Origin of the sequence: Pseudonocardia yunnanensis, assembly GCF_039534065.1 — a bacterium.
Lineage (GTDB): Bacteria > Actinomycetota > Actinomycetes > Mycobacteriales > Pseudonocardiaceae > Pseudonocardia > Pseudonocardia yunnanensis.
In genome coordinates this window covers 1-57671 of record NZ_BAAAUS010000063.1, presented here as the reverse complement: position 1 = coordinate 57671, position 57671 = coordinate 1, and the positions used below count along the sequence as shown (strand labels likewise).

Here is a 57671-nt window from a genome sequence, read left to right as displayed (position 1 = left end):
GAAGCTCGGCCCGGACCTGCACCGCCACGGCCTCGCCTACGCCAACACCGACGACGCGCTCACCGCCTCGGTCGCCGACGACGGCTCGGTCACCATGGCCTGGCGCGACGCCGCCGCCACTGCCGCCCAGTTCGCCGATCAGGCCGACGGCGCTGCGTACCTCGCCGCGCTGAACCGCTTCGGTGCCCACGTCGGGGCGATCGGCGGTTTGCTGGGCAGTGAGCTGCGCGGCTCGGCGCTGGTGCGCCACACCCTGGGTCTCGCCCGTCCCGGCGGCACCACGGAACTCGAGGCCTACGCCCGGGACGTCGCCACCAGCGGGCGAGCCTGGTGCCGGCGCGAGTTCCGCGGCCACGAGGTCGACCACCTGTGGGCGCCCTGGCTGCTGCACGCCGGCCTCGCGCCCGACAACGCCAGCGGCGGGCTGATGATCCCGGTGTTCGCGGCCAGCATGCACGCAGCGGGAACGCCGGTGGTCGTCGGCGGTGCCGCACGGTTCGTCGCCGCCTTCCGTGCGCTGCTCGACGAGCTCGGCGTCATCGTGCGGACCGGCACCCGCGTCCACGCGATCGACGTCACCGGCGGGCGCGCCACGGGGGTGCGCGCCGGCACCGCCGATGGCGAGGTGCGCCTGCGCGCCACCCGCGCGGTGCTGGCCTCCGTCACCCCGTCCGCGCTCTACCTCGACCTGTTGCCTGCCGGCACCGTGCCGGCCGCGGCCCGCCGCGACGCCGTCGGCTACCGCGCCGGGCGTGCCGCGGCGCAGCTTCACCTGGCGCTGGCGGGCCCTGTGCCCTGGAACGACGAGCGTCTCGCCACGGTCCCGCTGCTCCACCTGTCCGACGGGTCGGCCAGCACCGCGATCTCCTGCGCCGAGGCCGAGGCGGGCCTGCTGCCACGCCGCCCCACCGTGGTCGTCGGCCAGCAGCACGTGCTGGACCCGAGCCGGGCCCCGGAGGGCGCAGCGACGCTGTGGATTCAGCTGCAGGAGCTGCCACGCCGGCTGGCCGGCGACGCCGCCGGCGAGATCGACACCAGCGATGGCTGGAGTCCTGCCGTCGTCGAGGCCTTCGCGGACCGCGTCATCGCCCGTATCGAGCGTCATGCTCCCGGATTCGGGTCACGCATCCTCGGCCGTCATCTCATCGGCCCGGCGGACCTGGAGGCCCGCAATGCCAACGCGATCGACGGCGACCCGTACGGCGGTGCCAACGAGCTGGACCAGAACCTGATGTGGCGACCAGGCCCCGCCACCGCCCGCCACCGCACTGCCGTGCCGGGCCTCTGGCACATCGGGGCCTCGACCCACCCCGGCCCCGGGCTCGGCGGCGGCTCCGGTCACCTCGTCGCCGAGCAGCTCACCCGCCCCAGCCGCAGCGCGACGGTGGTCGACGGCGCGCGCCGGGCCCTGAGGATGAACCGCTGACGTCGCTCCCCGGACCGATCCGGACAAGCACGATGCAGGATGCATTTCTCACCCGTTCGGCGCTCCCTGCTACCAGACCTCCTGCCTAGTCTGTGACGCAGATCATCTTCCCCGACTCAACGACGAGGCGGCCATGGCTCTCGACGAAGCGACCGCGGCGTTCCTGTCCCAGATGGCTGAGAGCGGGATGAAACCGCTCCACGAGATGACACCCATGGAGGCCCGCGGGCTCGGCGCCGCGCTCCTCGAGATGTACGGACCGGGCCCGGAGGTCGCCCGCGTCGTCGACCACACGGTGCCCGTCGCGGGTGGGCAGATCGGGGTGCGGATCCTCGCCCCGGACAACCCGCGAGCGACGATCGTCTACTACCACGGCGGCGGCTGGGTGATCGGCGCCCTCGACGAGTTCGACACTCTCGCCCGGCGGATGGTGCAGCGCACGGGCGCCGCCGTGGTGCTCGTCGACTACCGGCTCGCTCCCGAGCACCGCTACCCCGTTGCCGCCGAGGACGCCTGGGCGGCCCTTCAGTGGACCAGCGCCCATCTCGACGAACACGGCATGACGCTCCCTCTGATCGTCGCCGGCGACAGCGCGGGCGGAAATCTCGCGACGATCGTCGCCCGGCGCGCGGCCGAGGAGGGCGGCCCGGAGATCTCGCTCCAGGTCCTCGTCTACCCGGTCACCGATGCCGACCTCGACAACGCCAGCTACGCCGACCCCGAGAACCAGCTCATGCTCAGCCGGGACTCGATGATCTGGTTCTGGGACCACTACGCCCCGGACCCCGACTCCCGGAAGAACCCGGACGCCTCCCCGCTGCAGGCCGCCGACCTCTCCGGCCTCCCACCTGCCGTCGTGCTCACCGCGGAGCACGACGTGCTCCGCGACGAGGGCGAGGCGTACGCGGAGAGGTTGCGCGCGGCCGGGGTTCCCGTCGTGCACCGCCGCTTCCCCGGTCAGATGCACGGCTTCTTCACCCTGCTCGTCCTGCCGGGGGCCGCCGCAGCGCTGGAGTACGTCGGCGAGCAGGTCGACCGCCACCTCGCCGACGGCCAGGTTCGCTAGCGGCCGGCTTCTCGACGCTGTACGCGGCCCGGGCGCAAAAGCCGTCCCGGCGTGATAACCCGCGTCCCCGAACATGTCGACCGCTCCCCGGAGACCTCGCAACGGCGCAACGAACTGCGGCCAACGGAGGCCGCGATCGGGAGGAAGTAGATGACCGAGTCTCGGAAGGTCGACGCCGTGGTCGTCGGCGCGGGCATTGCCGGGCTCTACCAGCTCTACAAGCTGCGAGAGCGTGGCATGACCACCCGCGTGTTCGAAACCGGCGACGGCGTCGGCGGCACCTGGTACTGGAACCGCTACCCCGGCGCCCGGTGCGACGTGGAGAGCCTGTCCTACTCCTACTCGTTCTCCCCGGAGCTGGAGCAGGAGTGGAACTGGACCGAGCGCTACCCGACGCAGCCGGAGATCCTTCGCTACGTCAACCACGTCGCCGACCGCTTCGACCTGCGCAAGGACATCACCTTCAGCACGCGCGTGGTGTCGGCGGTCTACGACGACTCGACGCAGCGGTGGCGGGTGGACACCGACACGGGTGAGATCGTCGACGCCCAGTTCCTGATCATGGCGACCGGGTGCCTGTCGCGCTCGAAGCTGCCCGAGGTGCCCGGGCTCGACAGGTTCCAGGGCCCGACCTACCACACCGGGCACTGGCCGCACGAGGGCGTCGACTTCACCGGCATGCGCGTCGGGATCATCGGCACCGGCTCGTCCGCCGTCCAGTCCATCCCGGTCATCGCGGAGCAGACTGCCGACCTCACCGTGTTCCAGCGCACCCCCGCCTACTCCATCGCCGCCCTCAACCGGCCGCTCGAACAGTCCGAGATCGACTCGATGAAGACGGACTACCGGGCATGGCGCGAGGCCCAGCGCACATCCGGGTTCGGCGTGCCGGTCGAGTTGCCCACCCAGTCGGCGCTGGAGGTGTCGGAGGAGGAGCGCTTCGCCAAGTACGAGTCCGGCTGGCAGAAGGGCACCCTCGTGTCGATCCTCGCCGGTTACACCGACACCCTGACCAACCGGGAGGCGAACGACACCGCGGCCGAGTTCATCCGCCGGAAGATCCGGGAGCGGGTGAACGACCCTGAGGTCGCCGAGACGCTGTCGCCGCGCAGCTACCCGTTCGGCACCAAGCGTCCGTGCCTCGACACGAACTACTACGAGACGTTCAACAAGCCCAACGTCCATCTGGTCGACCTACGCAAGACACCGCTCGTCGAGCTCACCGAGAACGGTCTGCGCACCTCCGAGCAGGAGTACGAGTTCGACGCGATCGTCTTCGCCACCGGGTTCGACGCGATGACCGGCGCCCTCACCGCGATCGACATCCGCGGCAAGGACGGAATCGCCCTCCGGGAGAAGTGGGCCGAGGGCCCCCGGTCCTACCTCGGGGTCGCCGTCGCGGGATTCCCGAACCTGTTCACGATCACCGGACCGTCGAGCCCGTCGGTGCTGTCCAACATGATCGTGTCGATCGAGCAGCACGTCGACTGGATCACCGACTGCGCCGCCTACATGCGCGAGCGGGGCATCGGAGCGATCGAGGCCACCTCGGAAGCCGAGGACGGCTGGGTGGCGCACGTCGAGGAGGCGGGCAACGCCACCCTCTACCCCACCGCCGACTCCTGGTACATGGGCTCGAACGTGCCCGGCAAGCCACGGGTCTTCATGGCCTACATCGGCGGTGTGGGCGTCTACCGGCAGCTGTGCGACGAGGTCGCGGCGAAGGGATACGAGGGCTTCGCGCTCGAGGGGGCGATGACCCGGGCCTGATCCACTCCCCCACGTTCATCCCAGCGACCGGCGTGTGGCCCGACGACGTGCCGCGCGTCGGTCGCTGCGGACCCCTAGCATCGTGACCTCGGCCGTTGGGAGGACCGCGCGATGTCGTTCGCCGTCCCGTTGACCCGCCGCGAGGCGATCGTCCACCAACTGCGGCACGAGATCGTCACCGGCGCCCTCCCGCCCGGCACGGTGATCAAGGACGCCGAGGTCGCCGCACGGCTCGGGGTGAGCATCACCCCCGTCCGCGAGGCCATCGCCCAGCTCGCGGCCGAGGGACTCATCGACATCGCGCCCAACCGCACCCGGCGCGTCACCCACGTCACGCAGAAGAACGCGCTCGAGCTCATCGACGTCATGGGCGTACTCGCCTCAGCCGGCGTCGAGTGGGGAGTGGACAACCTCACCGAGAGCCATCTGACGCGGATGCGGGAGCGGCTCGACGAGTTCGTGGCCGGTCTGGAACGGGGCGACGTGACGGCTGCCGCCGCCGCGGGAGCGGACTTCAGCACCATCATGATCATGGCGGCGGGAAACCGAGAGTTGCAGACGCACGTCGACCTGGTGGTCGCCCGCACGCGCCGTCTGCTGGCGCTCAACGCCGACAGCGATCTGTGGCAGGTCTGGATCAACGGGTATCGCGACATCCTCGATCTGCTCGCGCGCGGCGAACGGCCCGCGGCCGTCGAGCGGTACCGCGCGATCTACCAGGAGTACCGCGTGCGCGTGCAGGCCCTGTTGGCCGACCCACCCGCCGACCCGGTCGTCGGCCGCTGAGCGAGGCGACAAGGTCCGCGACATGGTCACGTCTCGCTGTTTTGAGCGCGTTCGAACAGCGTCATGTGTCCATGTCGCGACGGGGCCACGTTGCTCGCTCACACGGCCGGTCGGTTGCGGTGGGCCAGCGCCGGCCATGCGATGGCGACGATCACGAGCCACGCAACCGAAAGGCCTGTGTTCCCCGACGCGAGCAGGCCGCTCACGATCACTATCAGGTAAAACGGGTCCAACGGGTCAGCTCCTCAGGTCTCCTCCCCCGCGATTGTGCGCGACTTTCGCGAGACGCGCGGGCCGGCGCTGCGCCGATCGGGGCGCCTTTCCCGGAGGCGATCTATCGGTTCCGGAATCAGTGGCGGCACGGCATCGTGGCCGCCCAGATCACTCCCCGCGGGACGGTTCCAACCCGTGGCGATCTACGCAAGGACCACGAATACCTGCTCCACCTCGGTGTCCCGCCCCGTTCCCACGATGGCCTCGACGACCTGCTCGATCGTCGCCTCCTTCGCGGAAAGGCGCCTCACGCGCCGTACCCGACCATCGGCTCCACAAGGTCTCGACCGGCGTCGAACGAGCCCGAACGTCGTAGATCAGCCTAGGATCGGTGCGCTGGCGGCTTAGGGGACGAGCGTTGCGGGTGGTGGTGTGGGCACATCCGACGTCGAGCCCGAACGCACCCCGGTGGCAGAGGGACCACGGCGCAGCGGGCTCGGCCCGGCGCCGTTCGCCGGTCTGATCGAATCCGGCCTGCGCTACTTCCTCGCGGTGGCCCAGGCGGGCTCGATCACCGAGGCGTCCGAGCAGCTCCACGTGGCAGGCTCGGCCATCAGCCGGCAGACCGCTCGGCTCGAGCACGAGATCGGGGCACCTGGTGCAGCGCGTACAGGCCCCGTGACCCGTCATCTGGCGGTTTGCCGTGCAGGCAACGGCGCCTTGCCCAGACGGAGATGGTCATCGGGCCACCCGCTGCCTATTCTTCTCCGAAACGCACTATTCGTTCACGTATACGGCCTTATTGTCGGGGGAACCAGCGAATGAACCGTGGCGACGTTGTCGAAAACTCGGCTACCTATGTGGATTCGGGCGCTTTCCTCGCGGATCTGAGAAGACGGGTCGCGTTACCCACCGAAAGCCAGGACCACAACTCCCTTCCGGTACTGCAGAGCTATCTCTCGGGCGAGATGTCATCCGCTCTCGAACGGCTCGGAGCCGTCTGCTCGATCCTCGAGAACCCGGTGCCCGGTGGTGGTCCGTTCCTGATCGCTCACCGGCACGAGGACGACTCGCTGCCGACCGTGCTGGTCTACGGCCACGGTGACGTCGTGCTCGGCCAGCCGGAGCGGTGGCGCTGCGGGCTCTCGCCGTGGGAGATCGTCGTCGAGGGCGACCGCTGGTACGGACGGGGAACGGCGGACAACAAGGGTCAGCACACCATCAACATCGCGGCGCTCGACCACGTCATGGCGGCCAGGGGCGGCCGGCTGGGGTTCAACCTCAAGGTGCTGATCGAGACGGGCGAGGAGTCGGGGTCGCCCGGCCTTCGTGAGATGTGCGAGCAACGGGCCGACGACCTCGCCGCCGATCTGCTGCTGGCCTCCGACGGTCCTCGGCTGGCGGCCGAGCGGCCCACGGTGTTCCTCGGTTCCCGGGGCCAGGTCGCGTTCACGCTCAGCCTGGACCTGCGCGAGGACACCTACCACTCCGGCAACTGGGGCGGCCTGCTGCGCAACCCCGCCACGGTGCTGGCCAACGCACTGGCGAGCATGGTCGACGGCCGTGGCGTCATCACCGTCCCCGAACTGCGCGCACCGGAGATCCCCGATGCCGTGCGTGCGGCGCTGGCGGACGTGTCCCCCGGGGGCGGCCCGACCGATCCGGACATCGACGACGGCTGGGGCGAGCCGGGGCTGACGCCGGCCGAACGCGTGATGGCCGCCAACTCCCTCGAGGTGCTGGCGTTCGTCTCCGGAACGCCGGACGCGCCCGTCAACGCGATCCCGGCGACGGCACGGGCCCACTGCCAGCTGCGGTTCGTGGTGGGCACCCCGTGGCAGGAGCTCGAGCGGATCGTTCGCGAGCACCTCGACACGCAGGGCTACCCGATGGTCCAGGTCCGGGTCGACAGCACCATGGCGGCCACCCGCTTGAGCCCCGACGACCCGTGGGTGCGGTGGGCCGTCGCCTCGATCGAGCAGAGCACGCAGAAGGTGCCCGTCATCCTGCCCAACCTGGGCGGGTCGCTGCCCAACGACGTCTTCGCCGACGTCATCGGCATGCCCACGGTCTGGGTGCCCCACTCCTACCCCGCGTGCGCCCAGCACGGGCCCGACGAGCACCTGCTCGCATCCGTGGCCCGCGAGGGCATGCAGATGATGTGCGGACTCTTCTGGGATCTGGGCGAGCTGGGCAGCACCCGGCCCGGCGCACCCGTGGAGATCGGGCTGAGGTGAGGGGCGGTGATCAGAGCAGCGGCACGATGATCAGGCCTGCCCCGATCATCACGTCCAACGCGCCGCACCACTCCGCGAAGGACCGGGAGACGACCCGGTCCTTCGCCAGGTGCACCCAGTCCCACACGCCGTGGGCGAGCCATCCCGCGGCCACCACGTACCGCGCGAGGTCGGGATCGACCGCCAGCCCGGCGAGGGCGAGTGCTCCGAACACGGCCATCCCGGCGAGCTGCAGCCGGAAGTCCCGCTCGCGGTGGCGCCCGTGGCCGCTGCCCCAGATCACCACGGCAAGAGCGACGGCGACGAGGACGACGAACGGCTCCACCCAGTTCTGCAGGCGCAGCGCAACCACCAACGCGGTGAGCACCGCGAGCACCGGCCAGGTGGCGCGGCGACGGCCCAGGGCCGCCACGATCACGTAGCCCAGCGGCAGGATCAGCAACGTCTCGGCGTAGGACTGCGCCGTGTCCTGCGTGAACGCGCTGATGAAGATGTCGACGCCGAGGGCGACTCCGAGGATCGTGGGCCAGCGCTTCGCGACTGCCGCCAGGGCACCACGGCCAGTCGTCCAGGTCCGGGCGGGGCGGGGAGTAGTGGTCATGAACTCAGGTTCTCGGCGACACTGCGCACGCCACAGATGCGCGGTGTCATCGTTCGTCCATGCGCTTCGCATGGTCGGGGCATGCACGCGGCGCGTCAGAGCCAGCCGTGCTCGCGCGCCCTCGCGATCGCCTCGGCGCGGCTGCCGGCGCCGAGCTTCGCGACGGCCGCCGCCAGGTAGTTGCGGGCCGTCCCGGGCGACAGGTGTGCCTGCCGGGCGATGGTGGCGACCGGGACGTCCCCGGCAGCCAGGCGCAGCACGTCGAGCTCGCGGGGGGTGAGCGGACACTCCGGCGCCATCAACGCCTCGGCCGCCAGGGCGGGATCGACGTACCGCCCGCCGTCGTGGACGCGGCGGATCACCTCCGCCAGGATCGCGGCGGGCGACCCCTTCGGCACGAACCCGCGCGCCCCGCTCAGCAGAGCCCGCCGCAGCAGGGGTGGGCGGCCGTGGCCGGTCAGGATCACCACGGCGCACGAGTCGAGCGCCGCGGCCACCTCGGCGGCGACCTCCAGGCCCGACAGCCCAGGCATCTGGAGGTCGACGACAGCGACGTCGGGCCGGTGGGCCAGCACCTTCTCGACGGCATCCCGCCCGTCGCCCGCCTGGGCCACCACCTCGATGTCGGGCTCGAGCTCCAGCAGCGCCGCCACCGCACCCCGGATGAGGTCCTCGTCGTCGGCGAGGAGGACCCGGATCATGCCGGCACCGGAACGGTCGCGGTGAGCGTGAACGTGCCGGGCCGGGCTTCCGTGCTCACCGTGCCGCCGACCTCGGCCAATCGGTCGGAGAGCCCGCGCAGGCCGTGGCTGTAGCGGTCGGGCGCGCGCTCGCCGACCCCGTCGTTGGTCACGACCATCCGGACCTCTCCGGGCGTCGCATCCACATCGATCGTGCAGTGCTGGGCGCGGCTGTGCCGCAGCATGTTCGTGGTCGCCTCGCGGAGGACCGGCACGAGGTGCGACGCCTCGCCGGGCAGATCGGAGCCGGGAAGGCGCACCACGCAGCGGACGCCTGCGGAGCGGAGCACGTGCTCGACCGCCGAGAGCTGGTCACGCAGATCGACCGCCCGGTACCCGTGCACCGCCTGCCTGACCTGCACCAGAGCCGAGGCGGCCAGCCGTTGGATCTCCGCAGCCTGCTCGCCGGTCCGTTCCGGGTCGACCGGCGCCAGCCGCTTGGCCAGCTCGGCCTTGAGCGCGATCACCGACAGGTCGTGGCCGAGCAGGTCGTGCACATCGCGAGCGAACCGTAGCCGTTCCTCGGCGGCCGCCAGCCGCGCCAGGGCGTCCCGGCCGTCGCGGGCCTGGACGACCAGCCGCCACAGCCCGATCTGCAGACCGTTGATCACCGCGAGACTCGTGCCGACGCCTGCCGTGATCACGACGTACTCGACCACGCCGCCGCCGTTGGCCCAGGCGACGCCCGCCGACACCGCGACGGACAGCACGACCGCGACGACCGCCGCCGGCATCCTGTGCGCCAGGAGGGGAACCGCGCCGACGACGGCGGCACCCAGCCAGGCCCAGCTCGCCCACGCACCCGACTCCGCTCCCAGCGGTCCGACCAGCGGAACGGACGCCACGGACGCGGTGACGAACGCGATGGACGCCCGGCGACGGGTGCGGTGCGAGCGTCCTGGCTGGAACTCGCTCCAGAGAGCCCACCCCAGGCCTGCGGTGAACACGGCGATTCCGGCCGCACCGAGGATCCGCCAGGCGAGCCGCTCTTCGATCCCGAGCCCGATCGCCGGCATCGCGGCGCTCGACACGAACATGATGCCCAGGGCCGTGAGCGTCACGAGCCGGGCACGTCGGTATCCGGCGTCGGCCCCGGCCTCCGACCACGCGACCGGCGGAACACGACGGCGGATGTCCGGACGGGTGGCCTCGCCTGCAGCGGACCGCACCCGACCACCTCCCGCCGGCATCGTCGTCGCCCGAATCGTTGCATACCGGGGCAGGGTATGAACAGCGACCCCGCGCCGGGGCGCCCGGGTCAGCGCACCTGGGTGAGCCGGAAACCGTCGTAGCCCGCCGCGGCCACCTCCTCACAGTGGCGGGCGTAGGCGGCGAGCCCACCGGCGTAGGGCATGAACACCCGCGGCTTCCCGGGAACGTTGGCGCCTAGGTACCAGGAGCTCTCCGCCATCGGCAGGAGCGTGCGGTGTGCGGCCGCGTTGACCTGCGCGCCCCAGGCGTCCGCCGCGTCGTCGGTGGTCTCGATCCGCTCCGATCCGGTGGAGCGCAGGTGGCGCAGGCACGCGGCGATCCAGTCGACGTGCTGCTCGATGGCGGTGGGCATGTTCGTGAGCACCGAGGGGCTGCCGGGGCCGGTGATCGTGAACAGGTTCGGGAAGCCGGGGACCTGCAACCCGAGGTAGGTGCGTGGCCCTTCCGCCCAGACGTCCCGGAGCGCCCGTCCGCCGTCACCGCGGATGTCGATGTTCAGCAGAGGACCGGTGAGCGCGTCGAAGCCGGTGGCGAACACGAGACAGTCGAGCGGGTACTCCCCCGACGTCGTACGCAGGCCGGTCGGCGTGGCCTCGACGATCGGCGACTCCCGGACGTCGACGAGCGTGACGTTGTCGCGGTTGTAGGTCTCGAAGTAGCGGGTGTCGATCGGCGGGCGCTTGGTGGCGAAGGGATGGTCCCGAGGCGTCAGCTTCTCGGCGACGGCCGGGTCGTGCACCGTCTCCCGGATCTTGGTACGGATGAACTCCGCCGCCGTGTCGTTGGCGTCCTTGTCGGTGAGCAGGTCGGCGAACGCGGCCCGGAACCGCAGCCCACCCCGGCCCCACAACTCTTCGTAGATCGCGGTCCGCTCCTGCTCCGACACCGAGAACGCGGGCCGGTCGCTCACGTGGAACGGGTGCCCGTTGATCGTCGCGCGCTGGGTGTTGCGGATCTCGGCGTAGTTCTCCTTGACCTCCCGCTGGAACGCCGCCTCCATCGGCCCGTTGCGCGCCGGGATGCTGTAGTTGGCGGTGCGCTGGAAGACCGTGAGGTGCGCCGCCTGCTCCGCGATCACGGGGATGGCCTGGATGCCCGTCGAGCCCGTGCCGACGACCCCGACGCGCAGGCCCGTGAAGTCGACACCCTCGTGCGGCCACCGGCCGGTGTGGAACCACCGGCCCCCGAACGTCTCCAGTGCCGGTATCCGGGGGATGTTCGCCGAGGACAGGCAGCCCACCGCTGTGACGAGGAACCGCGCGGCGTAACGCTCGCCGGCGTCGGTGCGCAGCACCCAGCCGCCGGTGCCGTCGTCTAACACCGCCTCCGCGACGCGCCGGCCGAACCTGATCGAACGCCGCAGGTCGAGCCGATCGGCGACGTGGTCCAGGTATCTCAGGATCTCCGACTGCTCGGCGTACCGCTCGGTCCACTCCCACTCCTGCTGGAGCGCCTCGTCGAACGAATAGGAGTAGTAGTAGCTCTCCGAGTCGCAACGTGCGCCCGGGTAGCGATTCCAGTACCAGGTGCCGCCGACCCCGTCGCCCGCCTCCAGGACGGTCGCCGAGAATCCGAGGTCACGCAGGCGGTGGAGCATGTAGAGGCCGGCGAAGCCTGCCCCGACCACGAGCACGTCGGTCGTCTCCGTGCTCTCCTGAGCAATAGTCATGATCCCTCCTCCTGCCTACTCTGATCGTCGAAGCCCGGTAACGCACGCGATGGGGGACGTCTTGGCGCTCGATCCACAGTTCCGCGACGTGATCGACCGTCTGACCAGCGCCCGGGCGTTGCCGCTGGTCCGCAGGACAGCCGAGGAGACCCGGGACCACTACCGCTCACTCGCGATGGCCCGCCGGGGCGAGGGCTACGCACCGGAGCCGGTGGCCGACGTCACGGACCGCACCGTCGACGGCCCGGCCGGCCTCGTTCCGGTGCGGATCTACACCCCGCTCGACGATCGCGGGCGAGTCGTCACCTACCTGCACGGCGGGGGGTGGGTGATGGGCGACCTCGACACGCACGACCCGGTCTGCCGGCGGGTGGCCAACGCACTCGGGGCCGTCGTCGTCTCGGTCGACTACCGGTTGGCGCCGGAGCACCCGCATCCGGCCCCGCTCGACGACACGATGGCAGCGCTGGAGTGGGCGGCGGGCACCTTTCCCGGCCGCCCGCACGTCGTCGCAGGCGACAGTGCGGGGGCCGGCATCGCCGCCGGCGCCGCGCTGCGGGCACGCGACGGGGCCGGCCCGTCGCTGGCGGCGCAGTTGCTCGTCTACCCCGCCACCGACCCGGCCATGGACCTGCCCTCCACCCACGACAACGGCGACGGGTACTTCCTCACCCGCGCCGACATGGAGTGGTTCTACGACCAGTACGTCCCCGAGCCCGGCACGCGCGCGGCGCCCGAGATCGACCTCGCGCACGCCGACCTGACCGGCCTCCCGCCTGCCGTCGTCGCCACGGCCGAGTTCGACCCGCTGCGCGACGAGGGCGATGCTTACGCCGAGCGCCTGCGCGCCGCGGGCGTCGCCGTGCGGCACCTGCCCGGTCCGGGGCTGATCCACGGCTACTTCGCCTTCCTCGGTGTGGTGGACGCCGCGGATGCGCGCAGCCGCGAGGTGCTCGGCGCGCTCGACGACCTGCTGCCCTGACGGCGCGCCGCCAGAATGAGCAGGTGACGACGACGGCGGGCAGGGCTGGTGGGGTCGCGGCACGCTCGCGCGCGGAGCATGCCCGCCGTGTCGCCGACGTGCTGCGCCAGCAGATCACCGGCGGACGGTTCGGCCACGGCCTCCTCCCCGACGAACGCGCACTGGGCACGGAGCTCGCGGCGTCCCGCAACGTCATCCGCGAGGCGCTGGGGCTGCTGCGATCCGAGGGGCTGATCACGCGTCGCCAGGGCGTCGGAACGATCGTGGTGATGCCGAAGTACGGGCACGGCCTCGACCGTCTCGCCGGTCTCGCGGAGGCGCTCACCGGCTACGGACCGGTGACCAACGAGGTGCGCGCCGCCCGCACCATCGCGAACCCGCCCGCTGCCGTGGCCGAACGGCTCGAGCTGGAGCCCGGCACCGACGTGGTCTACATCGAACGGCTGCGCAGGCTCGGCGGGCTCCCGCTCTCGCTCGACACCACCTATCTGGCGCCCGACATCGGCGCGGACCTGCTCGGTCACGACCTCGCAGGCCGTGACCTGTTCGCGCTGATCGAGGAGACCACCGGACGTCGGCTCGGGCAGGCCGAGGTGTCGGTGCACGCGGTGAATGCCGGCCCCGACACGGCGGCGCTCCTGGAGATCGAACCCGGTGCCGCGGTGTTCGCGATCGAGCGGCTCACCCGCCTCGCCGACGGCAGGCCCGTCGATGCCGAGTCCGTGCACATCCGCGCCGACCGGCTCATGCTCCAGGCAACGCTGCACCGCCCGGCCCCGGACTGAAGCCGGGGGTGGCGGATCTCCCGCTAGGCGGGCGATCGCCGCAGCTCACGGGTTTCCGCAGGTAGAACGGATGGCGTAACTTCGCCGAAACATTCGAGCGCATAGAGTCGGCACTCAGAGTCGGCGAATCGACACTAGGCCCCCGGGCCATCCGAACCGGCCGGTCGGCCGGGCCCGCCCCGGCACGGGCGCGGGCACACCGAGGAGGTTCATCCGTGGGTATCGCCATGCCCGATACCGGCCTCGCCACTCGTCGGACCTGGCCCCTCAGCGCGGCGATGTGCATGTGCGTGGCATTGGTGGTCGGCATGGTGTCGGCGATCAACCTCGCCATCCCGTCGCTGGCCGCGAGCGAGCTGCGCCCGGGCGCCACCGAACTGCTGTGGGTCGTCGACGGCTATGTCGTCGTCTTCGCCTGTCTCCTCGTCCCGGCCGGTGCCGTCGCCGACCGCTTCGGACGGAAGGGCACCCTGCTGTGCGGGATGGCGATCTTCGCGGGAGGCACCGCCGTCTGCGCGGTCGCTCCCACCGTCGCCGTGCTCATCTGCGGCCGCGTGATCGCCGGGGTCGGCGCGGCGGCCACCCTTCCGACCACGCTGGCGCTGCTGGTCGGGTCCGTGGACGCCGGGCAGCGGCCCCGGCAGATCGCCGTCTGGGCCTCGATGACCGGGGTCGCCGCCGTGCTGGGCAACGTGGGCGGCGGCGCGGCCGTGCAGTTCGGGTCCTGGCGCGCGCTGTTCGCCGCCGTCGTCCCGCTCGCCCTCGTCGCGCTCGCCACGGCCGCCCGTGTCGCCCCACGGCAGCCGCATCATCGCCGGAGGATCTCCGTCCGCAGCAGCCTGCTGTTCACGGGCGGCTGCGTCGCGCTGCTGTACGGGCTCGCATCCGTGGCGGCCTCCGGTGTGGCCTCCGCGGAGGTGCTCGCCGGGCTCGGCGCCGCCGTGCTGCTGCTCGGCATCTGGACCGTTCGCGAACGACGCGCCGAGCACCCTCTCCTGGACCCCCGCCTGTTCGCGATCCCCGCCGTGCGTGCCGGCACGCTCGGGATGGCGGTCGTGTTCGTCGGCATGTTCGGGCTGATGTACGTCAACGGCCAGTACCTGCAGTACGCCAAGGGCTACTCGGTGCTCGACGCCGGGATTCGCCTGCTGCCCATGGCCGCCGCGCTCTGGATCGCCCCGCGCGCCACCCTGCCCGTGTTCCATCGGCTCGGATCCCCGGCAACGGTGGGCCTCGGATTGGCCACGCTCGCCTGCGGCCTCATCGGCGCGTCGTTCGTCGGCCCGGCCACGCCCTACCCGTGGTACGCCCTGTGCATCGTGCTGATCGCTGCCGGCTGCGGCACCGCGACCCCACCGCTGTCGGGCGGGATCATGGCCGCGCTCCCGTCGGATCGCGCCGGCACCGGATCGGGCCTGCAGAGCGTGGCCCGCGAGCTCGGAAGTGCCCTCGGCGTCGCCGTCGTCGGTAGCGTGCTCAACGCCCGCTTCACCGCGCTGCTGCCGCCCGCACTCCGCACACCGGACGCCCCGTCGACTGTCGCCGCGGCCCATCAGCGCACCGCCGACGCCGCCGTGCTGCACGACGTCGCCGCCGCGTTCACCACGGCCATGAGCACGGGGCTGCGCACCGCCGCCGCCATCGTCGTGGTTCTCGGGATCGCCGTGGTCGTCTGGCTCCCGCGGACCACGCCCGGGCCGGGCTGACCCCGGTCAGGGGCGCGGGATGGAGCGCAGGTTGCTGCGGGCGAGCTCGACCATCTTGCCGACACCGCCGTCGAGGACGGTGCGGGTGGCGGCCAGCGCGAACCCACGGACCTGACCTGCGGTGATGTGAGGCGGGATGGAGAGGGCGTTGGGGTCGGTACGCACGTCGAGCAGGTACGGCCCGGGCGTGTGCAGAGCGTTCCGCAATGCCTTGGGCAGCTCGGCCGGATCGTCGACGGTGCTGGCCGGCACACCACAGGCGCGTGCCACCCCTGCCAGGTCGGCGACCCCGTGATCGGTCTCGAAGAACGGATAGCCGGCCACCATCATCTCCAGGCGGATCATGCCCAGCGATCCGTTGTTGAAGGCCACGATCGTGATCGGGAGGTCGTGCTCGGCCACGGTGAGCAGCTCGCCCAGCAGCATGGTCAGCCCGCCGTCGCCCGACATCGACACCACCTGGCGCCCGGGCTCGGCGTACGCGGCGCCGATGGCGTGCGGGAGCGCGTTGGCCATCGTGCCGTGGCGGAACGAACCGATGATCCGGCGCCGCCCCGTCGGGGTGATGTAGCGGGCGGCCCAGACGTTGCACATGCCGGTGTCGACGGTGACGATCGCGTCGTCGTCCATCGCCTCGTCCAGCAGGGCCGCGACGTACTCCGGATGGATCGGGCGCATCCGCTCGACCTTGGTGGTGTAGGCCGCGACGACCTTCTCCAGCTGCTCGGCGTGCCGGCGGAGCATCCGGTCCAGGAACCGCCGGTCGGTCTTCTGCGCGACCAACGGCAGCACCGCGCGCAGCGTGGCGCCCACGTCGCCGTGCACTCCGAGATCGAGGCGCGTGCGGCGGCCCAGGTGGGCGGCCTCCCGATCGACCTGCACGGTGTGTGCCTGGGGCAGGAAGGTGTCGTAGGGGAAGTCCGTGCCGAGCAGGATCAGCAGGTCGGACTCCTGGGTGGCCTCGTAGCAGGCGCCGTAGCCGAGCAGCCCGCTCATCCCCACGTCGTAGGGGTTGTCGTACTGGATCCACTCCTTGCCGCCCAGCGAGTGCCCGATCGGCGAGTGCACCCGCGCGGCCAGCTCGAGCACCTCCGCACGGGCGTCCCGGACCCCGGCGCCGACGAAGAGCGTGACGGCGTCGGCGGCGTTGATCTTCTCGGCCAACGCCCGCACCTGCTCCGGATCCGGCTGTGCCACGGCCAGCGGTGTGACGAGGTCGCTGTGCCCGGTCGGGTACGGCGCCTGCATGCCGCCGAGGTCACCGGGCAGCACCAGGACACCGACGCCCCGGCGGGCCAGCGCCGTCTGCATCGCGATGCGTTGCAGGCGCGGGAGCTGCTCGGGGCGCGAGATCAGCTCGCAGTACACGCTGCACTCGACGAACAACTGTTGTGGATGGGTCTCCTGGAAGTAGTTCGTGCCGATCTCCGTGGACGGGATGTGCGAGGCGATCGCCAGCACCGGGGCGCCGCTGCGGGACGCGTCGTACAAGCCCTGCACCAGGTGGGTGTTGCCCGGACCGCAGCTGCCCGCGCAGACCGCCAGCTTCCCCGTGAGTTGGGCCTCGGAGGCTGCGGCGAGCGCCGCGGCCTCCTCGTTGTGCACATGCACCCACTCCATGTCCGGATGTCGCCTGACCGCGTCCGCCACCGGGTTCAGGCTGTCCCCCACCAGCCCGTAGATGCGGTGTACTCCCGCCTGGACGAGGACCTCGATCATCTGATCGGCAACCGTGGCAGCCATGGCTTCTCCTTGTGACAGTGGCTCTGCAGCTACTCATCCGAGCCAGGGCCGGTCGCTCGCCATTCCCGTGACGATGTTCCTCACGCGGTGTCGCGCACCCGAAGCCGGTGCGGGAGCACCTCCTCGACCGGCGGCCCGGAGTTGCCATCGATCCGCCGGAGCAGCAGCTGCACGCCACGTCGCCCGATCTGCTCCCGCGGCACGGTCACCGTGGTCAGCTGCAGTGGCCCCACGCTGGCGAAGCTCATGTCGTCGATCCCGGTGACGGCGACGTCGTCGGGGACCGCGCGACCGGCGTCGCGGCAGGCGTCGAGCACGCCGAGCGCGATCAGATCGTTGCCGCACGCCACGGCGTCGATCCGGGTGTCGCCTGCGAACAGCTCGTGCGCCCGCTCGTAGCCCGAGCGACGGCTGATGCCGGCCCAGAGTCCCTGATCGGGGTTGGCGGGTTGCAGGCCTGCGGCGCGCAGGGTGTCGACGAAGCCGGTGGCGCGAGCCGTCGACGCATAGGACGAGCGCTGCCCACCGAGTACCACGATGTGGCGGCGCCCGGTGGCGATCAGGTGGTTCATGACGTCCGCGGCAGCGGCGTGGTCGTCGATGCCCACCCAGTCCGACGGCTCACCGGGCACCCTGCGGTAGAGCTGCACCACCGGAACGTGCGTGCGGCGCAGCTCCTCCAGCAGCGGCCGGTCGCTCGCCAGCAGCGAGGTGAGCATCAAGCCGCTGGTGTACCGGTCGATGTGCGCACGCGCCACCGCGGCCAGCCGTGCAGCTTCGCGCTCGCCGTCATCGTCCCCGTCGGTGTCCTGCCCGAGCCCGACGTGCGAGATCAGCACCTCGTAGCCCTCATCGCCCGCCGCGGCCACCGCGCTGGCCGCGATCTCCGTGTAGAAGGGATTGCTGATGTCCGCGAGCAGCAGGCCGATACTGCGGGCTCGGCCTGTCTTCAGACCCTGGGCCACCAGGCTCGGCCGGTAACCCAGCTCGTTCGCGATCGCCCGGATCCGCTCGCGCAGCTCGTCGCTCACCCCTGGCGCCCCGGTCAGGGCGTAGGACACCGAGGCGGACGACACGCCGGCGACGCGCGCGACGTCGTTCATCGTGGTGCGGCGAGCCCGCTCCCGGCGTTCGACCATGTCACAAGCCTAGAAGACCCCGATCCCCCCGGTTCGGACCCGACGCGTACTCCTGCCCTGCGGCCGCGTCGGGACCCCTATGACCCGCTGCACACGTCCTTGCCCACTGCAGTCCCGAGTGCAATCCTGGATTCACTTACACGTATAAGAGCCTTCGAGCGAGATGCGGAGGGCCCGACGATCCGAGGAGTGGAGATGTCAGGGAAACCGCAGGACGCAGACGTGATCGGATACCTCCAGACGCTGTCGAACTGGGGCAGGTGGGGCGACGACGACCGCCTCGGGACACTGAACCTGATCACCGACGACGTTCGGCGTGCCGCCGCAGGCACGGTGCGCGACGGCACAGCCGTGTCACTGTCGTTCGACATGGATCCACAGAACCCGGACCCACTCGGACACGGCACGCAGATCCAGCGCTACATGGAACTGAACGAGGTCGAAGCACTGTTCGGCCAGGCAGGGCGGTTCGACGCGGTGCGCGAGTACGTGGGCCTGATCGCCCACGGTTCACCCACTCACCTCGACGGCCTCGCCCACTTCTCGTGGGACGGAAAGAACTACAACGGCTTCGACGCGTCGGACGTGCGTACCGTCGGCGGCGCCACCAAGCTGTCGGTCCACCACGCGGCCCAGGGCATCATCACCCGGGGCGTCCTGCTCGACATCCCCGCCGTCCACGGCACGCCGTGGCTCCAGCCCGGGCACGCCATCACGCCGGACGAGCTCACCGCCGCCGAGAAGCGCCAGGGCGTCACGGTCCGCGCAGGAGATGCCTTGTTCGTACGCACGGGCAACTTCGCACGGACCGCAGCCGAGGGGCAACACCCCGACGACCACGCGGCCGGGCTGAGCGCCGCCACCCTGCCCTTCCTGCGGGAACGAGACGTAGCACTGCTCAGCACCGACGGCCAGCAGGAGGTCGCGCCGGCCGAGTCGGCCGACTTCGACCTCCGGATGCCCATTCACGTCGTGGGGCTGGTGGCGTTGGGACTCTGGCTCGTCGACAACGCGGCGCTCGACGAACTCGCCCGGACGTGCCAGGAGAAGAACCGCTGGGAGTTCCTGCTGTCGCTGGTGCCGTGGCGAATGATCGGCGTGACGTCGAGCGCCGTCAATCCCGTCGCCGTCTTCTGACCCGCACCGGTCGTTTCACGCGGGACCTGGGGTGCCGCCTCGAATTCATTGCCCGGAAACGTTACTGCGATCGCACACAGCGCACGGGCAGAACTCGATGTCCACGGTGGAGCGCGAGATCACAGTATTGGAGATCACAATATTGGCCGGCGCGGCCCTGATCAGGCACCTCCTGTTCACCAGGGTTGAATCTCGTACCACCGCGTGGTGTGCTGGAGAACGGTTGCACTGGCGCACCGTGATCGCCTCTTGATTCATCTCCACCGGATGGAGAAGCACATGAACGTGCGTCGTCTGCTCGAATCCTGGCCGGTATACCGGCAGCTCTCAGGGGCCGACCCGCTGGGTCGGGGCGCAGCTGCCGAGTCGGCGAGATCAGAGGCGATGCAACCGCGCACCGCAACCGCAGATCGCGTCGCCAAGTCCGTTTGCCCGTATTGTGCCGTTGGTTGCGCCCAAGATGTTTTCGTCGCCGACGAGAAAGTGATCCAGATCGAGGGCAACCCCGACAGCCCGATCTCGCGCGGCCGGTTGTGCCCCAAGGGATCGGCGAGCAAGCAACTCGTCACCGGCCCGCAGCGGGAGCAGAAGGTGCTCTACCGGGCCCCCTACTCCACCGAATGGACCGAGCTCGAGCTGAATACGGCCATGGACATGGTCGTGGACCGGGTGCTGGACGCCCGGGCCAAGGGCTGGGAGGAGCACGACGAGCACGGCAACCGGCTTCGTCGCACGATGGGCATCGCCCACCTGGGCGGAGCAACGCTGGACAACGAAGAGAACTACATCATCAAGAAGCTCTACACGGCCCTGGGCGCGATCCAGATCGAGAACCAGGCCCGTATTTGACACTCCGCCACGGTTCCCGGTCTGGGAGCCTCGCTCGGCCGCGGTGGCGCCACCAGCTACCCGCAAGATCTCATCAACTCCGACTGCGTCGTCATCATGGGCTCGAACATGGCCGAAGCACACCCGGTGGGGTTCCAGTGGGTGATGGAGGCCAAGGAGCGCGGGGCGCGGGTCTTCCACATCGATCCCCGGTTCACCCGCACCAGCGCCGTGGCCGACACACACGTGCCGCTGCGCGCCGGGAGTGACAACGCCTTCCTCGGCGGGGTGATCAACTACATCCTGAGCAACGAGCTGGACTTCCGCGAGTACGTGGCCGCGTACACCAACGCCCCCCACCTGATCCGCGAGGACTTCCGGGACACGGAGGACCTCGACGGGCTGTTCAGCGGGTACGACCCGAACACGGGCACCTATGACCCCTCCACGTGGCACTACGAAGGCGTGGAGGACGATCCGGCCGGCACCGAGCGCCATCACGCACGCGGCGACACGCACGGGGCGGGTGGGCCGAAGCTGCACGGCATGGCGGGCGATGTCGCATCCGACCCGACGCTGCAGCACCCGCGGTGCGTGTACCAGGTGCTCAAGCGCCACTACTCCCGCTACACACCCGAGCTGGTCGAGGAGCTCTGCGGCACTCCGAAGGACCAGTTCCTCGAGGTGTGCAAGGCCTGGACGGCCAACTCCGGGCGGGATCGCACGACGGCGCTGATCTACAGCCTCGGGTGGACCCAGCACACCGTGGGGGCGCAGTTCATCCGGGCCGGTTCGATCATCCAGCTGCTGCTGGGCAACATCGGCCGTCCGGGCGGCGGCATCCTGGCGCTGCGCGGGCACGCGAGCATCCAGGGCTCCACCGACATCCCCACCCTCTTCAACCTGCTGCCCGGCTATCTGGCGATGCCGTCGGCCGGCGTTCACCACGATCTGACGAGCTATCTGGAGAGCATCTGCGGCGGGGAGAACCAGAAGGGCTTCTGGTGCAACGCCAACGCCTACATGGTGTCGCTGCTCAAGGAGTACTGGGGCGAGAAGGCCACGCCCGAGAACGACTTCTGCTACGACTACCTGCCACGGATCAGCGGCGACCACGGCACGTACCGCACGGTCCTCGACATGATCGACGGCACGGTGTACGGCTACTTCCTGATCGGCCAGAATCCGGCCGTCGGGTCGGCGCACGGCCGGCTGCAGCGCCTCGGGATGGCCAATCTGGACTGGGTGGTGGTCCGCGACCTCGCCATGATCGAGAGCGCCACGTTCTGGAAGGACTCTCCCGAGATCGAGACCGGCGAGATCGTCCCGGAGAAGTGTCGCACCGAGGTGTTCTTCTTCCCCGCCGCGTCCCACGTGGAGAAGCCGGGCTCGTTCACCCAGACCCAGCGGATGCTGCAGTGGCGGGACAAGGCGTTGGAGCCCACCGGCGACCAACGCTCTGACCTGTGGTTCTTCTACCACCTGGGCCGCCTGCTGCGAGAGCGGCTGGCCGGGTCGACCGACGATCGCGATCGGCCCCTGCTGGACCTCCACTGGGACTACGAGATGGAGGGTGGCGACGAGCCGTCCGCGTCGGACGTCCTGAAGCACATCAACGGCTACGACCTCACCACCGGACAACTGGTGGACGGCTATCTCGACCTCAAGGCGGACGGCACCACGTCGAGCGGCTGCTGGATCTACAGCGGCGTCTACGCCGGCGGGGTCAACCACGCGGCCGACCGCAAACCTCGGTTCGAGCAGGACCACACCGCCCTGGAGTGGGGGTGGGCGTGGCCCTACAACCGGCGGATCCTCTACAACCGCGCCTCTGCCGATCCACAGGGCCGTCCGTGGAGCGACCGCAAGGCGCTCGTCTGGTGGGACGAGGAGCGCGGCGAATGGACCGGCCATGACGTGCCGGACTTCGAGCGGAAGAAGCCGCCGAGCTATCGGCCTCCGGCCGGTGCCTACGGAGTGGAGGCACTGCGCGGCGACGACCCGTTCATCATGCAGGCCGACGGGAAGGGCTGGCTGTTCGCACCCCGAGGGATGGTCGACGGCCCCTTCCCCACGCATTACGAGCCGGACGAGTCGCCGGTGCGCAACCCGCTCTACACCCAGCAGGCCAACCCGGCACGTGTGGTCTACGCACGCAAGGACAATCCGTCCAACCCGTCGCCGCCGGAAGCGCACTCCGACGTCTTCCCCTACGTGCTCACCGCGTCCCGGCTCACCGAGCACCACACCGCGGGCGGAATGAGCCGGACGCTGCCCTACCTCGCGGAGCTGCAGCCCGCGTTGACCGTCGAGGTCTCGCCCGAGCTCGCCGCCGAACGCGGGCTCACCCACCTCGGCTGGGCGCATGTGATCACCAGCCGCACCGCGGTGGAGGCCAGGGTGATGGTGACCGACCGGCTGGCGCCGCTGCGCGTCCAGGGCCGGACGCTGCACCAGATCTGGCTGCCGTTCCACTGGGGCGCGAGCGGGCTCGTCACCGGGGACGGCTTCAACGACCTGCTCGGGGTGGTCCTCGACCCGAACGTCTTCATCCAGGAGAGCAAGGTCGCCACCTGCGACATCCAGCCCGGTCGCCGACCCCGCGGGCCCGATCTGCTCGGCTACGTCGCCGCCTATCGCGACCGCGCAGGCATCACGGCCGACACCGGCGCACAACTCGTCACGGCGCGGGCCGAGGAGGAGCCATCGTGAAGCGCGAGAACAGCCTCCGCGGCCCCCTGCACGACGTCGCAGGCGACGCGGGTCATGTCGACCATCCGCCGCGGGTCGGTTTCTTCACCGACACGTCGGTCTGCATCGGCTGCAAGGCCTGCGAGGTGGCCTGCAAGGAATGGAACGACGTCCCCGACGACGGGTTCGACCTGCTCGGCATGTCGATGGACAACACCGGCTCTCTCGGCGCCAGCACTTGGCGGCACGTGTCCTTCGTCGAGCAGCCGGTACAGCTGGGCACCCAGAGCGCCGGGCTGGCCGGGCTGCCGACCGGGAGATCCGCAGGCGACGGGCCGGCCGAGATCGTCGCGAGCAGACTGCGCGCGGCCGAGCGGGGTGGCGCCGAGCTCGGCACGTCACCGCTGGACGTCGCCACCGCGCCCGCGGACCTCGGCATGCCGACGTTCCAGCGCCCGGGCGACGGCACGGGCGAGGAGAGCCGCACCGACTTCCGCTGGCTGATGTCGTCGGACGTGTGCAAGCACTGCACGCACGCCGGCTGCCTCGACGTCTGCCCCACCGGCGCCCTCTTCCGCACCGAGTTCGGCACCGTCGTCGTCCAGCAGGACATCTGCAACGGCTGCGGCTACTGCGTCTCCGGCTGTCCCTACGGCGTGATCGACCGGAGCATCACCCTCGGCACCGCCAACAAGTGCACGCTCTGCTACGACCGTCTCCACGACGGCCTCGAGCCGGCCTGCGCCAAGGCCTGCCCGACCGACTCGATCCAGTTCGGCGAGCTCGACGAGCTGCGCGAGCGTGCGGCCCGCCGGGTCGAGCAGCTGCACGAGCGCGGCGTGCCCGAGGCCCACCTCTACGGCGCCGATCCGGAGGACGGTGTCGGCGGCACGGGCGCGATCTTCCTGCTGCTCGACGAGGCCGAGGTCTACGGGCTTCCCCCGGACCCGCATGTGCCCACACGCGATGCCGTCGCGATGTGGCGAAGCGCCGGCGCCGCCGCTGCCGCCTTCCTCGCCGCCGGCATCGCGGCGTTCGTCAGGAGCCGTCGATGACCGAGCACAGCTCCGCCCAGCGCGCGGCGACCACACGCGGCCCAGGTCACGGCGGCACGCGTGAGCAGCCGATGGTCCCGAGGGCGGAGTTCCGCTCCTACTACGGCCGCCCGGTGCTCAAGGCACCGGTGTGGGAGTGGAAGGTTCCCGCTTACCTCTTCACCGGCGGGCTCGCGGCGGGGTCCGCGGTGCTCGCGGCAGGTGCGGACGTGACGGGCAGGCCCGGCCTCCGGCGTGCGGGACGGCTCGGCTCCACCGCCGCCCTGGCCGCGAGCGCCGTCTTCCTCGTCGGCGACCTCGGCCGTCCCGAACGCTTCCACCACATGCTCCGCGTAGCGAAGCCCACCTCCCCGATGAGCATCGGCACGTGGATCATCACCGCCTTCAGCCCCGGCTCGGGTCTGGCCGCGATCGACGAACTGATGCCGGGTCGCCTGCGCCGGAGCCTGCTCGGGCGGCTGGTGCACCGCCTCGCCCGCCCGGCCGGCATGTCCGCGGCGCTCGTCGCGCCCGGACTCGCGTCCTACACCGCGGTGCTGCTCTCGCACACGGCCGTGCCGGCGTGGAACGAGGCGCGCCTGATCCTCCCGTTCGTGTTCACCGGATCCGCGGCGGCCAGCTCCGGCGGCCTCGCCATGGTGTTGACCCCGGTGGACGAGGCAGAGCCCGCTCGCTGGTTCGCGGTCTGCGGAGCGGCAGCGGAGCTCGCGACGTCACGGCTGGTGGACACCCGGCTCGGCATGGTCAGCGAGGCCTACACCACGGGCCGGGCCCACCAGTGGCGCCGTCGCTCCGAACTGTTCACCGCAGCGGGCCTCATCGGCACCCTCCTCGGCGGACGCCGCAGCCGGACGGTGGCCATGGCCTCCGGGCTCGCCCTGGCCGCGGGCAGCGTGTGCCAACGCTTCGGGGTGTTCGAGGCGGGCGTCGAGTCGGCCAAGGACCCGAAGTACACGGTCGTGCCCCAGCGGGAGCGCCTGAACCGCGGCTGACCAGCCGATACGTCCGCTGCCATCGATCATCTGGAGGTGGCTGACGCCTTGAGCACATCCGTCCGTGCGTCACCCGTGTTGCCGAGGCTGGGTATGAGGAGTTGCTGCTGGTACTCGGCTTCGTACGTCTGGATAATCGATTCGACAGAGTTGACGAACAACTGGTACGCCGAATCGTGGTGATCGAACTCCCCGTACCGTCCGGACAGGGTCGCGAACTGCAGGCCCTCGCGATACAGGGCCGGAAAGAATGTGCGGTTGATGCGCCATCGCTCACCCGTCCGGAGCAACTCGGAGGCGGCTACCGAAAGGGCCGACAGAATACTGAGGCCGAGTGTGCTCCACTGGACGATCTCGCTGCCGACTCCCGACAGGTTCAGACCGACGAGGGCGGGGATGAAGATACCGATCGAGATAGTGGTCGCCCGGAGAAGGTGGTGCCACTCCTTGCTCTCCTCCAGCCTTCTCCGCATGTCCACGACCTCGACGAACCATCGGGTCTCCCAGTAGAGGTCAGCCGGGGGTGCGAGGCTCACCGCCCCGCCGATCTCCCTGCAGACTTCCTCGAACCGACGCTGCTCGGCCCGAAGACGCCTGAACCGTCGGACTCTCGCCATTGGGCACCCGCGCTCCTCGAAGCACAGCTTCTACCAGCTGTTCGACGTCGTTCGACGGACGGCATGTGATGCAGCAGAGCCAGGCCGGAGTGCGGCCATCCGCGCGATCTTAGCCGAGGGAAGCGATACATGATCCTTCGGAGGTTCGCGGACTCTCCTGCCGACGCCAGTTGCTCCGACGGATCGACCATCGCAGCGTGGGTGCGTTCAGCGGAACGGACGGTTGACCGGCCCGATTAACGGGCATTCGGCGGAAACGGCGGGACTCACGAGCGGAGTTGGCGATGAGGCTGCTGGACCGATTGCTCAAGCCGACCGTTGATCGACTGCTGGACGAACGCATCGAGGCAGAGGGGCTCGAGGCCCTCTACCGTTATCGCGTCCACAGCGATCCGGCCCGGCTGCACCTCGACCCCACCGCGGTCGTCAACAACGCGATCTTCAACACCGGCGGCGGCCACATCACCGTCGGCCGGTACGTGTTCTTCGGTCACAACGTGTGCGTGCTCGCCGGTGTGCACGACATCGACAAGTTCGGCCTCGAGAGGCAACAGGCCATTCCCCGCAGCGGCTACGACATCAACATCTGCGAGGGCGTGTGGCTCGCGACCAACGTGCTCGTCGCCGGACCGGTGACGATCGGCGCGCACGCCGTCGTCGGCGGAGGGTCGATCGTGCGCAAGGACGTCGAGCCCTACACGGTGGTGGCGGGCAACCCGGCGAAGTTCATCAAGTACGTGAGCCGCCCCGATGGCCAAGACCAGCAGGGCGGCTGACGCAGCTCAGTCGACCAGCGCGACCGCCCGGGTCGGGCCGCCGTGGGCACCCTGGAGCTTGAGCGGGAACCCGACGAACGTGAACCGTGTGTTCACCACCCGGTCCAGGTTCGCCAGGTTCTCGTAGTGGGTGATGTGCTCCCGGCGGCACATCATGTGGCACGGATAGCTCGTGCTCACCGGGTTGTCCGGGGTGGGGCTGTCCACTCCGAACGTCTTCACCCCGCGCCGCACGATCCACTCACTGGCTGACTCGCCGAGCCCGGCGAACTCGGTGAGGTAGCGCTTGTCGCCCGCGTACCGGTTCCAGGTGGCGGTGTGGAAGAGCACGATGTCGCCTCGGCGGACCTCCACCGGTGACTCGGCCTCCACCCTGTCGAGATCTTCGGCGGTGATGTCGGTCTGGGGCTTGAACTCGCTGACGTCCAGGCACACGGCGGTTCCGTAGAACAGCTCGAGCGGCATCTTCTCGATCGTCTCCGCCGACGGATCGGGGTCCAGGTGCGAGAACGAGTCGACGTGCGTGGGTCCGTTGTCGTTGAGCATGAACCCGGTGGTCTGGAACGAGAAGCCGCTGTCGAACCGCGGGGCCGTCTCCTCGTGCGTGGCGTGCTCGAACTGCACGGTCTTGAGGTGGCCCGGGTAGACCTTCATTCCCTCGTAGATGTCCTGCGACAGGTCGATGATGTTCATTCCACTCCCCAACCTCGGTGGGCGGACCAGTACATGACCTAGTACATGACGACGCCGGCGCTGACGTTCACGTCCTCGCCGGTGATGGCCGCGGAGGCGTCGGAGGCGAGGAAGGCGCACGTCCGCGCCACCTCATCGGCCTCCACGAGCCGGCACAGCGGGGACGACCCGGTGAACACGGCCAGCGCCTCGTCCTCGCTGATCCCGCGCGCGGCGGCCTGCTTGCGAATGACGTCCTCGATGCGTGGTCCGGCGACCGCTCCGGGGCAGACCGAGTTGGCCCGGATGCCGTACGGACCGAGCTCCAGGGCCAGCGTGCGGACCAGCCCGATCACGCCCATCTTCGACGCCGCATAGGGCGTGCGGCCCGTCAGCGGACGCTTCCCCGTCATCGACGAGATCGCGATCAGGCTGCCCGCCCGGGCGCTGATCATCGACGGGACGAACGCCCGGAAGGTGAGGAACACCCCGTCCAGGTCGGTGGCCACGCAGTCGCGCCACTCGTCGAGGGTGATCTCGTGCAGCGGCGCCGTGGGGCCCGCGACTCCCGCGTTGGCGACGACGGTGTGCACGGGGCCGATCGCGGCGGCTGCCTCCGCCATCGCCGCCACCGACGTCTCGTCCCGCACATCGCAGGCCAGCGCCACCGCCGTGCCACCAGCCTTCTCGACCTCGGCGACGGTGTCGGCGAGCGTCGCCGGGTCGCGGGCCGTGACGGCCACATCGAACCCGTCGGCGGCCAGTGCCACCGCGATCGCCCGTCCGATCCCTCGGTTCGCCCCCGTGACGACCGCGACGCGACTGCTCACGCTCCCCCGCTTCCTCCGGCCTTCGGCCGATCGTCATCAACCATGCATCATCGAGCGGCCCGAAGGGCAGAGAGAATGCGCTCCGGGGTCATCGGCAACTCCGTGAGGCGGACGCCGAGCGGCGCCAGCGCGTCGTTCACCGCGGCGTTCAGCGCGGCGGGCGCCATCATCCGGCCGCCTTCGCCGCCGCCCTTGATGCCGTGCGGCGTGTACGGCGACGGCGTCTCGACGTGGCCGATCGTCAGCTCGGGCACCTCCATCGCGGTCGGGATCAGGTAGTCGAGGTAGCTCGAGGAGAGCAGCTGCCCGTCGTCGTCGTAGACGAACTCCTCGTAGAACGCCGTGCCGATGCCCTGTGCCGTGCCGCCGACGATGTGACCCGCGAGCGACCGCGGGTTGACCAGCGTGCCGCAGTCGTGCACGGCGACGTAGGAGAGGATGCGGACGCCTCCGGTCTCCACGTCGACCTCCACCACCGGCACGTGGCAGGCATGCCCGACGAACGGGTAGAAGACGCCCAGGTCCTTCCGGTCGGCCGACGGCATCGTGGTGTACGGGTGGTCGTAGACCTTGCTGTCCTCCAGGCCCGACTCCATGTCGTCGGGGAAGCTGTGTTTGAACAGGTGCAGCATCACCGCGATCTCGGCCAGGCTCTTGCGCTGCTCGGGCACGCCCTTGACCTGGAACCCGCCGTCGACCCACTCCATGTCGTCGGGGTTGGCCTCCAGCAGGTGCGCAGCCGCCCGCAACGCCTTGGCCTTGATCTTCGCCGTGGCGCCCTCCACGGCCCCGGCCAGCATCACGGTGGTGCGGGAGCCGCCGGGGCCGGTGGCCGGCAGACCGTTCTTGCTGCCCTGGTAGACGACCGCGACGTCGTGCGGGTCGCAGTCGAACTCCTCGGCGACGAGCTGCGCGACCATGGTCTCCGGGCTGTTGCCCCAGAACGCGCACGAGTAGAGCGTGGCGGTGATGCCACCGGTGGCGTCGACCTTGAGCGTGACGCTCTCGGGCATGCTCGTGACGGGCGCACCGGGCTCGTCGAACCAGAACCAGAACTCGGTGGCCGAGAAGACGCTGCGCTCCTGGGCGGTGATCAGCCCGATCCCGATGTGGCGACCTTGCTCGCGGGCCTTGGCCTGCTCGGCGCGCCAGTGGTCGTACCCGGACAGCTCCAGCGCCTTGGCGAGCACCGCGTCGTAGTCGCCTGAGTCGTAAACGTTGCCTGTGGGGATGAAGTGCGGGAACTCGCGGATGAAGTTGCGCCTGCGGATCTCCACGGGGTCGATGTCGAGCTCGCGCGCGGCCTTGTCCACCATCTGTTCGAGCATCCAGTTGTTGACCTCGGAGCCGAAGCCCCGGTACGCGCCCTGCTGGTTCTTGTTGGTCAGGGCCGCGCGCACCCGGTACCGCACGCTGCCGATCGTGTACGGGCCGACGACCTGCGCGAGCGCATTGCCGTGGTGTCCCACACCGAACTGGATGTAGGCGCCGTAGTCGTCGATCGTGTCGATCGTGATGCCGCGCATCGTCCCGTCGCGCATCATCGCCAGCTCGACCTCGTACACACGGTCGGAGCCGTGGTGGTCGCAGTTGGACATGTTGTCCACGCGGTCCTCGAGGAAGACCACGGGCTGCCCGACCGCGCGCGAGCACATCCCCGCGATGACCAGCGGCTTCGTGACGAACAGCTTGGAACCGAAGCTGCCGCCCGCGGGTACCTGCCGGACGTCGAGCTTGTTGGCGGGGATCTTCAGGGTGGCCGCGGCCATGAACAGGTAGCTGGTGAAGCTCAACGAGTTGGTGTGGACGGTGAGCTCTCCGGTGGAATGGTCGAAGTCGGCGATCGCGCCGACGGTCTCCAAGGGCTGGCCGCCGGAGCGGTGCCAGCGCAGCCGGTCCCTGACGATCACGTCGGCCTCGGCGAAGTCGCGCTCGACGTCCCCGAAGTCGAACGTGCGCTCGTAGGCGCAGTTCGTACCCAGCGTCTCGTGCACCAGCGGAGAACCGTCGAGCAGTGCGGCCTCCGGGTCGACCACTGCGGGCAGCGGCTCGTACTCGACGTCGATCAACGCGAGCGCGTCCTCGGCCAGGTACCGGCTGTCCGCGACCGCGACGACCACGCCCTCGCCGACGTAACGCACCTTGTCCACGGCGAGGCAACGCCAGACGTGATTGGCGGGGTCGGGCCCGAAGTCCGGCAGCGGGTCGGTGAGCTCGGCGGCCTGCGCGCCGGTGATCACGGCGTGCACACCGTCGAGCGCGGCCGCGGCCGACGTGTCGATCGAGACGATGCGGGCGTGCGGGTGGGGGCTGCGCAGCACGGCGGCGTGCAGCATCCCGGGCGTGACGAGGTCGGCGATGTAGCCGCCGCGCCCGCGCAGGAACTTCGGGTCCTCGACGCGGCGGATCGACTTGCCGACCCACTTACGGGTCTCCGCATGGGTGCGCACGGGTGGGGCGGAGGACGAGCGGTCGACGGTGGTCACGGCGTCTCCTCGCTCACGCTCGTGGCGGCGGTCGGCCGGGTCGGATCCCAGGACTGCTCGCCGCGCATCCGCCCGGCCGCGGCCATGACGGCCTCGGTGATGAACTGGTATCCGGTGCAGCGGCACAGGTTGCTCGCGATCCCCTCACGCACCTGCTCGGCCGTCGGATCGGGATTCTGCTCGAGGATCTCGCACGCCCGCATGAGCATTCCCGGCGTGCAGTAGCCGCACTGCAGACCCTGCTTGTTCCAGAACTCGTCCTGCAGCGGATGCATGTCCGGCCCGGTGGCCAACCCTTCGACCGTGCGCACCTGCGCTCCGTCGGCCTGCACGGCGAACGTGATGCAGGACCGGACGCTTCGGTCGTCCAGCAGCACGGTGCATGTCCCGCAGACGCCGTGTTCGCATCCGATGTGGGTGCCCTTGAGCCCCAGCCCGTCGCGCAGGAAGTCGACGAGCAGCGTGCGCGGCTCGACGTCGGCCGTGTGCGCGCGACCGTTGACGGTCACGGTGATGGCGTGCTTCTCGGTCATCCCCGGCTCACCTCCTGTCCTGGGCGCGGGCGAGCGCCTGTTCGACTGCTCTGCGGACGTGGACCCGGGCCAGCTCGATCCGGCTGCTGGATCCCGCGTGCACGTCGCCTGCCGGGGTGAGGCCCTCGACCGCGGCGTCGGCTGCTGCCGCGGCGTCCGGGACCGCGCCCTCGAGAACGCGCTCGGCTGCCGTTGCCCGGATCGGGACGGGCGCGACGCCGGTGAGCGCGATCGAGGCGCGGGAGACGTGACCGTCGTCCATCTCGACGAGCGCGGCCACTGCGACGACGGCGAAGCTGCCGTGTGTGCGGGCGAACTCGACGAACGCGTGGCCACCTCGCCGGTGGGGCAGCCGCACCGCGACGAGGATCTCGTCGGGCGCGAGCGCCGTGCTGAACGGGCCGCGGAAGAACGCGGAGGCGGGGATGACACGGAGGCCGCCCGGTCCGGCGGCGACGAGCTCGGCGTCCAGTGCGAGCGCAACGGCGGGCAGCTCGGCAGCCGGGTCGGCGTGGGCGAGGCTGCCGCCGACCGTGCCGCTGTTGCGGATCGGCCGGTGGGCCACGAACCCCACGGCCTCTGCCAGCAGCGGTGCGGCCAACGCGACCTCGGGCGAGTCCTCGACCGCCGACTGCCTGGTCATCGCCCCGATCTCGAGGGTGTCACCGTCGAGCCGGATCCCGTCCAACTCGGGGACCCGCCGCAGGTCGATCAGGTGTCCTGGCTGAGCCAGCCGGAAGTTCATCAGCGGGACGAGGCTCTGCCCGCCGGCGAGCACCCGCGGCTCGGCGTCGGCGTGCTCGACGAGCAGCGCCACGGCCTCCTCCACGGTGGTCGGCGCGGCGTAGCGGAACGGTGGGGGCTTCACGACGTCCTCCGGAACACAGCGGCCTCCTCGACGCAGTGCGGACAGGTGGCGCACGGCCTGCTGTGAGCGCGGTCACGGCCTGCGCCGATCCTGCGCCCGACCACCCACGAGCGGCCATGTGTGTCACCCCAGTAACCCCGGAAGAACGCTGGGTGCCCACACAAGGCACTGAGCGGCGTTGGCGGCGTGCGCGACCTCGCTGACGGCGAACATCCACGGCAGCAGCGAGGCCGGCATCCGTCGCGGCCACATGTGCACTTTCGCCATCCGAGGTGTGGTGGGCAAGACCCGCTGGGGTGCTCCCTGCGCGCGCCCGCCGGTCGTACTGTGCTGGACATGACCACCGGCACGTCCCCGGTCCACGGCGGAACCGACCGGACGGCGGCGGCGCGTGACGTCGCCGACCGGATGGCTACCGCCGCCGCCACCTGGCTCGAGGCGCTGGACGCCGAGCAGAAGGCCAGTGCCCACTGGGCCGCCCCCGGCTCCGACGCGGAGACCGAGGCGGAGCGGCTGCGCTGGTACTACACCCCCACGGACCACGGCGGGCTACCGATCGGCGCGATGCGCCCGCACCAGCAGAGGCTCGCGATGCAACTGGTCGCGAGCGGTCTCTCGACCCCGGGCTACGTCACCGTGGCCACGGTTCTCGGCCTGGAGAACGTGCTGGACCACGAGGAGGGCTGGGGCGTCGACTGGGGGCGCGAACGCGGCCGCGACCCGGGGATGTACTACCTGCGGTTGTTCGGGGATCCGGGTGGGCAGGCGCCGTGGGGATGGCGGTTCGGCGGGCACCACGTGTCGCTGAACAACCTCGTCGTCGACGGGACCGTGCGCTCGACCACGCCGTGCTTCCTGGGCACCGACCCGGCGACGTCGCCGTTGCTGGGCGGCACCTCACTGCGGCCGCTCGGGGCTGTCGAGGATCTTGCGCGGGAGCTGGTCCGGTCGCTCTCGCCCGGGCAGTCGGCCCGTGCGGTGCTCCTCCCCCGGGCTCCGTCGGACATCATCGGGGGCAACCGCGCCCGGATCACCCACGGCGACGAGATGCTGCCCCTGACCGAGATCTGGCGTAGTCGCCTGCAGAACCAGCTGGCCGACCGTGTGGCGGAGATGAACTCCCGCGCCGAGAACACCTCGGGGCTCGACGCCTCCGACCACACCGCGCTCGCCCTGACCACCACGCCCAAGGGACTGCCCGCCGCCGAGTTCGACGGCGGCCAGCGTGAGCTGCTGCGCCATCTGCTCGCCACGTACGTCGACCGTGTGCCCGAGGGTCTCGCTCCTCCCCCGCTCGACGACGCGGCGCTCGACGCCGTGCACCTGGCCTGGGCAGGCGCGACGGAAGCCGGCCAGCCGCACTACTACCGGCTGCAGGGCCCCGGCCTCCTCGCCGAGTACGACAACACCCAGCGACAGGCCAACCACGCACACTCGGTCTGGCGCGACCCGGAGGCCGACTTCGGAGTCGACACGCTGGCGGCGCACCGGGCAGCCCACCACGGCGGTTGAGAGACGGCACAGTTCGTCGGCCCACCTGGCGGTAGACACGGTCGCCACCTTCGGCCGCCCGTGACCCGAACACCCTGACGTCGATCGCACACACCTCCTGGCCACCGCACACATGGCAGAACATGTGTGCCGTGGCCACCAGATATGTGCCGTGAGGTTCAGGCGCGGTCTAGCCGCTCCACCTCCCCGGTCTCGGCGGAGCGGCTGATCGCCTCGAACGCCCGGACGTTCGCCCGGATCTCGGCGGTGGTGACGGGGTAGTCACCGACCCCTTCCACCGCGTCGGCGAAGCGCTCGAGGTTGTCGCGCACCGCAGCGCCGGGCGGGACGAAGCGCTCCTCCCGCCCGTCGCGGCGGTGCATCGTCGTGACGTCCCACCCGGCCGGGCTCTCCGGATGGCTCCGGTCCCGGATCTCCATCCACCCGTCGGACCCGAGCACGCAGACACGGCCGACGAACGGCGTGGTGAGGATCGCCGTGATCGTGGCGGTGGCGCCGCCCGGGAAGCCGAGGGTGATCGACAACGTGTCGCCGTTCGCGAACGAGGTGGCACGCGTGGACAGCCGTGCCCACACCTCGTTCGGCTCGCCGAGGATGCTGATCGCCAGGTCCACGAGGTGGATCCCGGTGGCGGACAGCGGGCCGACGGGAGCCTCGGTCGCCGACAGCCGCCAGTTGTCCGGTGGCAGCGCGAGGAACTTGTCCTGGCTGAAGTTGCCCTCGAACACCAGCGGAACGCCGAGCTCACCCGTGCGGCACCGGGTCTGCAGCTCGATCACAGGAGGCTCGAAGCGCCGTTCGTGCCCGATGCCGAGCCGCACCCCCGCAGCCTCGACGGCTGCAATGGCCGCATCCGCCTCGGCCGAGGTGGTGCAGAACGGCTTCTCGCAGAAGACGTGCTTACCGGCCTGCGCCGCCGCGATGATCTGCGCCGAGTGGAAGCGGTGCGGTGAGCACAGGACGACCGCATCGACCCGCGGATCGTCGAGGGCGTCCTGGAGCTGCGCCGTGGCGTCGAGGCCGAGCGCCCGCGCCTGCTCCCTGCCCACCGGCTCGGGATCCACCCCGAGCACCGGCCGGATGCGCTCGCTGGAGGCGAGCTCACGGACGATGTTCTGTCCCCACCACCCGAGGCCGACGATCGCGGCGCCGACCACGGTCAGTCCTTGATCTTGAGCAGGCGCGACGCCGTGGCGCTGCGGATGAGCTCCTTGTCCTCGTCGCTCAGTCCGCGGACGCCGTCGATCTGGCCCAGCGGGTCGTAGTGGCCCATGTCGAAGGGGTAGTCCGTGCCGACGACGACGTGGTCGGCACCCATCTGCTGGACGAGGAACTCCAGGTGCACGGAGTCGAAGACCAGGCAGTCGACGTAGACCTGCTTGAGGTAGGTGCTCGGTGGCCGCGTGATGTGGTGGCGGCCCTCGGGGCGCAGCTCGTAGGAGTGGTCCATCCGGGAGGAGTAGAAGGGCAGGAAGCCGCCTCCGTGCACGAGGCAGAGCTTCAACGCCGGGTACTCCTCGAGCACTCCGCCGTGGATCATGCGAGTGATCGCGACGGTGGTGTCCAGCGGGTTGCCGACCACGTTCGTCATGTAGTACTTCTGCAGCCGCTCGCCGTGGGTGAACCCGTTGGGGTGCAACATCACGACGACGTCGAGCTCCTCCGCCTTCGCGAAGAACCGCCGGTAGCGCGGGTCGTCGAGATCGAGCCCGAAGACATTGGTGTTGATCTCGACGCCGCGGAAGTCGAGCTCCCGGATGCAGTACTCCAGCTCCGCGACCGCCGACGACACGTCCTGCAGCGGAACGGTGGCCAACCCGACGAAGCGGTCGGGGTTGTCGTGGACGATCGACGCGAGGTTCTCGTTCTGCATCCGCGCCAGCCGACGGCCCAGCTCCACGTCGGTCCAGTAGTAGTACTGCGGCGGCGCCACCGAGATCGCCTGTACGTCGATGCCCATGGCGTCCATGTCGGCGATGCGGACGGCCGGGTCGGTCAGCTTGGGCACGATCTCCGCCAAGTGCCGGCCCTGGTACTCGTTGGTCTCCGCACCCGCCCAGTAGGAGAACGGCTCGTACTCGGGCGACATCAGACCCGCGACCAGCTCCTGGCATGCAGGAGTGACGACGTGGGCATGGATGTCCACCGTGCGGCCCTGGGAGCCGGTCATACGCGTGTCCTCTCGGTCGGCGGATCGAAGTCGGTCCGGTTCAGTGTCGTGCCGATCCGCGCGCACGTAGTGGGCTTCAGCGAACGCCTGTGACCCTGCCGCGGCGGGTGCGAGCTTCCTGATGTTCGTTCGGGCCCGGCAACGCATCGTGTGATGCATACGCATTCATGTCAAGAGGTTGACTGCTACCTGCACGTCTCTGCTTACCGATGCTTGACTTGTGCATAGGACGGCAGGCACAGTCATCCCGCCAGTGCGATCCAGGTCACATCCGACCTTCGGGGCATCCCAGCGAGACAGCCCCGCCCACCCGCCGGGTCCGGCGGCAACCACACCCATCACCCACGCAGGACGCAACGTCGCATCCCAGGAGAGGGCGAGGACATGGGCGAACGAGCAGGAAAACCACGGGCGGCCCGAGCGGTGCGAATCGCGGCAGCCGCACTGGTCGGCGCGGTCGTCGTCGCGTGTGGCGGGGGGCCCGGCGCCGCCGGCACCACGGCGGAGGACGCGAACGGCACCGTGCAGCTGGTGATGGCGCCGGACCCGGTGTGGAAGTGGCTCGAGGACCAGGGCATCAAGCAGGAGATGGAGCAGAAGGCGGGCATCCAGGTCCTCGCCTCCTCCTCGTGGGACGAGTTCGGGGTCTACGCGGGTGGCCACGCCGACGTGATCTCGGCGGCCACCTATGAGGTGCCCGACCTGGAGGAGGCGACCGGCGAACCGGCCACCGTCTTCGGCATGTACAACGGCGACCGCAGCATCCTCGCCGTCGCGGCCGGCAGCCCGGCGCAGAACGTGTGCGACCTCAAAGGCAAGAAGATCGCGACGTACACGTCGGTCTCGATCACCCTGATCTGGGGCATGTACGCGAAGAAGTTCTGCGACCTCGATCTGCGCGCCGGGGGCGGCGACTACGAAGTGGTCGTCACCGACGTCCAGAACATGTCGAGCCTGGTCGCGCGGGGCGACGCCGACGCCTGCCTGTGCCTGCCCGACTTCGCCATCCCCGATCTCGCGGGCGGCGCCCTCCGGCCGCTGTACGACGGCAAGGCCGCCGCGCAGCTGTATGCCGAGCACTTCGGCAGCAACAAACAGGCGGACTCGCACCCGCAGACAAATGTGTTCGTCGCCCGCAAGGCCTGGGTGGAGCGCAACCCCGAAGAGGCCAACTTCCTCATCGCGCTGTGGGACCGCGGCATCAAGGAATGGGAGGCGAACCGCGACGCCATCATCGACGCCTACCCGGAGGACTTCGCCGTGCGCAGCCCGGAGGAGTCGGCGTTCCTCAAGGACTGGCTCGCGAACCGCTACGACTGGTTCGCCCCGACGGCCTTCCTCGACCAGCAGTGGGTCACCGAGGAGACCGAGCTGTTCGACCTCATGAAGGAGACCGGCTTCATGGACGAGGACGTCGCGGCGCCGAACTTCACGGTCCTGACCCCGAGCACCTGAGCCGGCGATCCGCGGACGGAGTTGGCACATGTCGAACCCGGTGCTCGACGTACCCCCGGGCCCACCCCCGGCCTCGTGGCAGGAGGGCGAGGTACGCGCGCGGCGATCGGCCTCGCGGCGGAGGTGGCGCAGACTCGCCCTGCTGGCGGCCGGCTGGGTGGCCATGCTGGCGGTCTGGCAGCTCGCCTCCGACCTCCTCTCCCCCACCGTCCTGCCCTCGCCCGCGACGGTCGGCGACGAGATGTGGGAGATCGTCGAGAGCGGCGACTTCTTCGAGGACTTCCTCGCCAGCGTGGGGAAGACGTTCGCAGGCTTCGGGGTGGCCGCGGTGGTCGGTGCGCCCGTCGGCTACCTGATGGGTCGCTACACCTACTGGCGCGGCTTCTTCCATGACGGCGTGACCGTGGCGGGCACGATTCCCGCGCTCGTCTACGCGGTCATGTCGCTCATCATCTTCGGTCTCTCGGACATGGGCCCGATCCTCGCGGTCGCGCTGGTCTCGGCGCCTTACGTCGCGATCAACGTGGCGGAGGGCATCCGGGGGGTCGACCGGTCGCTCGTGACGATGAGCAAGGCCTTCGGCCGCTCGCAGCGGCAGATCCGCCGCGAGGTGTTCGTCCCGACGATCGTCCCGTTCGTCTTCGCGGCCGTGCGGATGTCCTTCGCCGTCGCGTGGAAGGTGGAGGCGCTCACCGAGGTGTTCGGCGGCAGCAGTGGGGTCGGCTTCCAGATCCGCACCCAATACCAGCTCTTCTCCATCAGGGGCGTGCTCGCCTGGATGCTGCTGTTCATCGCCTTCATGCTCATCATCGAGCGCCTCGTCCTGCGCCGGCTGGAGAACCGGATGCTCGCCTGGCGTCCCACCGAGAGGGTCGGACGATGACCGTGGTCGAGCGCAGGCCGGCGGAGGAGACGGCCGGCCCGGCAACACGCCGGCGGCGCATCCTCACCTCGGGCGTCGCCGCCCGGGTCACGTTCTACGTGGCGGCGATGCTGTTCTGGCTCCTCCTGGCGGCCCTCTTCGATCGCGTTCCGACGCCCGTGGAGGTCGTCGCCTCCCTCGCGGAGGAGTTCAGCCGCGGCGAGGTGTTCGGCAACTTCGCCGACACGATGTACCGCTTCGTCGCGGGGGTGGCGCTGGCCACCGCCGTCGGCATCGTGGTCGGGGTCCTCATGGGACTGTCGCAGCTCTCGCGGGCATTCCTCGAGAGCCCGGTCATGGTCGGGCTGTCGATCCCCGCGATGATCTGGGCCTTCCTCACCGTGATGTGGTTCGGGTTCGGGCACCTCTCCCCGATCGCGACGACCTTCCTCACCGCCGTGCCGTTCGTGATCATCAACGTGGCCCAGGGTGTGCAGGGCGTGTCCCGGGACCTGCGCGACATGTCCTCGTCCTACGGGGTGCCGCTCCGGCGCCGGGTGCGCGACCTCGTGCTGCCCGCGGTGGCGGGCTACGTCATGGCCGGTGTGCAGTTCGCCGTGATCATGGGCTGGAACGGCGTGCTCCTCGCCGAATGGTTCGGCGGATCCGGCGGCGTCGGATACCGCGCCCGGTACTGGTACGACGCCAACCAGTTCGCCGGCTTCGCCGCGTGGGTGGTGCTGTTCGTCGGCGTGATCATCGTCCTCGACCGCGTCGTCTTCGACCGGGCGGCGCGGCGCGCCTTCCGGTGGCGCGACGCGACGTCCTGAATCCCACGAAGGGCAACGACATGGCCGTCCTGACCGTGAAGGACCTCTGCAAGACCTTCGGCGCGGGCACCGCACGCAGCAATCGCGTGCTGGACCACATCTCCTTCGACGTCAGCGGACAGGTGTTCGTCGCGATCGTCGGACCCTCCGGATGTGGGAAGAGCACCCTGCTCAACATCATCTCGGGGGTCGAGGACCACACGTCCGGCGACGTCTCGGTGACGAGGGACGGCGGTGGCCCGGCCCGGCTGGGCTACGTCTTCCAGGACCCTCGGCTGCTCCCGTGGCGCAGCGTCCACCGGAACATGATGTACGTCCAGGACTCCGCGGACGAGGCCACCAGAGCGCGGGTCGAGCGCTACCTCGACATGGTCGGTCTCGCGGCGTACGGCGACTACTTCCCTGGTCAGCTCTCGGGCGGGATGCAGCAGCGCGTGGGTATCGCCAGGGCGTTCGCGGTGGAGCCCGACCTGCTCATCATGGACGAGCCGTTCAGCCACCTCGACGCGATCACGGCGCGTGGGCTGCGGGCTCAGCTGCAGGCGATCTGGGCGCAGTCCCGCAAGACGGTCGTGTTCGTGACGCACGACGTGGTCGAGGCCGTGGAGCTGTCCGACCGCATCATCGTCCTGCAACCGGGCGGGCGGATCTTCGAGGACATCCCGATCGACCTGCCCCGGCCGCGGCGGCAGTCCGATCCGGCGGTGGCGATGCTGCAGGCCGAGGTGCTCGCCCGACTCGAAAGGATGACTGCCGCCGTGACGGCGCCCGCCCGCTCGATGTGACCAGGCGGCTGGTGGTTGACTCAGGCGACGGGCGTCCTGTCGTGATGCTCACGACGACCTCGACGCCCCGTCCTGAGGAGGCGACAGCACGACGTGACGGCCGCTGACTCCGCGGCGCTCCATGCTGCCGACGGATCCACCGGCCCGGATGCGACAGCCCGGGCCGCGTCACCGCACACGCCTCACGCCGACGAGGTGATCACGAGCTGGACGGTCGCCCGTGAGGCGGGGGTCTCGCAGTCCACCGTCTCCCGCGCGCTGCGCGCCGACCCGCGGGTACGGGAGCAGACCAGGCAACGGGTCGAGGACGCCGCACGGCGCCTGGGCTACGTCCCGAACTCGCTGGCGAGCAGCCTCGCCTCCCGGTCCGGGCGCACGGTCGGCGTCGTGGTCTCGGACCTGACGAACCCCTTCTTCCCGTCGCTGCTGTCCCCGATCCACGACGAGCTGCAGCTCATGGGCTACCGCGTCGTGCTGTTCGCCGAGCGCACCGACATCCCCAGCGGTCAGGACGCGCTCAACCGCCTGCTCGACCGGTCGATCGACGGGGTCCTGGTCACCACGGCCACCCTCCGCTCGCCGCTGGCCGACACGCTGCGCATGCGGGGCCTCCCGTTGGTCCTGCTGAACCGCTACATCGACGGGCTCGACGTCGACCGGGTGATCAGCGACAACCGCGGAGGAGCTGTCGCCGGGGCACGACACCTGCTCGAACTCGGGCACCGGCGCATCGGCGTGGTGCGCGGCCCGTCCAACACCTCGACCAGCCGCGACCGCATGGCAGGGCTGCAGGATGCCCTCCACGCCGAGGACATCGCGCTCGATGCGGCGCTCGTGCGGGAGGGGAGCTACTCCCACCAAAGCGGATACCAGCACACCCGCGACCTGCTCCGCCTCGCCGATCCACCGACCGCGATCCTCTGCGGCAACGACATCGTCGCGTTCGGCGCGATCGACGCTGCCCGCTCGCTCGACGTCCGGGTGCCGCAGGACGTGTCGATCCTGGGCTTCGACGACGTCCCCATGGCCTCCTGGGAGGTCTTCCGGCTCACCACCGTGAGCCAGCCGTTCGAGGAGATGGCGACCGCCGCGGCCCGCATGCTCGCCGAGCGCATCGATCAGCACGTGGAGATCGGCCCCGGACGCGAGCAGATCTTTCCGGCCACATTGGTGAAGCGCTCGACGGTCGGTCCTCCACGTTCCTGACCACCCGGCCCCGGTCAGCCGGTGGCCTCCGTCGGGCGCTGCTCGGTGCGGGCCTGGACGCCGTCGAGCAGGTGCCCCGCTCTACGTTCGGTGGGGCGCAGAGCGAAGAGGTGCGCGACGCTCTCCTGCCTCTGGGCCCTCTCGGTGCGCGCGACGAGGACCTCGGACCGGCGCCGGTACTCGACGAGATCGGCGATCGTGATCATCGGCAGGCCGTGCTCCGCCGCGAAGCGCACCAGGTGGGGCCGGCGGGCCAGCGCGCCGTCGTCGTCGACGATCTCGCACAGCACGCCTGCGGCGCCGAGACCTGCCATGCGCGCCAGGTCCAGCGCCGCCTCAGAGCGTGCTGCGTGCTCGAGCACCCCTCGTGCCCGAGCACGCAGCGGGAAGACGTGACCGGGGCGGGCGAACGCGGCACCGGTCATCGTCCAGTCTGCGAGGGCGCTGATCGTCGCAGCCCGGCCGGCCGCAGAGACGCCCGTGGTGGCTCCGCGGGCGAGGTCGACGGTGTGTGTGAAGGCCCTCCGCTGCTGTCCGCCGTGGTCGTCCGGGATCATCAGCGGCAGATCGAGCGCGTCGCAGCGCTCAGGCGTGAGCGCGACGCACACCACGCCGGAGGTGTGGCGCACGAAGAAGGCGACGTCGGCAGCCGTGACGTGGCCGGCCGCCATCACGAGATCGCCCTCGTTCTCGCGGTCCCCGTCGGCGAGGACCACCACCATGCCCCCGTCGGCGATCTCCTGGAGGGCTTGGTCGATCGAGCTGAACTCCGTGCTGGTACCCGGGAAGCGGCCGCTGCCGTCCACGTCGGTCCCGCCCTCCGATCAGGTCGCGTAGTCGGTCAACTCGTCGAGCGCGGGCTTCACGTGCCGCATGAACAGCTCCAACTGCCGGATCACGCTGTCGGCGGGCTGCTGCGCGAAGTGGTAGATCAGCACCACGTACTCGGCAGGCAACTGCTGCCAGAGCCGCACGTAGTCCTCGCGCACCTGCTCGGGTGTGCCGACGACCCACAGACCCGAGTTCAGCACCGAGCCCACGGGATCGGCGGGGTCGAACCTCATCGGGGTGGTGCCGGCGTAGAGATCCCGGAAAATGTCCACGTCGTAGTCGGCGACCATCCGGCGCGCCTCATCGGCCGTGTCGGCGATCTGTCCCCAGCGCACCAGCGCCTGGTTCTGCCCCAGGGCGTAGGTGCGACCGCCGGCGGCCGCGGCGTCGACATACGCGCCGCCGAACTCCGCGGCACGTTCGATCTTCGAGAAGTACGTGGGGATGAACCCGCGCGGACCGCAGTACTCCACGGTCTCCTTGCTGGCGTTGCTGGAGACGAAGACCGGCGGATGCGGCTGCGTGAGCGGCTTGGGCACGACGCTGACCCGGCGGATCCGCCCTCCGGCGTCCATCTCACCCACCGCCCCCATCTCGCGGGTCGCGCTCATCGTCCAGTCGACGCCGTCCTCATAGGGGTAGGGCACCTGCCATCGGCCCTTCGCGTCCACACTGTCCTGCGTCCACGCCTGCTGGACGAGCTCGACGTTCTCCTCGAAGATCTCGCGGTTGATCTGGTCGTCGGAGATGCGCGCCGCCTGCGTCGCCGCGTCGAGCTGAGCCATCTGATCCGGCGTGCCCTGCGGCGACAGCGTCGCCCGCGCGCCGAGGTGCTGGCCGAGGATGTTGGTCCAGCGGGCCTGGTACCCGCGCGCGAACCCGCAGAACGAGCGGCCCCCGGCGAGGTGGTCGAGGACCGCGACATCCTCGGCGACCCGGAAGGGGTTCTGCGCACTCATCGCGTAGCCCAGCTGCCCGACCCGGATGCGCTTGGTGATCGCGGCCCAGTGCGCGTTGAGCAACCCCGGGTTGGGGCCCACCTCGTAGCCCTCGCTGTGGAAGTGGTGCTCGATCGACGAGATCCCCCACAGGCCCAGGTCGTCGGCAGCGGTGACGATCTTCGGCAGCTCGCGGACGAGCGCCTGGTAGCGCTCCGCGTCGCGGCCCAGCGGACGCTTCTCGATGCGCTCCTCGCGGGTGCCGGGGATCTGGGGGTAGAGCTGAAGGATCACATTCACCATCGTCGCCGGGCTCCGCTCTCTATCGTCGTGCCTGGGGCCTGTCACGGTTTCCTCGCTGGACGCTACGGACAGTGGCCGTCCCTGACACGTGAGTGCGACACAGTGTCCGAGCGCCCCTGTTGTGGGCCGGAACAACGCGGCGACCAGCGTGAACGTCCGAGACTTGACCCTCAGGGCACGAGGGACGCGGCCGCTGCGGGCCGCTGCCGAGCGAGCTGGCAGTCGGGTGAACGGCGCCGAGTTCGAGCGCGATCGTCCAGGTAGGAGCTACTGTGCCGAACGACCGAACCCACACACCGTCGTGGGAGGGGGGTCGTGTAATGGTGCACGCCCAGTCGCCGAGTCCGACCGTCCTTTTCGCGGACGAGCCCCTGTCGGCCGAGTTGTGCTCGTGGCTCGACGCGATCGCGGAGATCACGCGCGCGGCCAACCGGATCGTTCCGCTGGAGGAACTGTTCGAGCTCATCGCCGGCGCCACGGCCCGGCTCACCGGCTACGAGTTCTGCGCCGTCTTCGTGGAGGACCAGGAGCGCGGATCGCTGGTGATCAAGGGGTCCTACGGTCTCTCACCGGAGTACGTCGCCGCGATCAACGCCCGGACCCCCATCCCGGTCGGCCCCGGCGACACGGGTGAGGGTCCGTCGAGCCGTGCGTTCCGCTCGCAGCGGCCCACCACGGTCTACGATATCTCCGCGGACGCCGCGTCCCGCGCCTGGGAGACGGTGGCCGCACAACAGGGCTACTACTCCCTGCTGTCGGTGCCGCTCGTGGTCGGCCAGGTCCCCTTCGGCGTGCTGAACTGCTACACCGCGGACAGGCACGAGTTCAGCGCACGCGAGATCATCCTCATGGAGAGCATGGCCAACCAGGCCGGCCTCGCCATCGAGACCATCCGCAAGCTCGCCGAGGCACAGGAGCATGCTCGCGTGCTCCTGCACGGCTCGGCGACGCTGCGGGCGGAGCTCGAGGCGACCGAGCACGCCGAGGCCAACCACGGCGAGCTGCTGCGCGTGGTGCTCAAGGGCGGCGGCGTCAACGCCATCGCCGAGTCGCTCGCCACCAGACTCCGCTGCACGGTGCTCGTCGACGATGCCGCGGGACGACTGATCGCGGCGGCCTCCGTCGACGGACGACCCGCCACCCGCGACGGTCGCTGCGCGGCGCTGCACGAGCAGGCGAGGGCGCACCTCGCCGACGATCCCGATCTCGGCATCGCGGCCCTGCCGGCCGAGCTCGGCCCGGTGAACGGCTCGCCGGGTCTGGTCGTGCCCGTCGTCCTCGACGAGGACGTCGCCGGTCACCTGTGGGCGCTGTGCCCGCGCCAGCCGCTGGGACCGCCACACCGGCAAGCCCTGGTCCGCGCCGCCGCTGTGGTCGCCTTCGCGCTGCTGAAGGAGCGCACGGCGCAGGAGGTGGAGTGGCGGCTCTCCCGCGACTTCTTCGACGACCTGCTCGACGCGGAGGGGCAGTCGAGCGAGGCGCTGCACGCCCGCGCCCACCAGCTCGGCGCCGACCTCACCGAGCCCCACACGGTGCTGGTCATCCGCCGTGACGCGCCGCAGGACGAGCCGACCGCCGTGCACGAGGACCGGGAGGCCTACGCGCAGCGCTCGCTGCTCTCGCTCGTCCAGCGCACCGGCGCCACCTGGAAAGGCGCGACGCTCACCGCCACCCGCAGCGACCACGTGGTGGTGCTGTGGCGCGAGAACGGGCAGTCGCGCTCGGCGGCCGAGTTCGCCCGCCACCTCCGGCGGGAGATCCTCGCCTACGCCGGTGGCTGGACGGCCACCATCGGCGTCGGCCCCACGTGCCTCGACGTGCAGGAGTACGGCGACGCCTACCGGCTCACCTCCAGCGTGCTCGACCTGGTGCAGCAGTCGGACCGTCGCGACCGCGTCGTGACACTCGACGAGATCGGCGCCTACCGCCTGCTGCTGCAGGTGAAACGCCCGCGTGAGCTGCGGTCCTTCGCCAAGTCCGTGCTCGGCAGGGTGCACGCCTACGACGAGCAACACCAGTCGAAGCTGGGCCTGACCCTGCGCACCTACACCACCCACCGCTGCAATGCCGCCCTCACGGCCAGCTCGCTGCACGTGCACCCCAACACCGTCAGCTACCGGCTGCGGCGGATCGAGCGGCTGCTCGGCATCGAGCTCGACGACCCACAGACCCTGCTGCACGTACAACTGGCCCTGATGATCGAGAACATCCTCGGCAACTGAGGCACCCTGGGGCGCCGCCGGTGCGAACGCGCCGCTCGTTCAACCCGGGGGCTGGCGATCATGGGTTAGCGGGGCCGGCGGGCCGCTGGACGAGCGGCCCGCTCATCCAGACCTATCGGACGAGCGCGCCGCTCGTTCACCCGATGTCGGTCGGCCCCCCAATCCTGCGTGCAACTCCCCACCGGGGCCGACCGGGCGCAGCACCACTACGACCGGCACATCGATCCGGACCTATCGCGCGAACGCGCCGGTCGTCCAACCCGGGTGCCCTGGCCTTGGGACTGGGCCCGCAGCCGAGCGGCGGCGGCTCAAGATCAGCGAATCGGTACCCGTAGCCGCGTCATCAACGGTTGCAGGGCCCGAGCCGGTGATCATGAGATCGCGGCCCGGCGGGCCGGTGGACGAGCGGCCCATACATCCAGACCTATCGGACGAGCGCGCCGCTCGTTCACCCGATGCCGGCCCCTGATCCTGCGCGCACATCCCACCGGGGTGCAGCACCACTACGACCGGCACATCGATCCGGACCTATCGCGCGAACGCGCCGGTCGTCCAACCCGGGTGACCCGGCCCTGAGCCAGGGGCCGTCGACCCAGCCGTCCGGCAGCAGGCGCAAGATCAGCGAATCGGTACCGGTAGCCGTGTCATGAGCGGTTGCGGGGCCTGAGCCGGTGATCATGGCTCCCGGGCCGGGGCGGGCAGATGGACGAGCGGCCCGCTCATCCAGACCTATCGGACGAGCGCGCCGCTCGTTCACCCGATGCCGGGTTCCTGATCCACCTCTCGTCGTCGACAGGTCCGGCGACCAGGTCCGTGGCGCAGACAAACCCAGGTCGCAGACCTTGTCGGCCCGCACAAGTTGCACCCGGGGCTGATCGTGTTGTCATCGGCGCGCACCACGGCACGTCCACCGCAGTACAGCCGAGGAGAACTGGGGCGCGGATGCAGATCGGGCTGTTCCGCCCCGTCCACCTCGCCTCGCTGGAGCTGTTCGCTCGCGAGGTCCTGCCCGTGGTCCGGGAGATGTGATCCCAGTACGTCATCCGATCGCCGCAGCCAGGAGGAACACATGGCCGGTTCGCCCACCGAGGAAGTCGCCTTCCGGGGCGACGACATCATCCGCGACTACATCGAGAAGTACTCCAACTGGGGTCGCTGGGGCGAGGACGACGAGCTCGGGGCGTTGAACCACGTCGGCCCCGAGCAGATCCGGGCGGCGGCGGCGCTCGTGCGCATCGGCAAGGCCGTCTCGATGGGCCTGCCGCTCGACCTGAAGGGGCCGCAGTCCGGCGGGTTTCGCGCCAACCCGCTCAACATGATGACCGCGACGGGCACCGACTACCTCGCCGGCAAACAGGCAGTCCTGCCCGGCGGGTTCGGTCCGTCGAAGGGCTTCGGGTTCTCCGACGACGTGCTCGTCACGCCGAACCAGGCCGGCACCCAGTGGGACAGCCTCGCGCACATCTTCTGGAAGGGGCGGATGTACAACGGCTTCGACGCAGGCCACGTCACGGCAGGCGGCTCCACCCGGTGCGGCGTCGAGGTCCTGCGCGAGAGCTTCGTGATGCGTGGTGTGTTGCTCGACGTGGCACGTCACCACGGTGTCGACTGCCTGGAGCCGGGCTACCCCATCTCCGCCGACCACCTCGATGCCACGGCGTCCGCGCAGGGCGTCGAGATCCACACCGGCGACGCGATCATCGTCCGCACGGGGATGACCGAGACCCGTCGCGGCAACTGGGGCGAATACAACGGCGGCCCCGCCCCCGGTCTGTCGCTGCACACCGCTCCCTGGCTGCACGCCCACGACATCGCGGCCATCGCCACGGACACCTGGGGATGCGAGGTGCGGCCGAACGAGATCGACCTGTTCCAGCCGCTGCACGTCGTGGCCCTGGTGAACATGGGCATCCCGTTCGGGGAGATCTGGGACCTGCAGGCGATCGGCGAGGACTGCGCGCAGGACGGCACCTACGAGTTCCTGCTGTCCGCGGCGCCACTGCCCATCACCGGAGCGGCGGGCTCACCGCTGAACCCGCTGGCGATCAAATGAGGTCGGGCTGCCGGGGATCAGGTGACGCGCATGTCGGCGGAATCCCCCGGTTCGCGCAGCCCGAAGGCGAGGGCGGGGTCGCCGGGCACCCAGTCGCCGCGGAACTGCGCGCCCTCGCCCAGGTCGCGGTTGCGGTGCAGCAGCGCACGACCCAGCTCCAGCCTGCCCGGCTCCCACGCCCGCAGCGCCGCCTCGATGTCACCGTCACATCCGACCAGCGCCTCGGCCAGGGCCCACACGTCGTCGGCGCCCTTCGCCGTGGCCGCCGCGGCGTGCGGACGCACCGTGAACGCCGCGTCTCCCACCAGGCAGGCCCGCCCGAACGCCATCCGTGGCACCTCGACGTCGATCATCACCTGCAGGAACGGCGCCGGGATCCGGTCCACCACCTCCGTGAACGCCGGAGGCAGTCCGCCTGCGGCAGCGCGCATCTCGTCCACGTACTCCTCACGCACCGCGCCGGGCGGGAGCGACACCTCGCGACGGCGGCCGGTCCGGTCGGTGAGCAGATCGGTCAACGGCTTCCCGTCCGGCACGTTGCGATACCAGACCAGGTTCATCAGCCGCTTCCCCCGCTCGACCGCCCCGTCGTAGTGCGGGATCGGGTAGGTGAGCGCGTGTGTCCCCCCGGGCGCGAAGTAGCTCAGGGCGTCGTCCAGCGCAGCCACCGTCTCCGCCGACAACGCCTGCTCGTCCACCACCCCGCGCCACCCGACGTAGCCGCCGTAGCGCTGCTCGACATCCGGCAGCAGGATGCGGCGGGCGAACGAGGAGACCCCGTCGGCCGCCACGAGCAGGTCCGCGGTGGCGGAGCGACCGCCGGCGACAGCGAGCTCGACCCGGCCGTCGCGTTGCGCGATACCCACGACCTCGTGACCGAGGTGGTAGCGCTCGCGGCCGAACGCACCCAGCAGAGCCCCGTACAACGTGTTGTAGCCGGTGAACCGGTGCCGCCGCTCCACCTCAGCCAGCACGGCGCCGTCCGCGTCCAGGTAGCGGTGGAACCGGGCGGACGTGCTCACCGTGGCCAGGTCGAGCAGCGCGTGCTCCAGCAGGTAGCGCGCGGTCATCGGGTGCAGCACGAGGCCCACGCCCCGCCCCTGAAGAGGCGCTTCCGAGCGCTCGTACACGTCGACGTCACAACCGATGTCGCGGAGCACGAGCGCGGCGGTCAGCCCGACCAGCGAGCCACCCATCACGGCGACTTTCGGTCGCGCCTTCACGAGCGGCTCCCTGTGCCGGACGCAATCATGGTCACGACCTCCACCTGTGTGGCGCGCGAGGCCGGCATGGCGAGGAGGTGGCCACATCTTCGGTGACGTCGACCCCTTCAGCGGGGATCAGGACAGCGAGCCGTTGCCCGACTGGGTGCAGGAGATGGCCGCCTGCGTCGACCTGCAGGAGCTCGCGGAGCGGGTGGTCGTCCGGGACATCTCCGTGGCCTTTCCGCGCCTGGCAGGGGACGCGGACTTCGCCGAGCACCTGCGTTCCAGCGTGCGGGAGAACCTGCACGTCCTGCAGCAGGTGCTGTGCGGACGGCTGGCGCTGGCCCAGGTGCGTCTCGAGCAGCCGCTGGAGTTCGCGCGCGTCCAGGCCCGCCTGCGCATCCCGCAGACGGCGCTGCAGCGCTCCTACCGCGTGGGTTTCGTGACCATGTGGCAGGCGTGGGCGCAGCAACTGCAGGCCGTCGCCGAGGCGAAGGACGTGCCACGCGAGGAGGCCATGGCGGCGCTCGCCCGGCTCACGACCATGATCTTCGCCTACCAGGACCACGTGGCGTCGCAGGTGGCCGAGCAGTACGCGCGGTCCGACGACGCCCTCAACCGGTCGCGCGCCCACGTCCGGCACGGGCTGGTGCGCGAGATCCTGCGTACCGAGGTCACCTCGCTGCCCCCGTCGGACCTGCTCACGCTCGACTACGACCTCACCGCCGACCACGTCGCCGTCGTACTGCCCGCCGTCGCCGAGGGCACGGCGACCCAGCTCCTGGTCGGCCTGCGGGCCGCCACCGGGATCCGGCACAGCCTGCTCCACCCCCTCGACCTGCGCTGCACGGCCGTGTGGCTCGCGCGCCCGCCAACCTGGCCCCGGCGCACCCTCGGGCAGCTGCGTGAGGTACTCGAGACCGCGGGCGTGGAGGCCTCGCTCAGCGACCCGCTGCGCGGCCTGGCCGGGTTCCGCCGTGCGCTGGAGCAGGCGCAGGACGTCGAGAAGGTGCGCGCGGCGTGGGGCCGCACCCAGGCGCCGCCGGTGCTGGGGCACGGCGACGTGGCGCTCGAGATCCTGCTGTTGCGCGAGCCCGATCGCGCTCGCGGCTTCGTCCGGGCGGAGCTGGGCGCCCTCGCCGACGACACGGCGGAGGCGGCCCGGCTGCGCGAGACCCTCGACGTCTCGTTCCGCCTCGGCACCCACGTCGCCACCGCGGAGCGTCTGCAGCTGCACGAGCACACGGTCCGCAACCGGCTGCACCGGGCCGAGGAGCACCTCGGCCACCCGCTGCACGAGCGCCGCACCGAGCTGCAGGTCGCCCTGCGCCTGCTGCGGCTGCTCGGCGACGAGCGATAGCACCGGCCTCGTCCTCCTCATCCTCCGGCCAACCGCTGCAGCACACCGAAGACGCACGCCGTGTCCTCGTGCAGCCGGTGCTGCGCGACCGCAGCCTGGTAGAGCATCGCCGCCGCGGAGAACAGCGGGGTCGGGCTGGCCACGCTCGCGGCGAGCTCCGCGATCAGCGCGTTGTCCTTCTGCATCGTCGCGACGGTCGCGGTGGCCTCGGCGTACTGCCCGGCCATCATCAACGGACCGCGCACCGCGAGCATCCGCGATCCGCCGGCCCCGTCGCCGACCGCGGTGAGCACCAGATTCAGGTCCAGGCCAGCGCGCTCGGCGAGCAGCAGCGCCTCCGCGGCGGCCGCGTTGTGAACGGCGACGAGCAGGTTCGCGACGAGCTTCATGGTGGTGCCCTGCCCGAACGGACCGAGGTCGTACTGCGCCCTGGTGAAGGCCTGAAGGATCGGCATGGCCTGCTTCTTCGCCGCCTCGTCGCCGCTGAGATAGGCGACCAAGTCACCGTCGCGTGCCTGCTGACCCGTGCCGCTCATCGGGCAGTCGAGCACCGCCGCGCCCCACGCCTGCGCGCGGTCGTGCCCGTCCTGCTTCGCCCGGGCGGACAGTGTGCTCGTCTCCACGACGACGAGACCCGCCCGGCCGCTGTCCTGCATGCCCCGCTCGCCGTCCAGGACGTCCATGAGCGCGGCAGCGCTCGGCAACGAAGTGACGACGACGTCGGCGCCGCGGGCCACGTCGGCCGCGCTGTCGCACACCGTGCCGCCACGCGCCTCGTGCTCGGCGCGCCGCCGAGGGTCGATGTCGAAGCCGAGGACGGGGAAGCCTGCCGCCAGCAGATGCGTACTCATCGCCGACCCCATGACCCCCATACCGACGACGCCGACCGGCTCCTGCGGCACCGTCAGGCTCCCGCCCCGCTCGGGACGGCGCTGCCGTTCGACCTGATGGCCGCGTTCACCTGCGGCATCACCTTCGTCGCCATCAGCTCCATCGACTGCCTCGCCAGATCAGGGTCCACCCAGTCGAGGCCGGCGTAGACGAGCTCGCCGAAGTCGCCGGTCTGCTCCCGGAAGGCGAGCACCTGCTCCGCCACGGAGTCGGGGGTCCCCGCGATCACGAGGTCGTCCAGCACGCGGTCGAGGGTGACCGCGTCGTCGGGCTCGTCCTTGTCGTGCTTGAACAGCGCGAGCCGACCCAGCGCACGCATCTTGGCGAGCATCTTCCCGTAGTAGAAGCGGTACGGACTGTTCGCGTCGGCGCGCCCGTAGCGCTCGGCCACCGCAGCGTCCTCGGCCACGAAGACCGTGCGGGCGATGCGCCAGTCGGCGCTCGCCACGGGCGCGCCGACCGACTCCTTGCCCTGCACGTAGTTCGGCCAGTGGGTGGCCACCCATTGCGGCTGCAGGAAGTTGGCCGACAGCGGGTGGAAGTCGCGCGCTCCCATCGCCACGACGCCCTTCGAGAACGGTGCCACGACCGTGCCCACGATCTCGGGCCGCGGCTGCTGCAGCGGCCGCCCGACGATCCCGACGCCGAGCTCGTCGTCGTACGTGGTGGCCGTCGTGACGGTGAACCGGTTGCCGGGAAGGTCGATGTCGTAGGGCGGATCGAGCTCCCACATCCGCAGGATGATGTCGACGGCCTCGCCGAAGAGCTGGTTGCGGTCCTCGCCGAGGATGCCGAGCACCTCGGCGTCCGAGGGCAGGGCGCCGGGGCTGACGCCGAGGATCAAGCGTCCGCCCGACAGGTGGTCGAACATCGCGGAGTGCACGGCCACGAGGGCCGGGTGCTGGTGCGAGAGGTTCGTCGTGCCGGTGGCGAGCTTGATCTGGTCGGTCTCCGGCACGAGCGTGGCGAGGAAGATCAGGCTGTTGGTGATGTTCTCGTGACGGTCGGTGAGATGCTCACCGATGAACGCGTCGTGGAAGCCCAGCCGGTCGGCCAGCACGACCGCCTCCCGATCCTCCCGCAGCGTCTCCGCCCACTCCCGTCCTTTCGGATGCATCGGCATGGCGAAGTAGCCCAGTCTCACGGCGTTCTCCTTCGGCAGCGGGTCCGCGGTCACGTCGAGCCAAGGCCGGGGAGCGTCCGAAAGCAGTGGCGGCCACCGTGAAGTTGGCCTGCGGCCGATGACGTGCCCCGTGAGCCGCGGCGACGCGGTCACGGCACCTGCCACCTGGCACGTGCTCATCTGACGCCTTCCGGCATCCCCATCCTCCCGGGCTGTCGGTGTACTGGCACGCGGCCGATGCGCCTTCCGGAAAGGACGGTTCCGGTGATGGCTTCGAGGACCACAGGTCCCGCAGCGTTCGATGCGGACACGTTCCGCCACGTCGTGGGGCATCTGCCGAGCGGCGTGACGGTGGTGACGACCAGGACGCCCGAGAGCGCGTTCGGCATGACCGCCAGCTCGGTGACGTCCCTGTCGCTCGACCCGCCGATGATGCTCGCCTGCCTCAACAGGAGCTCCCCGACGTCGTGCGCCGTCTCGCAGGCCGGTGCTTTCGCGGTGAACGTGCTGGGCGAGGGCCACGAGCACCTGGCCCAGCAGTTCGCCGTCCGCAGTGACGACAAGTTCATCGGCGTGGCTGTCGTCGAGGGCACCCTCGGCGTTCCGGTGCTCGCCGACGCGCTCGCACACATCGAGTGCGAGGTCGTCGAGGAGGTCACCGGCGGCACGCACACCGTCTTCCTCGGCCGGGTGGTGGAGGCGAAGGCGGAGGAGGGCAGCCCGCTCACGTACTTCCGCGGTGGCTTCGGGCGATTCGAGTTCGCCCGTGACGACGAGGTCTACCAGCGTGCACGCCAGCAGTTGCTCGAACGGATGTACGCCGCCGACGCCGTCCTCCAACTCGACGACCTCGCCCACCGCCTGCGGGTGGAGAAGTCGGCCGCGTTCTACGCGCTCACCCGCCTTACCGCCGACGGGCTCATCCGGCGCGACCCGGACCGCGGCTACGTCATCGTCCCGTTCGACACCCGGACCTCCGACGAGACCTTCGACGCGCGCTGCGCGATCGAGCTCGGCGTCATCGACATGGTCGTCGGCCGCGTCCCCCAGGACGAGCTGGCCGACCTGCGCATCCGCTTCGAGGCCATGGCTGCGCTGCTCGTCGGCGATCGTTTCGTCGACTTCGACCGCTATCTCGACGCGAACTACGCCTTCCACGAGGGCGTCGTGTCGCTGGCCCACAACGGCGCACTCACCGCGGCGTTCGGGCGGTTGAGCATCAAGACCGTCATGACCCGCAGCTTCGGCGTCACCCCCGTGACCTCGCAGAAGTTCATCGACGCCCAGCGTCGGATCACCGAGGGGATCGAGCAGGGCGATCCGGATGCGGCGAGCGCGGCCGTCTACCGCTACACCCGCCTCGCGAAGCAACGCGTGCGCCAGATCCTGGCGCAGACGGGTGGCCTGCTCTGACGTGCCGGGCAGCGCGCGGGCCCCACTCGGCCGATTGACCCTGCCGTGCCGCCACACGCACTGTCGGCAGCGGAGCTGAAGGGAGCAACGATGCAACTCAGCGAAGATCGCATCCTGACGACCCACACGGGGAGCCTTCCCCGGAGCGCGGAGCTCGAGGACGTACTGATCCGGAAAGAGCGCGGCGAGACCGTGCCCGAGGACGAGTTCGGTCGCGTCGCGCAAGAGGGCGTCGAACACGTCGTCGGCGAGCAGATCGACGCGGGAGTCGACGTCATCAACGACGGCGAGCAGCCCCGTGTCGGCTTCCAGACCTACGTCGCACTGCGCATGTCGGGGTTCGGAGGCGCCAGTTCCCGCCCCGCGTTCGCCGACTTCGTGCGCTACCCCGACTACGGCGAGCTGTGGCAGAAGCGCGGCTGGGTCACGTCGAAGGTGTTCGACGCCCCGCAGGCCGTGGCGGAGGTGCAGTACGCCGATCTCGGCGAGGCCGAGCAGGAGTGCGATCTCTTCCACCAGGCCAGCGATGCGCGCCAGGGGCAGTACCGCGACCGCTTCATGACGGCGGCCTCCCCCGGCATCGTCACCACCACCATGCTCAACGGCTACTACGACTCACACGAGAACTACGTGCGGGCGGTGGCCCGTGAGCTGCGCAAGGAGTACGAGTTCATCCACAGCCAGGGCTTCCTGCTCCAGCTCGACTGCCCCGACCTCGCCATGGAACGCGTCGGGTTGTTCCAGGACGATCCGCTGTCGCGTTTCCTCGAGGTCGTCGAGCTCCACATCGACGCGATCAACCAGGCCGTCCAGAACATCCCACCGGAGCACCTGCGGCTTCACGTCTGCTGGGGCAACTGGGACGGCCCGCACGACAACGACGTCGCGCTCGCCGACATCCTGCCGCTGCTGTACGAGGCGCGCGTCGGAGCGTTGTCGCTCGAGCTCGCCAACCCGCGCCACTACCACGAGTACGAGGCGTTCAAGCGGCACCCGCTTCCGGACTCGATGGTGCTCATCCCCGGCGTCGTCGACGTGAAGACCAACTTCGTGGAACATCCGCAGGTCGTCGCGGAACGGATCCTGCGTGCGGTGGACGCGGTCGGCGATCGGACCAGGGTGATCGCGAGCACGGACTGCGGGTTCGGGACCTTCGCCGGATGGACGCTGGTGGCGCCCACGGTGGCCTGGGCCAAGCTCCAGGCACTGCGGGCGGGCGCGGACATCGCCAGCCGCGAACTGTGGGGTACCTGACGGGTCGACGAGGCTGCGCCGCGGTTCCGGTTGCTGAGCACTTGACTTCATGTGCACATGAACCGGCACCGTCGGCGCATGAGCGAACAAGCCCCGAGCAGCGTGGATCTCACCGTCACGCGGGTCGCCAACGCGTGCGTCCTGCTCGAACTGGACGGGCACACCGTCCTCACCGACCCGCGGTTCACCGAACGCTGGTACCTGCGCCGCGGCGAGCCACTCGGCCTGCCTGTCGCCGAACTCCCGCCGTTGACGGCCATCGTCGCCACCAGCTTCGCCGCGAACCACTGGGACCTGCGCGCGCTGAAGGAGTACCAACACAAGGACTCCACGCCAGTGTACGTGAGCGCAGGGATGATGGTGCGTCAGGCTCGCGCCCTGGGGTATCGCAACGTGGAGCAGTTGCGCTGGCACGAGAAGCGTGAGCTCGCGCCGACGCTGTCGATCGAGGCCGTTCCCGCCGGACGAACCCTGGTGTGGCGCAACAACGCCTACGTGCTCAGCAGCGGGCCCACACGTGTCTTCTTCGGCGGAGAGATCGCGGACGTCGGGCTGCTGGAGCGCTACCGCACCCGGGCTCCGGCGGTGTCCGTGGCGCTGCTGCCGGTCAACGGACTGCGGCCCGTCCTCGGTCCACCGCTCGTGATGGGGCCGCGGGAGGCGGTGGCGGGCGCGAACACGTTGGGCGCGCGTGTCCTCGTTCCCGTCCACGACGCCCACGCCGACGACCCGCTCTCCCTGATCTTCCGCCGCCACGGCTCGGGCGAGGACGCCAAGGCCCTCGCGGCCACGGCATCGTCCGGGCTCGAGGTCGTCTGCCTGCCGCCGGGGGAACGCTGGGAGTACGAGGCGCCGGCGCGCGGTGCCTAGCCCGCGATTTCGCCCCGTCCACGGACGCTGCCCCGGCCCGGCACCGGGACATTCGACGTACCCGCCGCGGGACACGCGGCCGGGCAACTGGCGTCAAAGGCGCGGTTCGCACATCTCGGGAGTTTTCTAGGGTGACGGCGTGACGCCCCGTACCTCTCCGCCCTTCCGAGCCGACCACGTCGGAAGCCTGCTGCGGCCCCCGGAGCTCCTGCGCGCACGGACCGACCGCGCAGAGGGCCGGATCACCGCGGCCGAGCTACGCGTGGTCGAGGACGCCGCCATCCTCGGCGCCGTGCGGATGCAGGAGGAGCTCGGGCTCCACGCCGCCACCGACGGCGAGTTCCGCAGGACGTTGTGGCACATGGACTTCATCCACCAGCTCGGCGGCATGACGACCACCGACGGCATCCGTCCGGTTCGCTTCGAGAACGCCAAGGGCGTGCTGGAGTGGACCCCGGCCGCGCTGCGGGTAGCCGAACGGTTGCACCTGCGGCACACGATCTTCGGGGACGACTTCACCGCACTGCGCGCGATGACCACCACCGCCGTGCCCAAACAGACCATCCCGTCCCCGAGCATGGTCCACTACCGCGGCGGGCGCGCCGCCATCGACGAATCCATCTACCCCGACATCGACCAGTTCTGGGACGACCTGTCGGCGGCCTACGCCCAGCAGGTGCGCGGCCTGTTCGAGCTCGGCTGCCGTTACCTGCAGCTCGATGACACCAGCCTCGCGTACCTGAACGACCCCAAGCAGCGGGCCCTCCTCGCCGACGAGGGCGGAGACCCACAGACCCAGCACCTGGTCAACATCCGCCAGATCAACGCCGCCCTGCGCGACCGCCCCGACGAGCTGACCGTCACCGTTCACCTCTGCCGGGGCAACTACCGCTCGTCCTGGGCAGCAGAAGGCGGCTACGACTACGTCGCCGAGGCGCTGTTCACCGAACTCGAGGTCGACGGCTTCTTCCTCGAGTTCGACGACGCCCGCTCGGGCGGGTTCGAGCCGCTGCGGTTCCTGCCACCCGGAAAGGTCGTGGTGCTGGGCCTGGTCACCACCAAGCACGGACGACTCGAGAGCAAGGACGACCTCAAACGCCGGATCGATCAGGCCGCGAAGTACGTACCGATCGAGCAACTGTGCATCTCCCCGCAGTGCGGATTCTCCTCGACCGTCGACGGAAACGACCTGACCCGCGACGACCAACGCGCAAAGCTCGCGCTGCTCGTCGAGACCGCCGACGAAGTCTGGGGATGACGACGCCGTACCGGGCCGCACCGAGTGCCAGGCCGACCGCACGACAGCCCTGACATCACTGTCTGCGCCCGGGCGACGACTCCGGCCGGCGGCGCCGGCAAGGCGTGATCGTGTCGACGGAAGGGCGCTTCGCTCGAGCGGACGAGCGATGCGCCCTTCCGTCGCGCCGGCCCCGCCGTAGAGACGAACTCGGCCTGGGATACGGAGCAGCGTGGGTCGGCCACGGGCTCGTGCGAGTGGAGCAGGTCCAGGCGCGAGCCGTCGTGGGGCCCGCCGTGACCCTGGCAGGCTGCGGAAGCGGACCGCCAGAGGCGACCCAGGGACTTCGCTGAACCCGGTGTGCGGCGGCTGCGGCGCCGCACACCACCCGGCAGCCCGCGTATGCGGCGCTCGATCCACGGAGATTTCTGCATTTCATCGCGGAAAGCGAGATTCCGCGGGCCGCCTGCTCGATCTCTGATCGCCGGTACGGCCGTGTTCGTGGTCATGATCCAGGATACGTCGCGGTGGTACCGACGGCGGAGCGGCCGGCGAGCCTTCTGCGCGCGCCGACAGCACCGAACGGGCCCACAGATCTCCGGGCAATTGCGCAGTCCCGACGTTTCGTCGCGACCGACCGGAATCATCCGGCGGCGAACTGACGATCTTTCGCACCCTCGTCCAAGGCGTGAGAAATTGCCTGCCGCATACGCGAGGTTTGCTGCCACTTGAGGATTGGACGAGTACCCTCCTCACGGTCACGCGGCTCATGACGTAACTACTCAAGCAACAGTCATCGTTACTGACCGTGCGGCCGCCGATATCCCGCGAAGCCGATCGTCGGGTAGGCCGTCGGTGAGATCGCTAATTAGTTGACGAAGAGGAGAGACGTGGGTTTCGACCGATCACGACCCGACCCCTTCAGAACCTTGCGAATCAGGGCCCGTGCCCGACAGGCGAATGGTGCGGCACCGCACAGAGCTCGCGGCGAGATCGTGCACCGGGGGGTCGATCTCGTACTCGCCGGAGCGACACGTGGACACAACATCGCAGGTAGATCGGCATATCGCCGGCTGTAGTCCGGCTGGGTCGCGCTGACCCGTCTCCCGTGACATGGTGTGGGGGCAGTTCTACGAGACGGACGCGAGGGCGATCGACCAACCTTTCTCCACGGCTGATCGAAATCCTCTGCAGAGTCGTCCACATCGGTCCGGACGAGCGCACGCTCCACACGCGCTGCGGTCGGATCAGGAGCCGCCGGATGACCACCGGGCGGTCAAATTTGCCAACCGGGAATGGATGCGGAAGAGATCGCGTTGGACAGCTTCGAGTTGAACGTTGTACTACGGCAGCACCGGCAGGGATTCGCACCGGCGCAGTTCATCGATCCGTCTGCTGCCGATGCGAGGGGATCTGCCGAGAAGCACACGGTCGGGCAGAGGTATGACCATCACGAACTTCAGTCGGACTTCTGTGGGGGTTCGGGCTCGAGACCACTTCATGATCAGGGGTGGACTCTGAGCCCGAAAATCTTGTTCAGCGCCTCGGGGAGGGCGGAGTGATGCAGCAGTTTGTGGATGCGAAGTGGAGT

Annotated in this window: 46 protein-coding genes (1 of these 46 running past the window's edge); 27 read left to right on the top strand and 19 right to left on the bottom strand. The window is 70.2% G+C overall.

Annotation, left to right across the window (positions count from 1 at the left end; genetic code table 11):
* The 6 genes from ABD743_RS40865 to ABD743_RS40840 all read left to right on the top strand — a co-directional run.
* Nucleotides 1-1426 carry the 3' portion of a phytoene desaturase family protein gene (locus ABD743_RS40865; RefSeq protein WP_344729542.1) on the top strand. 221 nt of this gene lie to the left of the window's left edge, so the window shows 1426 of its 1647 coding nt (coding positions 222-1647); its start codon lies beyond the left edge, outside the window; the stop codon is at nt 1424-1426.
* A 133-nt stretch (nt 1427-1559) separates the two neighbouring features.
* Nucleotides 1560-2492: an alpha/beta hydrolase gene (locus tag ABD743_RS40860; protein WP_344729540.1), complete on the top strand. Its 933-nt coding sequence runs from the start codon at nt 1560-1562 to the stop codon at nt 2490-2492.
* A 150-nt stretch (nt 2493-2642) separates the two neighbouring features.
* Nucleotides 2643-4262 (top strand): flavin-containing monooxygenase, encoded by a 1620-nt coding sequence (locus ABD743_RS40855; protein WP_344729539.1) that lies wholly within the window; start codon nt 2643-2645, stop codon nt 4260-4262.
* A 111-nt stretch (nt 4263-4373) separates the two neighbouring features.
* Nucleotides 4374-5048 carry a GntR family transcriptional regulator gene (locus ABD743_RS40850; protein WP_344729537.1) on the top strand — a complete coding sequence of 225 codons (675 nt, stop codon included), beginning with the start codon at nt 4374-4376 and terminating at the stop codon, nt 5046-5048.
* Nucleotides 5049-5693: 645 nt separating this feature from the next.
* The gene (locus tag ABD743_RS40845) at nt 5694-6086 is read left to right on the top strand and encodes a helix-turn-helix domain-containing protein (RefSeq protein WP_344729535.1); all 393 of its coding nucleotides are present in this window, start codon (nt 5694-5696) and stop codon (nt 6084-6086) included.
* Complete coding sequence (locus ABD743_RS40840; protein ID WP_344729533.1) at nt 6083-7498, top strand: M20 family metallopeptidase; 1416 nt, start codon at nt 6083-6085, stop codon at nt 7496-7498. Before ABD743_RS40845 ends, ABD743_RS40840 begins: the two co-directional genes overlap by 4 nt.
* A 10-nt stretch (nt 7499-7508) precedes the next feature.
* Here ABD743_RS40840 and ABD743_RS40835 read toward each other — a convergent pair whose 3' ends face one another.
* The 4 genes from ABD743_RS40835 to ABD743_RS40820 form a co-directional block, all read right to left on the bottom strand.
* Entirely contained in the window at nt 7509-8099 is a 591-nt protein-coding gene (locus ABD743_RS40835; protein ID WP_344729531.1) for a hypothetical protein, read from the bottom strand.
* Nucleotides 8100-8194: 95 nt separating this feature from the next.
* Nucleotides 8195-8800: a response regulator transcription factor gene (locus ABD743_RS40830; protein ID WP_344729529.1), complete on the bottom strand. Its 606-nt coding sequence runs from the start codon at nt 8798-8800 to the stop codon at nt 8195-8197.
* Nucleotides 8797-10008, bottom strand: coding sequence for a sensor histidine kinase (locus ABD743_RS40825; protein ID WP_344729527.1), 1212 nt, complete (start codon nt 10006-10008; stop codon nt 8797-8799). Before ABD743_RS40825 ends, ABD743_RS40830 begins: the two co-directional genes overlap by 4 nt.
* An 89-nt stretch (nt 10009-10097) precedes the next feature.
* Nucleotides 10098-11720, bottom strand: coding sequence for a flavin-containing monooxygenase (locus ABD743_RS40820; protein WP_344729525.1), 1623 nt, complete (start codon nt 11718-11720; stop codon nt 10098-10100).
* 88 nt (nt 11721-11808) lie between these two features.
* Between ABD743_RS40820 and ABD743_RS40815 the strand changes: the two genes are divergently transcribed.
* The 3 genes from ABD743_RS40815 (at nt 11809) to ABD743_RS40805 (ending at nt 15193) form a co-directional block, all read left to right on the top strand.
* The gene (locus ABD743_RS40815; protein WP_344729523.1) at nt 11809-12702 is read left to right on the top strand and encodes an alpha/beta hydrolase; all 894 of its coding nucleotides are present in this window, start codon (nt 11809-11811) and stop codon (nt 12700-12702) included.
* 23 nt (nt 12703-12725) lie between these two features.
* A complete protein-coding gene (locus tag ABD743_RS40810) occupies nt 12726-13487 on the top strand; it encodes a GntR family transcriptional regulator (protein WP_344729521.1) in 762 nt (253 codons plus the stop codon).
* A gap of 215 nt (nt 13488-13702) precedes the next feature.
* On the top strand, nt 13703-15193 hold the full coding sequence (locus tag ABD743_RS40805) for an MFS transporter (protein ID WP_344729519.1): 1491 nt from the start codon (nt 13703-13705) through the stop codon (nt 15191-15193).
* 6 nt (nt 15194-15199) lie between these two features.
* On the opposite strand, the gene ABD743_RS40800 is transcribed toward ABD743_RS40805, so the two are convergent.
* Nucleotides 15200-16936: a pyruvate dehydrogenase gene (locus ABD743_RS40800; protein ID WP_344729517.1), complete on the bottom strand. Its 1737-nt coding sequence runs from the start codon at nt 16934-16936 to the stop codon at nt 15200-15202.
* A gap of 80 nt (nt 16937-17016) precedes the next feature.
* Entirely contained in the window at nt 17017-18075 is a 1059-nt protein-coding gene (locus ABD743_RS40795; protein ID WP_344729515.1) for a LacI family DNA-binding transcriptional regulator, read from the bottom strand.
* Between the two features lie 195 nt (nt 18076-18270).
* On the opposite strand from ABD743_RS40795, the gene ABD743_RS40790 reads away from it, so the two are divergent.
* From ABD743_RS40790 to nrfD, 4 genes are all read left to right on the top strand, one after another.
* Nucleotides 18271-19212 carry a cyclase family protein gene (locus tag ABD743_RS40790; protein ID WP_344729513.1) on the top strand — a complete coding sequence of 314 codons (942 nt, stop codon included), beginning with the start codon at nt 18271-18273 and terminating at the stop codon, nt 19210-19212.
* A gap of 279 nt (nt 19213-19491) precedes the next feature.
* A complete protein-coding gene (gene fdh, locus ABD743_RS40785; protein ID WP_344729511.1) occupies nt 19492-22752 on the top strand; it encodes a formate dehydrogenase in 3261 nt (1086 codons plus the stop codon).
* The gene (locus ABD743_RS40780; protein WP_344729509.1) at nt 22749-23786 is read left to right on the top strand and encodes a 4Fe-4S dicluster domain-containing protein; all 1038 of its coding nucleotides are present in this window, start codon (nt 22749-22751) and stop codon (nt 23784-23786) included. The genes fdh and ABD743_RS40780 overlap by 4 nt, the downstream gene beginning before the upstream one ends.
* A complete protein-coding gene (gene nrfD / locus ABD743_RS40775; protein WP_344729507.1) occupies nt 23783-24778 on the top strand; it encodes an NrfD/PsrC family molybdoenzyme membrane anchor subunit in 996 nt (331 codons plus the stop codon). The genes ABD743_RS40780 and nrfD overlap by 4 nt, the downstream gene beginning before the upstream one ends.
* Nucleotides 24779-24804: 26 nt before the next feature.
* On the opposite strand, the gene ABD743_RS40770 is transcribed toward nrfD, so the two are convergent.
* A complete protein-coding gene (locus tag ABD743_RS40770; RefSeq protein ID WP_344729505.1) occupies nt 24805-25395 on the bottom strand; it encodes a DUF4231 domain-containing protein in 591 nt (196 codons plus the stop codon).
* A 284-nt stretch (nt 25396-25679) separates the two neighbouring features.
* On the opposite strand from ABD743_RS40770, the gene ABD743_RS44665 reads away from it, so the two are divergent.
* Nucleotides 25680-26171 carry an acyltransferase gene (locus ABD743_RS44665; protein ID WP_379659039.1) on the top strand — a complete coding sequence of 164 codons (492 nt, stop codon included), beginning with the start codon at nt 25680-25682 and terminating at the stop codon, nt 26169-26171.
* A 6-nt stretch (nt 26172-26177) separates the two neighbouring features.
* On the opposite strand, the gene ABD743_RS40760 is transcribed toward ABD743_RS44665, so the two are convergent.
* From ABD743_RS40760 to ABD743_RS40740, 5 genes are read right to left on the bottom strand one after another with little or no spacing between them, the layout of a single operon-like run.
* Nucleotides 26178-26864, bottom strand: coding sequence for a cyclase family protein (locus tag ABD743_RS40760; protein ID WP_344729503.1), 687 nt, complete (start codon nt 26862-26864; stop codon nt 26178-26180).
* A 38-nt stretch (nt 26865-26902) separates the two neighbouring features.
* Nucleotides 26903-27673 carry an SDR family NAD(P)-dependent oxidoreductase gene (locus tag ABD743_RS40755; RefSeq protein WP_344729501.1) on the bottom strand — a complete coding sequence of 257 codons (771 nt, stop codon included), beginning with the start codon at nt 27671-27673 and terminating at the stop codon, nt 26903-26905.
* A gap of 47 nt (nt 27674-27720) precedes the next feature.
* Nucleotides 27721-30159 (bottom strand): xanthine dehydrogenase family protein molybdopterin-binding subunit, encoded by a 2439-nt coding sequence (locus ABD743_RS40750; RefSeq protein ID WP_344729499.1) that lies wholly within the window; start codon nt 30157-30159, stop codon nt 27721-27723.
* Nucleotides 30156-30692, bottom strand: coding sequence for a (2Fe-2S)-binding protein (locus ABD743_RS40745; protein WP_344729497.1), 537 nt, complete (start codon nt 30690-30692; stop codon nt 30156-30158). Before ABD743_RS40745 ends, ABD743_RS40750 begins: the two co-directional genes overlap by 4 nt.
* A 7-nt stretch (nt 30693-30699) precedes the next feature.
* Nucleotides 30700-31560, bottom strand: coding sequence for an FAD binding domain-containing protein (locus tag ABD743_RS40740; protein WP_344729495.1), 861 nt, complete (start codon nt 31558-31560; stop codon nt 30700-30702).
* A gap of 336 nt (nt 31561-31896) precedes the next feature.
* Between ABD743_RS40740 and ABD743_RS40735 the strand changes: the two genes are divergently transcribed.
* Complete coding sequence (locus tag ABD743_RS40735) at nt 31897-33072, top strand: DUF3500 domain-containing protein (RefSeq protein WP_344729493.1); 1176 nt, start codon at nt 31897-31899, stop codon at nt 33070-33072.
* A gap of 158 nt (nt 33073-33230) precedes the next feature.
* On the opposite strand, the gene ABD743_RS40730 is transcribed toward ABD743_RS40735, so the two are convergent.
* Nucleotides 33231-34229, bottom strand: a complete 999-nt coding sequence (locus ABD743_RS40730; RefSeq protein ID WP_344729491.1) for a Gfo/Idh/MocA family protein — start codon at nt 34227-34229, stop codon at nt 33231-33233.
* A 2-nt stretch (nt 34230-34231) separates the two neighbouring features.
* Nucleotides 34232-35242, bottom strand: a complete 1011-nt coding sequence (locus tag ABD743_RS40725; protein ID WP_344729489.1) for an amidohydrolase family protein — start codon at nt 35240-35242, stop codon at nt 34232-34234.
* A 384-nt stretch (nt 35243-35626) separates the two neighbouring features.
* Here ABD743_RS40725 and ABD743_RS40720 point away from each other — a divergent pair, with 384 nt between their 5' ends.
* From ABD743_RS40720 to ABD743_RS40700, 5 genes are all read left to right on the top strand, one after another.
* Nucleotides 35627-36697 carry an ABC transporter substrate-binding protein gene (locus tag ABD743_RS40720; RefSeq protein ID WP_344729487.1) on the top strand — a complete coding sequence of 357 codons (1071 nt, stop codon included), beginning with the start codon at nt 35627-35629 and terminating at the stop codon, nt 36695-36697.
* Between the two features lie 28 nt (nt 36698-36725).
* Entirely contained in the window at nt 36726-37580 is an 855-nt protein-coding gene (locus ABD743_RS40715) for an ABC transporter permease (protein WP_344729485.1), read from the top strand.
* Nucleotides 37577-38389, top strand: coding sequence for an ABC transporter permease (locus ABD743_RS40710; RefSeq protein WP_344729483.1), 813 nt, complete (start codon nt 37577-37579; stop codon nt 38387-38389). Before ABD743_RS40715 ends, ABD743_RS40710 begins: the two co-directional genes overlap by 4 nt.
* A gap of 20 nt (nt 38390-38409) precedes the next feature.
* Nucleotides 38410-39174 (top strand): ABC transporter ATP-binding protein, encoded by a 765-nt coding sequence (locus ABD743_RS40705; protein ID WP_344729481.1) that lies wholly within the window; start codon nt 38410-38412, stop codon nt 39172-39174.
* 93 nt (nt 39175-39267) lie between these two features.
* Nucleotides 39268-40380: a LacI family DNA-binding transcriptional regulator gene (locus ABD743_RS40700; RefSeq protein ID WP_344729479.1), complete on the top strand. Its 1113-nt coding sequence runs from the start codon at nt 39268-39270 to the stop codon at nt 40378-40380.
* Nucleotides 40381-40394: 14 nt separating this feature from the next.
* Here the strand turns inward: ABD743_RS40700 and ribB are convergent, their stop codons facing one another.
* Both ribB and ABD743_RS40690 read right to left on the bottom strand, forming a co-directional pair.
* The gene (ribB, locus tag ABD743_RS40695; protein WP_344729477.1) at nt 40395-41186 is read right to left on the bottom strand and encodes a 3,4-dihydroxy-2-butanone-4-phosphate synthase; all 792 of its coding nucleotides are present in this window, start codon (nt 41184-41186) and stop codon (nt 40395-40397) included.
* Between the two features lie 18 nt (nt 41187-41204).
* Nucleotides 41205-42443: an LLM class flavin-dependent oxidoreductase gene (locus tag ABD743_RS40690; RefSeq protein WP_344729475.1), complete on the bottom strand. Its 1239-nt coding sequence runs from the start codon at nt 42441-42443 to the stop codon at nt 41205-41207.
* Nucleotides 42444-42724: 281 nt separating this feature from the next.
* Here ABD743_RS40690 and ABD743_RS40685 point away from each other — a divergent pair, with 281 nt between their 5' ends.
* Together ABD743_RS40685 and ABD743_RS40680 are read left to right on the top strand one after the other, a co-directional pair.
* Complete coding sequence (locus ABD743_RS40685) at nt 42725-44674, top strand: helix-turn-helix domain-containing protein (protein WP_344729473.1); 1950 nt, start codon at nt 42725-42727, stop codon at nt 44672-44674.
* A 1069-nt stretch (nt 44675-45743) separates the two neighbouring features.
* A complete protein-coding gene (locus tag ABD743_RS40680; protein WP_344729471.1) occupies nt 45744-46727 on the top strand; it encodes a cyclase family protein in 984 nt (327 codons plus the stop codon).
* A 17-nt stretch (nt 46728-46744) separates the two neighbouring features.
* Here ABD743_RS40680 and ABD743_RS40675 read toward each other — a convergent pair whose 3' ends face one another.
* Nucleotides 46745-47950 carry an FAD binding domain-containing protein gene (locus ABD743_RS40675; RefSeq protein WP_344729469.1) on the bottom strand — a complete coding sequence of 402 codons (1206 nt, stop codon included), beginning with the start codon at nt 47948-47950 and terminating at the stop codon, nt 46745-46747.
* Between the two features lie 46 nt (nt 47951-47996).
* Between ABD743_RS40675 and ABD743_RS40670 the strand changes: the two genes are divergently transcribed.
* Entirely contained in the window at nt 47997-49292 is a 1296-nt protein-coding gene (locus tag ABD743_RS40670; RefSeq protein ID WP_344729467.1) for a PucR family transcriptional regulator, read from the top strand.
* Between the two features lie 17 nt (nt 49293-49309).
* Here the strand turns inward: ABD743_RS40670 and ABD743_RS40665 are convergent, their stop codons facing one another.
* Together ABD743_RS40665 and ABD743_RS40660 are read right to left on the bottom strand one after the other, a co-directional pair.
* Nucleotides 49310-50194 (bottom strand): NAD(P)-dependent oxidoreductase, encoded by an 885-nt coding sequence (locus ABD743_RS40665; RefSeq protein ID WP_344729465.1) that lies wholly within the window; start codon nt 50192-50194, stop codon nt 49310-49312.
* Nucleotides 50195-50196: 2 nt separating this feature from the next.
* Complete coding sequence (locus ABD743_RS40660; protein ID WP_344729463.1) at nt 50197-51327, bottom strand: LLM class flavin-dependent oxidoreductase; 1131 nt, start codon at nt 51325-51327, stop codon at nt 50197-50199.
* A gap of 246 nt (nt 51328-51573) precedes the next feature.
* Between ABD743_RS40660 and ABD743_RS40655 the strand changes: the two genes are divergently transcribed.
* From ABD743_RS40655 to ABD743_RS40640, 4 genes are all read left to right on the top strand, one after another.
* Entirely contained in the window at nt 51574-52719 is a 1146-nt protein-coding gene (locus ABD743_RS40655) for a flavin reductase (RefSeq protein WP_344729461.1), read from the top strand.
* Nucleotides 52720-52809: 90 nt separating this feature from the next.
* On the top strand, nt 52810-53973 hold the full coding sequence (locus ABD743_RS40650; RefSeq protein ID WP_344729459.1) for a cobalamin-independent methionine synthase II family protein: 1164 nt from the start codon (nt 52810-52812) through the stop codon (nt 53971-53973).
* Nucleotides 53974-54051: 78 nt separating this feature from the next.
* Complete coding sequence (locus ABD743_RS40645; RefSeq protein ID WP_344729457.1) at nt 54052-54843, top strand: MBL fold metallo-hydrolase; 792 nt, start codon at nt 54052-54054, stop codon at nt 54841-54843.
* 139 nt (nt 54844-54982) lie between these two features.
* Nucleotides 54983-56101 (top strand): 5-methyltetrahydropteroyltriglutamate--homocysteine S-methyltransferase, encoded by a 1119-nt coding sequence (locus tag ABD743_RS40640; RefSeq protein ID WP_344729455.1) that lies wholly within the window; start codon nt 54983-54985, stop codon nt 56099-56101.
* Nucleotides 56102-57671: the final 1570 nt, after the last annotated feature.

What these genes read in the sequence shown, in the direction of transcription:
- ABD743_RS40860 (WP_344729540.1), top strand. Translation starts at nt 1,560, where the DNA reads ATGGCTCTCGACGAAGCGACCGCGGCGTTCCTGTCCCAGATGGCTGAG.
- ABD743_RS40855 (WP_344729539.1), top strand. Translation starts at nt 2,643, where the DNA reads ATGACCGAGTCTCGGAAGGTCGACGCCGTGGTCGTCGGCGCGGGCATT.
- ABD743_RS40850 (WP_344729537.1), top strand. Translation starts at nt 4,374, where the DNA reads ATGTCGTTCGCCGTCCCGTTGACCCGCCGCGAGGCGATCGTCCACCAA.
- ABD743_RS40840 (WP_344729533.1), top strand. Translation starts at nt 6,083, where the DNA reads ATGAACCGTGGCGACGTTGTCGAAAACTCGGCTACCTATGTGGATTCG.
- ABD743_RS40835 (WP_344729531.1), bottom strand. Translation starts at nt 8,099, where the DNA reads ATGACCACTACTCCCCGCCCCGCCCGGACCTGGACGACTGGCCGTGGT.
- ABD743_RS40830 (WP_344729529.1), bottom strand. Translation starts at nt 8,800, where the DNA reads ATGATCCGGGTCCTCCTCGCCGACGACGAGGACCTCATCCGGGGTGCG.
- ABD743_RS40820 (WP_344729525.1), bottom strand. Translation starts at nt 11,720, where the DNA reads ATGACTATTGCTCAGGAGAGCACGGAGACGACCGACGTGCTCGTGGTC.
- ABD743_RS40800 (WP_344729517.1), bottom strand. Translation starts at nt 16,936, where the DNA reads ATGGCTGCCACGGTTGCCGATCAGATGATCGAGGTCCTCGTCCAGGCG.
- ABD743_RS40795 (WP_344729515.1), bottom strand. Translation starts at nt 18,075, where the DNA reads ATGGTCGAACGCCGGGAGCGGGCTCGCCGCACCACGATGAACGACGTC.
- ABD743_RS40790 (WP_344729513.1), top strand. Translation starts at nt 18,271, where the DNA reads ATGTCAGGGAAACCGCAGGACGCAGACGTGATCGGATACCTCCAGACG.
- nrfD (WP_344729507.1), top strand. Translation starts at nt 23,783, where the DNA reads ATGACCGAGCACAGCTCCGCCCAGCGCGCGGCGACCACACGCGGCCCA.
- ABD743_RS40770 (WP_344729505.1), bottom strand. Translation starts at nt 25,395, where the DNA reads ATGGCGAGAGTCCGACGGTTCAGGCGTCTTCGGGCCGAGCAGCGTCGG.
- ABD743_RS44665 (WP_379659039.1), top strand. Translation starts at nt 25,680, where the DNA reads ATGAGGCTGCTGGACCGATTGCTCAAGCCGACCGTTGATCGACTGCTG.
- ABD743_RS40760 (WP_344729503.1), bottom strand. Translation starts at nt 26,864, where the DNA reads ATGAACATCATCGACCTGTCGCAGGACATCTACGAGGGAATGAAGGTC.
- ABD743_RS40745 (WP_344729497.1), bottom strand. Translation starts at nt 30,692, where the DNA reads ATGACCGAGAAGCACGCCATCACCGTGACCGTCAACGGTCGCGCGCAC.
- ABD743_RS40735 (WP_344729493.1), top strand. Translation starts at nt 31,897, where the DNA reads ATGACCACCGGCACGTCCCCGGTCCACGGCGGAACCGACCGGACGGCG.
- ABD743_RS40725 (WP_344729489.1), bottom strand. Translation starts at nt 35,242, where the DNA reads ATGACCGGCTCCCAGGGCCGCACGGTGGACATCCATGCCCACGTCGTC.
- ABD743_RS40720 (WP_344729487.1), top strand. Translation starts at nt 35,627, where the DNA reads ATGGGCGAACGAGCAGGAAAACCACGGGCGGCCCGAGCGGTGCGAATC.
- ABD743_RS40715 (WP_344729485.1), top strand. Translation starts at nt 36,726, where the DNA reads ATGTCGAACCCGGTGCTCGACGTACCCCCGGGCCCACCCCCGGCCTCG.
- ABD743_RS40710 (WP_344729483.1), top strand. Translation starts at nt 37,577, where the DNA reads ATGACCGTGGTCGAGCGCAGGCCGGCGGAGGAGACGGCCGGCCCGGCA.
- ABD743_RS40705 (WP_344729481.1), top strand. Translation starts at nt 38,410, where the DNA reads ATGGCCGTCCTGACCGTGAAGGACCTCTGCAAGACCTTCGGCGCGGGC.
- ABD743_RS40680 (WP_344729471.1), top strand. Translation starts at nt 45,744, where the DNA reads ATGGCCGGTTCGCCCACCGAGGAAGTCGCCTTCCGGGGCGACGACATC.
- ABD743_RS40655 (WP_344729461.1), top strand. Translation starts at nt 51,574, where the DNA reads ATGGCTTCGAGGACCACAGGTCCCGCAGCGTTCGATGCGGACACGTTC.
- ABD743_RS40650 (WP_344729459.1), top strand. Translation starts at nt 52,810, where the DNA reads ATGCAACTCAGCGAAGATCGCATCCTGACGACCCACACGGGGAGCCTT.
- ABD743_RS40645 (WP_344729457.1), top strand. Translation starts at nt 54,052, where the DNA reads ATGAGCGAACAAGCCCCGAGCAGCGTGGATCTCACCGTCACGCGGGTC.